Below are 57,671 nucleotides of genomic sequence, written 5' to 3' on the forward strand. Positions count from 1 at the left end.
GCCGGCCCACTCCCGCGGCACCCGGCCGGTGACGTGGAACCAGCTCGTGCCCCAGGCGGGCCCCCAGCGCTCGCCCACGGCCGCGGGCCGGAACTCCCCGGCTATCGCCTCGGCCGCCGGCACCGGCTCCCCCGGCAGGTGGTTGGCGCTGACCTCCAGCGGCACGCGGGCCACCAGGACGGCCGGCCGGATCCGCTCGCGCAGCGCCCGCTCGACCCGGTCCTGGGTGTGCCTGCTGCTGTCGTGCACGCTCGTACTCCCCTTCGCTTCCCCACAGTCGACGTGCCGGACGCGAGCGGGCTCCGCGGCTCCGGCTCGGTCGAACATGTCACGCGCCGGAAACAATGTCAACGTTGACAATTTTTCTGTCCGCCCTGGACGATGGCCGCGCGAAGGGGGATACGCGCGGGCGCGCGCGGGCCCGCGGGACAGGGTCCGCGGCGGGCGGTGAGGGGCGGGCACGGGGCGCCGCCGGGACAGCGGCCGGCGGCGGGGCCGGCGGCGACGGGGCCGGGTCCGCGTAGGAGGGGTCGTCGCGGGGCACCGAGATGACCGGGACGCATGCGTGCGGCCGGCGGGCGGGAGTCGCGCGTCGGGGATGGCGAAAGGACGACGATGGCGGAGCGGCGGTTGCCCCGGCGGGAGACGATCTCGGCGGCTCGCCGCGCGCCCGGCGCCGGCGGGGAACCGCGCGTGCTCGACGTGCGGGACCTCTCCCCGGGGCTCGGCCAGGCCGCGGTGCTGGGCGTGCCCGCAGACGTCGCCGTCGTCCGGCACGACGGCGACGTGTGGAGCGTGATGCGCGACGCGGGCGCCGTGCTGCGCCGCGCGCGCTGCGCCGGCTGCCGGTCGGCCCGGGAGGCGGGGACGGTTTAGGGCCGGCGGGCGAGGGGGCTGAAGGTGGGCTGGTCGTGGACGATGAGGCGGGCCCGGACCGTGGTCTGGGTGGGCGGGCGGTCGCGGTCGGACAGGCGGCGGAAGAGGAGTTCGGCGCCCGCGCTGCCGACCCGGAACGGGTCGCTGTCCACGACGGAGATGCCCAGTTCCGGCGCCAGGTCGAAGTGGTCGAAGCCGACGACCTCGGGATTGTGCGCGGCGTAGCCGGGCGACTGGAGGATGCCGACGGTCATCCGGTTGTTGTCGGCGAACAGCGCGGTGGGCGGGTCGGGCAGCGCGAGCAGCTCGGTGGCCGCGCGGGCCGCCTCGGCCTCGGTGGTCAGGCCGCGCCTGACCAGGTCGCTGTCCACGGTGATCCCGGCGTGCCGCAGCGCCTGGCAGTAGCCGGTCCAGCGCTTGGGCGCGCCGTAGCCCTGGGCCGGGTGTCCGACGTAGCCGATCCGCCGGTGGCCGCGCCCGATCAGATGGGCGACGGCGTGCCGGGTGCTCGCGGTGTTGGTGGTGGTGACGGCGTCGGCGGTCAGGCCCAGCGGCGCCGAGTCGATGAAGACGATGGCCGAGCCGAACTCCGCCTCGCTCGCGAGATAGCCGAAGTCGGTGCCGGTCGGGGAGATGATCAGCCCGGCCACCCGCTGGGCCAGGATGGTCTGGATCGATTCGCGCTCCACCTCGCTGTCGCCCTGCGCGTCCGCGCTGATCACCAGGTAGCCGTGCTCGGCGGCGATCTGGTGGATGCCGCGCAGCATCGGCGGGAAGAACGGGTTGGCGAGGTCGCCGAGGACCACGCCGATGGTCTTCATGGTCTGTCCGGCGCTGCGCAGCCCGGCGGCGATGTCGTTGCGGCGGAAGCCCAGCCGGGCGGCCTCGGCGAGCACGCGCTCGCGGGTGGACTCGCGGACGTGGGGCGCGCCGGACAGCGCGCGCGAGACGGTCTTGATGGTGACGCCGGTCGCGTCCGCGATGTCCTGCATCCGCGGCCGGGACAGCGGCCGCTGTCTGGCGCCGTCGCCCGCGCCGGGGGTGTCGCGGTTCCCCGCGCCGGGGGCGTCGCCGCCGCGGCGGACCGCGGCGTCACCGCCGTCCACGCCGTCGCCGTCGCGTACGCCGTCCCCGCTGCTCACCCTGCGTTCCTCTCCTGCCGCGGGCCGGCGGCAGGCGGCCGAGCCCCGGCGATCCGGTGCGGTCGCGCACCTGTACTGCGGTTCAGACGTATGTTAGGCGAGCCGGGGCCCGGTACGCCGCAGCGTCCGGCCGACCGACCCCGCGGGTGCCGAAGATCACTCCGGCCCGGCCGGGGGACGCCGCGCGGTCCCTGCGGCCCGCGCGCCGGACCCCGTCGCCGTTCCGGTCATGCCGTGCTCGCGTGGCCGCCCCGCCGTCGCCCGGTCACACGCCCGTGGTCAGCCACCCACCCCGCTGTCGCGCGGTCACACGCCCGTGGTCACCGGCCCCAGCTCCGCCGCCACGCGGCGTACCGCCTCGACCGCGGGGCGTTCGCGGGACGCGGCCGTCCACGCGAGCGCCGTCGTGGACGGCGGCAGGTCGACGACGTCGACGTAGCGGACGTCGGGGCGCGGGTAGAAGGTGCGGGCGTTGGCCGGCAGGAAGACGATCGCCTCACCGGCCGACACCACGTGCAGCAGGCTCTCCATGTCCGACACCACCGGCCCGTAGCGCACCGGGACGCCGTCCGGGCGCGGGTCGACCGCCCAGAAGTCGCGCCAGGCGCGCGGGACTTCGGGCGGCAGGTCGGCGAACACCCGGCCGGTCAGATCGGCCAGCGCGATGCGCTCGCGCCGGGCGAGCGGGTCGTCGGCGGGCAGGCACGCCAGCCGGGGGTCGGTGGACAGGTGCAGGGTCTGCACGCCGGGCGGGACCGGCGGCCGCAGCAGCACCACGTCCACCGTGCCGTCGAGCAGATGGCCGATGTGATCGGCGAAGTTGAGGGTGCGCACCTGGACGTCGATCCGCGGGTGCCGGGCCCGCAACTCCCGCAGCAGCGCTCGGTTGTGCGGCAGCGAGGCCACCGCGCCGAGGCTGCCGACGATCAGCCTGGCCGGTTCGCGGCTGCGCGACTCCACCGAGCTGCGCAGCCGGTCCATGGCCCGCACCGCGGCGGCCACGTCAGGCAGCAGCGCGCGGCAGGCCGCGGTGGGCTCGACCTTGCGGCTGGTGCGGTCGAACAGCTCGACGCCGATCCGCTGTTCGAGCGCGCGCAGTTGGCGGCTGAGCGAGGGCTGCGTCATGTAGAGCCGGGCCGCCGCGCGCCCGAAGTGCAGTTCCTCGGCGAGCGTGAGCAGCAGCCGCAACTGGTGGACGGTCGGCTCCTGCCGCCCCGGCGGCCCCGCCGTCGCCTCGCACGCCGCCCAACTCCCCTCCCCCGTACCGGTTTTCCCCTCGTCCGCGCGCCGCGCGTCGCCCCCGTCGGCTCCCCAGTCCATGCAGAGCAGTCTATGGATCGGTCAAGTTTTGTCATGGATTCGCTCTGGTGCGGCTGTCGTACTGCTGTGAAGATCGGGGCCGCGGGTGCGTGCGGTGCGCACGGGAGTCGACGTGCCGTACGGGTCCGGAGCGTCGTGCCGTGCCCGTGATCCGGGCCGCCCGGCGTGCCGTGGTTCGACAACAGGTCCAGTGAGTACGGAATTGCGGGGGACGTCTTGTCCGGTGCACTGTCGCGCCGTCATGTCGGCGTACGGGCGGCCATCACACACGGAGCACGCGGAGCACGCGGAGTCGGCGCGCGCGGGAAGCGCGCGCGATCACAGGCGGCGGCGCAGGACCCGGCACACGCGTCCGGTCCGGCGCCGGCCCGAGTCCGGCGCCGGTGCGGCGACCGGCCCGCCCCCGCACCTGGCTCACGCTCGGCCTAGCCGCGGTCCTCACCGCCACACCGCTGCTCGGCGTGCCGCTCGGCCTGTGGCAGCGGCCCGCGCAGTCGCCGCCGGTCGCGCCGCTGGCGCAGGCCGCCGACCCGGCCGCCGCGTTCGCCGCCGCGCGCCGGCAGGGCTCGCCGGTCGTCGTGACCTCCCTGATGACGCCGACCCGCAAGGTGTCCGCCCAGCCGAACGGCACGCTGACCGCCGAGCTGAGCATGGCGCCGGTGCGGGTGCGGCGCGGCGCGGACTGGGTGCCGGTGGACACCACGCTCGTCGCCTCGGCCCCCGGGGCCGCCTCGCCCGCCCGTACCGCGTCGGTCGCGTCGGTCGCGTCCGCCGCGTCCGTCGCGTCGTCCGCCGGCCCCGCCGCCGCGCGCACCACCGCCCCGTCCGCCCGTACCGTCGCGCCGCGTGCCGCGCAGACGCCCCTGGTGTTCTCCGGCGGCGGCAGCGGCGTCCCGCTGGTCCGGTACGGCTCCGCCGGCCGGTCCTTCGCGCTCTCCTGGCCGGGCGCGCTGCCCGCTCCGGTGCTGCACGGCGCGACCGCCGTGTACCGCGACGTCGTCCCCGGCGCCGACCTGGAACTCACCGCCGAGGCCGACGGCTTCGTCCAGCACCTGGTGGTCAGGACCGCGCGGGCCGCGCACGACCCGGCGCTCTCCCGCATCCGGCTCGGCCTGACCACCGACGGCCTGACCCTGAAGGCCGACGCGACCGGCGCGGTGCAGGCCCGGGACCACGCCGGGCACGTGGTGTTCAGCACCCCGCCCTCGGCGATGTGGGACTCCTCCGGCACCCGCGCCTCGCACGCCGCCGTCCGGCTGGACCGCACGTCGCTGACGCTGGTGCCCGACCGCGCCCTGCTCACCGACCCGCACGCGGCCTTCCCCGTGGTCGTCGACCCGGACTGGCGGACCTTCGACCGCAACGACTGGACCAAGGTCTTCTCCGGTTCGCCCAACAGCGCCCACTGGTACGGCGCCGGCGACGCCGACGGCTGGGGCAAGGTCGGCACCTGCGTCGGCTGGGCCGGGTGCAGCGGGGTGGACGTCGCCCGCACCTACTGGCAGTTCGACACCAGCTTCCTGGCCGGCAAGCGCGTCCTGAGCGCGGAACTGGACGCCACCATCGTCTACGGCCCGCAGTGCAACACCCGTGACTACGACCTGTTCGCCGCGAACGCCACCATCAACGCCGGCACCACCTGGAACAACGCGCCCGGCGGCTGGCTGCTGGAGACCAAGCCGGGCGGCTCGGCGTACACCGGCTGCGCGGGCAACAAGGGCATCGGCTTCAACGTCATGAACGGCCTGAACACCACCGGCTGGTCGGCGTACTTCATGAAGGCGCACGACGAGGGCGACAAGTACGCCTGGCGCAAGCTGGACGCCCCGGCCACCAGGGTCGTCGTCAACTACAACACCCGGCCGAACGCGCCGTACGAGATGACCACCCAGCCGCCCCTGAAGGCGTGCAAGTGGTGCGGCGGCACCCCGTACGTCGGCGACGACACGATCCGGCTCCAGGGCCGGCTCAGCGACCCGGACAACGACCAGCTCAAGGCCGTGTGGGACGTCTACGGCGGCCCGTCGACCGAGCACCACGAGGGTCCGACGTTGATCTCCGGCAGTGTCTTCACCACCGACGTGGACCTGCGCGGCCGGGACGGGCAGAAGGTCAGCTGGACGTTGTGGGGCAGCGACGGCCCGGACGGCGGCGACTGGAAGAACGGACCGGGGCCGTTCGTCGTGGACCGGGTCGGGATCAGCACCCCGCCGGGGGTGACCGGCGGGCTGTACCAGGAGGACGACCGCTGGCACGGCGGCAAGGGCGTGCCCGGCTCCTTCACCTTCGACGCGGCCGGCGTCGCCGACGTGGACCACTACCTCTACGGCTGGAGCGACCCGCCGGCCACCCAGGTCGACGCGGACGCGCTCGGCGGCCGGGCGACGGTGTCGATCGCCCCGCCGGCCGACGGCCCGCAGAACCTGTACGTGCAGAGCGTGGACCGGGCCGGCCACCGCAGCCCGACCAGGACGCTGCACCTGTACGTGCGGGCGGGCAACGGCCCGGTCGCGCAGTGGTCGCTGGACGGCAACGCCAAGGACTCGGCCTACCTCGGCGACCGCGACGGCACCCTGCAGGGCGGCGCGGGCTACACCCAGGGCGCGGTCGGCTCGGCGGTCCAGCTGGACGGCACGACCGGTTACGTCACCGCGCCGAACACGGTGCGCACGGACGCGAGCATGAGCGTGTCGGCGTGGGCGAAGGTCACCTCGGGCGGTGTCGCGCAGTCGGTGGTCAGCCAGGACGGCGCCGCGTTCGCCGGCTTCGACCTGCAGTACCGGCCGGAGAACGGCGGCCGCTGGGTGTTCGCCATGCCCGACCCGAACGCGGCCGACAAGGCGGCCGGCTTCGCCTGGTCGGCCGCCCCCGCCCAGCTCGGCGTGTGGACGCACCTGACCGGTGTGTACGACGCGACGGCCGGCCAGATCCGGCTCTACGTCAACGGCGTGCTGTCGGCGACCAAGAGCCGCCCGGTGGCGGTGAACGCCACCGGCCCGCTGCGGATCGGCCGCGCCCAGTGGGACTCCGACGCCTCGCGGGACTACCTCGGCGGCGCGGTCGACGAGGTCACCGTCTACGACCGGGCGCTGACCGCCGCGGAGATCAGCGCCGCGGTCAGCCGGGACAACGTGCAGGTCGGCTACTGGCCGCTGGACGAGACCGGCGGCGCCACCGCGGCCGACTCGGTGCCCGGCGGGGCGGCCGGCGTGCTCCGGGGCGGCGCGCACTTCACCGGTGACGGCGGCGCGGTGAACGGCGCGGTCCAGCTGGACGCGGCGACCGACTACGTGTCCACCGGCGCTCCCGTGGTGCACACCGACCAGAGCTTCACGGTGTCCGCGTGGGCCCGGCTGGACACGGCGCCCGGCGGCACCGACGCGGCCACCGTGCTGTCCCAGGAGGGCTCGGTCAACAGCGCCTACTTCCTGGAGTACCGCAGCGACCCGGGCGGCGACATGTGGGAGCTGTACACCACCTCGGCCGACGCGACCGACCGGTCCGGCGACTCGATGGTGCGCAGCAAGCCGGTCGCCAGGACCGGCGAGTGGACGCAGCTCACCGCGGTCTACGACGCGCCGGCCGGGCAGATCCGGCTGTACGTCGACGGCGAGCCGGCCGGTTCGGCCGCGCGCAGCGGCGGGTTCGACGCCACCGGCCCGATGCTCTTCGGCCGCGGCCGGTGGAACGGCACGCCGACCAACTTCTGGCACGGCGCGATCGACGAGGTGCGCGCGTACAGCAGGGTGCTGTCCGACGACGAGATCCGCGGCCTGGTCACCCAGGACGGGGTCCCGCAGGGCCAGTGGAAGCTGGACGGCAACCTCCAGGACTCGGCGTCGCCCGCGCACGACGGCACCGCGATCGGCGCGCCGGACTACACCGGCGGCCAGTCGGCCATGCCCGACCCGGCGGACCTGGCGGTGCGGCTGAACGGCAGCACGCAGGCGGTGTCCACCGCGCACGTGATCGACGTCGACCGCAGCTTCTCGGTGGCCGCGTGGGCGCGGGTGGAGCAGACCGGCGCGCTGGAGACCGTGCTGTCGCAGGAGGGCGCGAACGACAGCGCCTTCAAGCTCAGGGCGCGCCCGGACGGCCGCTGGGGCTTCGTGATGTTCGCCGCGGACACGCCCGACGACGGCTCCAAGCGCGACGAGGTGACCGGCGGCGCGGTGCAGGTCGGCCAGTGGGCGCACCTGGTGGCCGTGTACGACGCGGGCGCGCACCAGTTGCGGCTGTACGTGAACGGCGCGCTGGTGGGCACGGTCGCGCACACCCAGACGTACGACGTGACCGGCGGGCTGCAGATCGGCCGCGCCAAGTGGGCGGGCGCGCCGGTGGAGTACTTCCCCGGCTCGGTGGACGACGTGGCGGTGTACCAGCGGGCGCTGTTCGCCTCGGAGATCCAGACGATGGCCGGGCGGGACCTGAGCCTGGTGCACGAGTACCGGCTGGACGAGACCGGCGGGCACAGCGCGGCCGACGCCGCGGGCGCCCGGACCGGCACGGTGGCCGGCGGGGCGAGCTTCTCCCCGGCCGGGTCGGTGACGCGGTGACCACCGACGGGAGCACCGGCGCGGTCACCACCACCGGCGTGGACCTGCGCCTCGACCAGGCGTTCACCGTCTCGGCGTGGGTGCGGCTGGCGTCCAAGGACTGCGACCTGGGCGCGGTGGCCGCGTGCAAGGTCGACGCGGTCAGCGTGGACGGCGCGCACACCAGCAAGTTCCGGCTCGGCCACGTGGTGGACTCCGACGAGAACCAGTTCGGCGCGTGGACGTTCGAGATGCCGGAGTCCGACGCGGACGACGCGGTGGTCACCAAGGCGGCGGTGTCGACGCTGCCCACGGAGGTGAACACCTGGACGCACCTGGTGGGCGTCTACGACCCGTCGGTGAAGAAGATCTGGCTGTACGTCAACGGCACCCGGGTCGGCGACGGCACCCTCAACTCGCCGTGGCAGCCCGGCGGCGGTCTGGCCATCGGCCGTGGGAAGGCGGGCGGCGCGGCGGCCGAGTTCTGGCCCGGCGGCGTCGACGACGTCCGGCTGTACACCGGGCAGCTGGACAAGGACCGGGTCAGCGCGCTGTACCGCTCGTACCCGGCGATGACGGCCGCGGCGCTGCCGACGGCCGACGCGGCCCGCTGGACCTTCGACGAGAACACCGGCACCACCGCGGCGGACTCCAGCGGGCGCGGCAGGACCGCGACGCTCTCCGGCGGCAGCAGCTGGATCGGCGGCAGGTCCGGGTACGCGGTGTCCTTCGACGGGACCACCGGCTACGCGCAGACCGCGGGACCGGTGGTGGACACCGCGGCGAGCTTCTCCGCCTCGGCGTGGGTGTACCTCTACCGGGCGGGCACCGCCAACGCCTCGGTGCTGGCGCAGGACGGCAGCCGGCTGAGCAGCTTCATCCTCGGCTACAACGGCGCGGCCGGGAAGTGGACGGTGACGCTGCCGCCGGCCGACAAGGACGACCCGGGCTCCTCGGTGGTCAACCTGAACTCCACCGAGGCGGCGGTGGCCGGCGCGTGGACCCATCTGACGGTGTCCTACGACGCGGACCTGCACCAGGTGCGGCTGTACGTCAACGGACTGCTGTCAGCCGCGCAGGTGGGGGTGAGCGTGCTGCCCTCGACCGGGCCGATGACCGTCGGCGCGGGCAAGTGGAACGGCAACCGCTCGGCGCTGCTGCCGGGCGTGGTGGACGACGTGCGGGTGTACGCCAAGGCGGTCTCCGACGGCGAGGCGCGGCTGGTCCACGACGACGTGACGGACGCGGACCTGGGCTACTACCGGTTCGACGACGGCACCGCGAAGGACTCCACGTGGCGGGGGTACGACGCGACCGCGAGCGGCGGCGTCGGCTACGTGGCCGGTGACGGCGGCGGCAAGGCGGCGCAGTTCGACGGCTCGACCGGGGCGCTGACCACGCCCTCGGGGCTGCCGATGCGCGACAGCTTCACCGTCTCGGCGTGGGCGCGGCTGGACCGCGACGACCGGGTGGCGACCGCGGTCAGCCAGGACGGCGAGCGGGCCAGCGGGTTCGTGCTGCAGTACCGCCCGGACCTGAAGCGGTGGGTGTTCGGCGCGGCGGTCTCGGACACCGACGGCGCGCCGCAGGTGTACGCGGCGTCCACCGCGCCGCCCGCGCTGCACCAGTGGACGCACCTGGCCGGCGTCTACGACTACGCGGCCCGGCAGTTGCGGCTGTACGTCGACGGGCAGCCAGCGGCAGCCGCGACGACGTGGTGCTGTGGCGGGCCACCGGGCGCCTGGTGATCGGCCGCGGCAAGAGCGACGGCGCCGCGTCGGGCTACTTCCCGGGCGCGCTGGACGAGGTCAGGGCCGGTGAGGGCGTCGCCACCGACGCCTCGATCGCGGTGCGCGGCGGCTGGTCCGCCCCGCGGCCGGGCGAGCTGGCCCGGTTCGCCGACGCGGCCGGCGACCACTACACCGGCAGCACGGACGCGGTCAGGGACGGCTACCACTTCGAGGCGGCGCTGGGCCTGGCCGCCGCGCCGGGCGACGACACACGGATGCTGTACGCGTGCCGGACCGGCTCGGACGGCTTCACCTCGCAGCAGCCGGACTGCGAGGGCAAGACCGTGGTCGGCGACCTCGGACTGGTGTACACGCAGCCGCCGGTCAACGTCCCGACGCTGCCGCTGTACCGCTGCGACACCGGCGCCGACCACTTCGAGTCGCGCGACGTGACCTGCGGCGGTGCCGTCAACGAGGGGACCCTCGGCTACACCGTGGCGTACGCGCAGCTGTCCCGGTACCTGCTGCCCGGCTTCGACCACACCACGAGCATCGACGGCTCGCCGCCGGGCTACCGCAACGAGGGCCCGCAGGGCTATGTGGTGCTGGCCGACCGGCCGGGCACCGAGCAGCTGTACGACTGCCGCGACGGCTACGACCGGTTCGTGTCGACCGACGCGGCCTGCGAGGGCGGCACGCTGACCGCCCCGCTCGGGGGGATCTGGACGCAGCCGCCGGACGGCACGGTCACCAGGGCGCTGTACCGGTGCCGGATCGGCGGCGACAGGTTCGTGTCGCTGTCGCAGGACTGCGAGGGCTACCCGCTGGACCGGCTGCTGGGCTACACGCTGGCGTCGGTGCCGGTGGAGACGGCGGTGTTCGGATGAGGGCCACGACGGCGAGGACGGCGGACACGAGGAGGACGAGGGTGCGCACGCTGCGCCGGGCCGTCGCGGCGGCCCTGCCGTCGGTGCTGGTGGCCGCCGCGCTGACGCTGGCGGGGCCCGGCCGGGCCTTCGCGTCGGAGCCGTCGGTGCCGCTGTCGCCGACCGCCTCCACGCCGGTCGTCCAGCAGACGATGGACAGCAGGCCGACCGACCAGGCGACCGCGAACGAGCTGCACGGCGACCAGCCGGCGAGCACCGGCGCCAAGGACGGCGGCGGCACGTACAAGGCCACCCCGCTGGCGCCGTCGGCCAGCTGGCAGGTGTCGGAGCAGACCGGCGACTTCAGCTGGACCTATCCGCTGCGCACGCCGCCGTCGGCCGGCGGCCTGGACCCCGACCTGTCGCTCGGCTACTCCTCCTCCAGCGTGGACGGCCGCACCAGCGCGACCAACAACCAGGCGTCCTGGGTCGGCGACGGCTGGGACCTGTCGGTGGGCTTCATCGAGCGCTCGTACATCCCGTGCGCCGACGACGTGCACCCGGTGAAGACCGGCGACATGTGCTGGCGCAGCGACAACGCCTTCGCCTCCTACGGCTCCGGCGGCGGCGAGCTGATCCGGGACGACGCCACCGGCGCCTGGCACACCCGCGACGACGACGGCGCCCGCATCGAGCACCTGACCGGCGCGGCCAACGGCGACGACAACGGCGAGTACTGGCGCATCACCACCGTGGACGGCACCCAGTACCTGTTCGGCGACCGCAGCGAGGCGAACTCCACCTGGACGCTGCCGGTGTTCGGCAACGACGACGGCGAGCCCTGCCACGCGGCCTCCTTCGACGCCTCGCACTGCACGCAGGCGTGGCGGTGGAACCTGGACAAGGTGATCGACCGGCACGGCAACGTCATCCGGTACGACTACGACGCCGAGACCAACTCCTACGGCATGGACGGCAAGGACGCCGCGGTCCCCTACGTCCGCGGCGGCACCCTGAAGGACGCCGAGTACGGGCTGCGGGACGGCGACGCGGGGCAGGCCGGCGAGCGGGTGGTGTTCACCGTCGCGGACCGCTGCGTGCCCGGCAGCGACTGCACCCCGTCGAAGAAGGACAACTGGCCGGACGTGCCCTGGGACTCCCAGTGCGCCGGCGCGACCTGCCCGGACGACCACGCGCCCACCTTCTGGACCACCAAACGGCTGGCGAAGGTCACCACGCAGGTGCTGGACGGCTCCTCCTACCGGGACGTGGAGTCCTGGAGCCTGGACCAGGAGTTCCCGGTCAACGGGGACGGCGAGAAGCCCGCGCTGTGGCTGAAGGCGGTGACGCACACCGGGCTGGCCGGCGGCACGCCGGTCGCGCTGCCCGCGGTGCGCTTCGAGGGCACCAAGTTCCCCAACCGGGTCGACACCGTGGACGGCCTGGGACCGCTGCTGCGCTACCGCGTCACCGGCGTGGTCTCCGAGGCCGGCGGCGTCACCACGATCAGCTACGCGCCGCCGGAGTGCGCCGCGGGCCACGAGCCGTCCGACGCCGCGACCAACACCATGCGCTGCTTCCCGCAGACGTGGGCGAAGAAGGACTTCTCCGAGCGCACCGACTACTTCAACAAGTACGTCGTGGCGCAGGTGACCCAGTCCGACATGATCGCCGCGAACACCGAGCAGGTCACCAGCTACGCGTATCTGGACGGCGCGGCCTGGGCGTACGACACCTCGGAGTTCACCAAGGAGGCCGACCGCACCTGGAACGACTTCCGCGGCTTCGGCCGGGTGCGGATCACCAAGGGCGAGCCGGACGACCCGGCGGGACCGCGGACCATGACCGAGAAGCGCTTCTACCGGGGCATGGACGGCGACAAGCAGGCCACCGGCACCCGCTCGGTGACCGTCACCGACTCCGAGGGCGGCTCGCACCGCGACGACCTGTGGCTCCAGGGCTTCGGCTACGAGACGCAGACCCACGACGGCACCGGCGAGGACATCGTCGCCAAGACGATCACCACGCCGGCCGTGCAGGGCCCGACGGCGACCCGCGGCACGCTCAAGGCGTACGTCGTGCGGCCGGGCACGGTCACCACGTACACGACGCTGGGGTCCGGCGGGCGGCGGGTGACCCGCACCGAGAACAGCTACGACGACCTCGGGCAGATCACCGCGGTGAACGACCTCGGCGACACCTCGACCGCCGCCGACGACCTGTGCACCCGCACCTCGTACGTCCGCGACACCGCGCGCTGGCTGGTCTCGCTGCCCTCGCAGAAGGAGACCGTCGCGGCGGCGTGCACGGCCACGCCGGTCTACCCGCGCGACGCGGTGTCCGGCACCCGCTACGTCTACGACGGGCAGCGGTTCGGCGACGCGCCGACGGCCGGCGACGCCACCACCACGCAGACCCTGGACTCCCGGCCGGCCTCCGGCGCGGTGTACGTGACCGCGTCGACCGCGAGCTACGACGCGCTGGGCCGGGTGACCGCGTCCGCCGACGCCCTGGGCCGGACCACCACCACCGCGTACACCCCCGCCGCCGGCGGCCCGCTCACCCAGACCAAGGTGACCGACCCGGCGGGACACGCCACCACGACCACCCTGGACCCGGCGTACAACCAGCCGGTGAAGGTGGTCGACCCCAACAACCGGGTCACCGAGACCGCCTACGACGCGCTCGGCAACCGCACCCAGGTGTGGCTGCCGAACCGCCCGCGCGCGTCGAACCCGGACGGCAACTACATCTTCTCGTACACCTATCACAACGACGCGCCGAGCACGGTGACCACGAAGAAGATCGGCCCGAACGGCGACTACACCTCCACCACCGACCTGTACGACGGGCTGCTGCGGCTGCGGCAGACCCAGGCGCCGGCCTCCGGCGGCGGACGGCTGATCACCGACATGAGGTACGACTCGCAGGGGCGCCGGCACAAGGTCACCCAGCCGTACTTCAACGACGCGGCCGTCGACGACAAGCTGTGGGTGGCCTCCGACGTGGACGTGCCGCAGCAGACCGTCACCGAGTACGACGGCGCGGGCCGGGCGACCGCGGAGATCGTCGAGGGCGGCGCGGACGAGCTGTGGCGGACCACCACCTCGTACGACGGCGACCGGAGCACGGTGACCCCGCCGGCCGGCTCGACCGCCGTGACCACGGTGACCGACGCGCGCGGCCGGGTGGTCGAGCGCGACCAGTACCACGGCGACAAGCCCACCGGCCCCACAGACGTCACCCGCTACACCTACACGCCCGACGGGCGGATCGCCTCGACCACCGACCCCGCCGGCGACGTCTGGCGCCGCGGCTACGACCTGCACGGCAACGAGGTCGAGGACACCGACGTCGACAAGGGCACCACGCACATGACCTACGACGCGGCGAACCAGCTCGTCACCAGCACCGACGCGCGCGGCGTCACCCTGTGGCACGCCTACGACGCGCTGGGCCGGCCGACCCAGCTGCGCAGCGGCTCGGCGACCGGGACGCTGCTGTCGGCCTGGACGTACGACACGGTGCCGCTCGGCAAGGGACTGCCCGCCACCTCCACGCGCTACGTGGACGGCGCCGCCTACACCTCCTCGGTGCTGGGCTACAACGCGCTGAACCTGGCGACCGCGACCCAGCTGACGGTGCCCTCCGCCGAGCCGGGGATCTCCGGCACGTACACCACGTACACGAAGTACGACGTGGACGGCAGCAGATCGAGCGCCACCTACGCGGCGGCCGGCGACCTGCCCGCGGAGGCGGTGCAGTTCTCCTACGACGACCTCGCCGAGCCGACCACCGTGACCGGCGGCTACGGCGGCACGACCGCCGACTACGTCACGGACACGCAGTACACCCGCTACGGCGAGGCCGCCCGCACCCAGCTCGGCGACACCGGCCACCGGGTGTGGCTGTCGGCGTTCTACGACGACCACACCCGCCGGGTGAACCGGACCATCGTGGACACCGAGACGCCCGCGCCGATGCGGTCCGACACCCACTACAGCTACGACCCGTCGGGCAACATCACCTCGATCGCCGACACCCCGCAGGGCGGCACGCCCGACACGCAGTGCTTCCGGATGGACTACCTCCAGCGGATCACCCAGGCGTGGACGCCGGCCGGCGACTGCGCGCAGGACCCGTCGGTGGCCGCGCTGGCCGGCCCGGCGCCGTACTGGCAGTCCTTCACCTACGACGCGGTCGGCGACCGGCTGACCGCGACCGACCACACCGCGGCCGGCGACACCGTCGCCACCAGCGACCTGCCGGACACCGGGCACGAGCTGACCGCGGTGACCACCGCGGGACCCTCCGGCGAGAGCACCGCGCGGTACGCCTACGACGCCACCGGCAACACGACCAGCCGCCAGCTCCCCGACGGCACGCAGCAGTTGGACTGGGACGCGGAGGGCCGGCTGACGAAGGTCAGCTCCGGACCCGCGGTCACCTCGTACGTCTACGACACCGACGGCTCCCAGCTGGTGCGGCACGACCCCGAGGGCAGCACGCTCTACCTCGACGGCCAGGAGCTGCGCTGGACCAAGGCCACCGGCGCGCTCACCACCACCCGCTACTACGCCACCGCCGGCGGCGCCACGATCGCCGCGCGCACCGCGGCCGGGGTGACCTGGCTGGCCGGCGACCTCCAGGGCACCACGCAGATCGCGGTGGACAGCACGACGCTCCAGGTGAGCGTGCACCGCCAGACGCCGTTCGGCGGCGCGCGCGGCGCGGCGGTGGACTTCCCCGGCGACCGCGGGTTCGTCGGCGGCGCGGAGGACCCCACCACCGGCCTGACCCAGCTCGGCGCGCGGACCTACGATCCGGGGCTCGGCCGCTTCCTGTCGGTCGACCCGCAGATGAGTCTGGACGATCCGCAGCAGATGCAGGGCTACTCCTACGCGGACAACAGCCCGATCACCAAGTCCGACCCATCCGGCCAGATGTGGGGCTGGCTCAAGAGCGTCGGCAACGCGGTCGCCAAGGCCGGCAACGCGGTCCACGACTGGGTGAACGCCTCGCCGTCGCGCAAGCTGGGCCTGACGCTGGTGCTGGGGATGGCGGCCGTCGCCCTCGCCCCGCTGGCCGCGGCGGGCTTCGCCGCGGCGACGGTGGCCACCGGGGCGGTGATGGTGGCAGGCGCCGGCATGGCGGTGATGGACATGAAGGACCTCACCGACGACAAGCGCAAACGCGAGGCTGCCGGGCAGAGCACCGGCAAGCAGAACCTGGAGTTCGCCTTCGACGCGGCGGGCATGGTGCTCGGGCCGGTCGCCAAGGGCGCGGGCAACCTGCTGGAGCGCGGCGCCGAGTGGTCGCGGAGCGTGCCTGTCATCATGACCGGCAACCAGGCCGCCGCCGGGGCGCGCGCGGTGGAGGAGGGCGCGGACACCATCAACCTCGCCAACGGGGTCGGCGTGTCCGGGATCTACGACAGCTGCCAGGACCCGGCGCCCAACGCGCCGATCCCCTGCGGCCAGCAGGCCGCGGTGCCGGACCCGAGCCAGTACCAGTACTGCAAGCCGGGCACGAACATGTGCGTGTGCGTCGCCCCGCCCATGGCGTCGGTCAAGGCCCGCGGCGGCAGCGGCAGCGGGCGCGTCGGCGGCGGGGGCGGCGGGTCGCGCCCGTCGTACAACCTCGGTCCCGACAAGCCGGGGCCGGGCTCGCCGACGTGGGGCAGCGCCAAGTCCAAGGAGCTGGGGATCTACCAGACCAGCGACGGGCTGTACCACCGCAACGACGGAAAGGGGCTGGCGTTCTTCTGACGGCGGGCCGCGGCGGCGGGCGCGGGCCCGCCGCCGCGGCCGGTGTCCGGCGCCGGCCGCCGCTCAGGGCAGCGAACGGTAGGCGACGCCGCTGGAGTTGGGGACCGTCCCGGTGTAGAGGCCGGTCGGGGCGGTCCCGGTGGACAGGGTGAACCAGGCGGACTTCTCCACGAACGGCAGCGTGTCCAGCATCGCCGCCGAGGAGCGGACGAAGTCCGCCTGCTGCTGGGCGGAGGGGTAGCGCGGGGTGCTGCCGGAGAAGTCGGTGAGCGCGTACTCGGTGAGCCAGATCGGCTTGTGGTAGCGGTCGTACACCGCCTGGAGATAGCCGCGCAGCTCGCCGGCGGCGGCCGAGGAGAAGTCGCCGCCGTACCAGTGCAGCGGGATGAAGTCGACGCGGTAGCCGCGGGCCGCCGCGCCGGACATGAACTGGTCCAGCCAGCCGCCGGGGGTGTCCCCGCCGTACGCCACGGCGGGCGCGCCGAGCCGCAGCCCGGTCGACTCCAGTCGCGGCCACAGGTCCAGGGCCTGCTGCACGGACATCTGCGCCTGGCCGCTGAGGTCGGGCTCGTTGAAGCCGAGCAGCTCGGTGCCGTTCTGCCGGGCCTGCGCGAGGCCGGCGTCGGTGACCGAGGCGGCGCCCCAGATCATCGGCACGAACTCGGTGCCGGCCGGCGCGGTCACGCCGCCCGGCGTGGTGGCCCAGTCGTAGTACCAGTGCGCCCCGACGTCCGCGAGCGCCTGCGAGGCCCCGGTGACCGAGGTGACGCTGACCCCCTTGCGTCCGGCGGTTGCGCCCGCCCCCGTGCCGGCCGCGCCGGTCGCGTGGGCCGGCTGCGGGCGCAGGGCCGCTCCGGCGAGGAGGATCAGCGCGACGGCCAGCAGCCGCCACAGGCGTCGGGGCGGTGCCGCCGCCGCGGTGCGGGCCGCTTGCGCGGGGCTCGCGGCTGCCGCGGTGCGCGGGGGTGCGACCGGGGCGGGCGTGCCAGGTCGTGCCACGGTGCGCTCCCCTCAGTGGAAGGTGACGGTCATGCCGGAGCAGGAGGTGCAGTCGCGCACGACCTTGTTGCCGGGCACCTGGTCGGCCTTGGACCAGGAGTAGGCACGCGGGCAGTGCGAGCCCATCGCGTCGCTGTAGGAGGTCTGCGCGTCGCGATTGGGGTTGACGCAGGTGCTCAGGCCGGTGCCGGCGTCGGTCCGCAGGTCGGCGGACGGGCAGTAGGGCAGCAAATTGTCCGGGCAGCCGCCCTCGGAGCAGGCGCCGTCGGGCGGGACGGTGGTGCCGGTCGGGTCGATGGTGACGGCCACGGAGAAGGCGTTGACGTAGCTGACGTCGTACCAGGGTGCGAGGCTGTCGGAGGGGTCGAAGTTGAACTCGGCGAGGCTGACCGGCTGTTCGCCGGTGGTGCAGCGGTCCGCGCGCGGGCCGCAGTCGCCGAGCACACAGTGGAAGGTGCTGCCGTCGGCGCCGGTACAGCCCTCGCGGGCGAAGAAGGTGCCGCGCCAGTGGCCGGCGCCGGTGGTCTCCGGCACGGTCAGCGTGGCCGAGGCGCCGGGGGCCAGGCTCGGCAGGCCGGTGAGGGCGGCCGAGCCGTCGGCGTTGACCTCGCTGCCGACCCAGATCTGCCGGCCGGTCCTGTTCACCAGGGTCACGGTGTGCGGGACCGACGCGGGCGAGACCGCGGCGGGGGCCGCGGCGGCCGGGTGGGCGGCGACGGCGGCGCGGGCCGCGGACGTCGGCAGGTCCACGGAGGCGTGCGCCGCCGGGGCGGAGGCGGCTGCCGGATGCGCCGGCGCCGCGGACGCGGAGGTCCCGGCCGCGGTGGTGAGGCCGCCGACCGCCAACGCCAGGGCGCACAGGAGGGATCGCATGCGCATAGGGGCTCCTACGGGTTCCTACAGGAACGGGGGATTCCCCATGATGCGCCGTGACCCCACCTGCCACATCCGCCTCGTACGGTGCAACCGTCCGTCCTCGGCCAACCCCACACGACCGGTCGCCGTCGCGGTCCGATCGGGCGGCGTCGCGGTCCGATCGGGCGCGTCGCGGTCAGCGCGCGGCTGATCCGAGGGGTGCGGGCGCGGGTGCGGAGGCCGGCGCGGGCGCCGGTGCGGCCGGGGTCCCGGGCGCCGGCGCGGAGGTGGGCGCGGGCGCCGGCGGGTCCGCGGTGCCGGGGCCGGGCTCCGGCTCGCGGGAACGGCTTTCCTCGTCCCGGAAGCGGCCGGGCGCGGTCCCGAACTCCCGCTTGAACGCGTGGGCGAAGGCGAAGGCGGACGCGTAGCCGACCTGGCGGGCGACCGCCGCGAGCGCGAGGTCGGACTCACGCAGCAGCCGGGCCGCCAGGGTCATCCGCCACTGCGCCAGGTACGCCATGGGGGCGAGCCCCACCAGCGCGGTGAACCTGCGCGCGAGCGTCGCCCGGGACAGCCCGACCTCGGCGGCCAGCTCCGCCACCCGCCAGGCCCGGTCCGGAGCGGCGTGCAGCGCCTCGAGCGCGGCGGTGACCTCGCGGTCGCGCAGGACCCGGGGCCAGCCGCTGTCCCGGTGCTCCTCCAGCCAGGCCCGGATCATGTAGACGAGCAGCAGGTCGAGCAGGCCGGCGATCGCCGCGTCGCGCCCGGGGCCGGCGCCGTGGTCTCCACCGCGAGCAGGTCGACGGCGCCACGCAGCTGCCGGTGGTCGCCGGCCCTGGCCGGCAGGTGCACCACGTCCGGCAGGGCCGCGAGCAGCGGATGGGTGCGGCGGCGGTCCAGGCGGTATTTCCCGCACAGCAGCTCGGTGCCGCCGTCCGGGTCCGCGACGGCCGTCTCGAAGGGCACGGCGTTCGCGCCGTCGGGCGTCTGCGCGAGCACGTGGGCGCGCCCGGCCGGCAGCAGCACCGCGTCGCCCGGGCCGAGCCGCACCGGCGGCTCGCCGCCGGCCAGCAGCCAGCAGGCGCCGCTCACCACCACGTGGAAGCCGGCGCCGTCGTACGGCGCGAAGGCGTAGCTCCAGCGCGGGGCGCCCACCCGCAGCCGGCTGGCGGTCGGCCGCCCGGTGCGCATGACGCCGGCGATGTCGCTGAGCAGGTCCACGCCGGCCACCCTACGCCTCCCGCGCCGCGGCAGCGCTCCGGTCGGCTGAGAGGATCACGCATGGAATCGCGCCGGTGGAACATTCAGCCGCTCACCGGCGGCGCTTACGTTCGCCGTATGACTGATTTCATGGTGGGCGACGTCGAGGTGACCAGGGTGGTCGAGTGGTCGGGCGAGATCGCGCCGGCCCGGTTCGTCGTGCCGGACAGCACGCCCGAGGTGTGGCGGGACAACGCCGCGTGGCTGGCGCCCGACCACTGGCGGCCGGCGAGCGACTCCTACCACGCGGCGGTGCAGACCTGGGTGCTGCGCAGCGCCGGCCGCACGGTACTGGTCGACACCGGGGTGGGCGACGGCCGCGACCGGCCGCAGATCCCGCTGTTCGACCACCTCGCCACCGGCTTCCTCGACCGGCTGGCCGCGGCGGGCGTGCGTCCGCAGGACGTGGACGTCGTCGTCAACACCCACGTCCACTACGACCACGTCGGCTGGAACACCCGCGGCGGCGAGGACGGCTGGGAGCCGGCGTTCCCCAACGCCACATACCTGATCCCGGCGGTGGACCAGCGGTACTTCGCGCCGGAGAACGCGCACCGCCGGCGCGCGCCGCGCAGCGAGCACGAGCGCCTGCGCCAGCAGGGCAGCCTGCTGGTCTACGCGGACAGCGTCGCGCCGGTGCTGGGCCGCACGGTGTTGTGGGAGGACGCCCACCGGATCGACGGGAACCTGACACTGGAGAGCGCGCCCGGCCACACCCCGGGCTCGTCGGTGCTGCGGGTGCGCTCCGGCGGGGACCGCGCGGTGTTCGTCGGCGACGTGCTGCACAGCCCGGTGCAGATCCTGCGGCCCGACTGCAGCAGCTGCTTCTGCGAGGACCCCGGGCAGGCCGCGGCGACCCGCCGCCGCCTGCTGGAACGCGCGGCCGACGAGAAGGAGTTGGTGGTGCCCGCGCACTTCGCCGGCCCGGGCGCCGCCGAGGTACGCCGCGACGGCTCGCAGTTCCGCGTCACCGGCTGGGGCGAGAGCCGCCGGCCCGCGTGAACCGCCCGGCCGGGCCGCCGGTCGGGTCCCGCGGTAGGGGGCCGTGCGGGCGGGGTATGACGGGGTGGGCAGCATGCCGCCGCCGCGCGGACGGCGCGGGCGGGGAGAGGGGGACGCCGTGGAGGCGGAGCGGACGACACCGGCGGGGACGGACACGGAGGCGGCCGGCGGCGCGGCGGCCCGCACCGCCGGAGCGGGACCGGACGGGCATCCGGCGGTGCGCGCGGCGCGGGCGCAGGCGGACGCGCTGGCCGCGTCGGCCGGACTCGGCGAGCGGCTCGGGCTGTTCGACGTGGCGAGCCGGCGCACCGGTGCCGGACTGGTCGGCGTGCTGGCCGCGCTGCCGTTGCTCGCGGTGGGCATCGGGCTGCTCGCGGGCGGTTTCGGCGCGGGCCTGGCGGCGGTGGGCGCGGTGCTGACCGCCGCGGGCGTCGCCGCCCCGGTGCTCGGCCTGCGCGCCGAGGGGCGCGCCGCGGACCGCATGCTGCGCCTGCACCTGTTCCGCGGCGGCCCGGTGCTCACGGGTCCCGCCGGGGTCTTCGGGTGCGCCTGGGACGAGGTGCGGCTGTCCCGGACGACCGAGTCGGGGCGCTACGGCAGCGGCGGGACGCCGTACAGCTCGCAGTGGCTGGTGCTGGAGACCGCCGAAGGGGTGCGGCTGTGCCGGCTGAACGCGGCAGGCCCGGCCGCGGCTGCCGTGGAGCAGGCCGCGGCCGGACCCGCCCGGGAGGCGTGAGACTCGGTTCGCCGGGACCCGCCCAAGAGACCTGATCCTCGACTCGCCCGGACCCGCCCAAGAGACCTGATCCTCGGTTCGGTGCGCGCTCCCGCGCGCAGTGCCCGGACGGCGCCGACGGCCCACGGCGCGCGGAAAGGCGTGCGCCGCCGTGCCCACGTCGCACGGCGACGAGCCGCGGCATGCGCGGGTCCACTGCCCGGACGAGGTGCTCATACGATTCAGCGGCTCTGAACGTAAGGGCCCGGGCCGATCCCGTCAATACTCCCGGCGCCGCCGATTTTCCCTCCACGAATGTCATCCAGAGGGTTGACGGGCCGTTGGCCGTAACCTAGCGTCCAAACCGCTGAAACGTTAGAGCAGCTGAACGGCCCCCGTGATCCCGGCCGCGGGTCCGAGGAGAGAGGGGTGTCGCATGGCGGACACCGAGTCACCCGCCGAGCCGTGCGCCCGGCCCCGGACGGCCACCGCCGGCTCCCCGGCCGCGCCGGCCGGAGCGGGCCGATGACGGCGGCCCGGCGCACCAGCGTCACGCTCAAGGACGTCGCCACCGCCGTCGGGATCTCGCAGAGCGCGGTGTCGATGGCCCTGTCGGACCACCCGCGGATCAGCGAGAGCACCAAGGAGGCGGTGCGGGCGGCGGCGGCCCGGCTGGGCTACGTGCCGAACTCCGCGGGGCGGGCGCTGCGGGCCTGCCGCTCGACGTCGATCGCCATGGTGGTGCCGCAGACCGGCCAGCACGTCTTCGGCCACCCGTACTTCATGCACCTGCTGGTCGGCGTCACCGCGGAGGCCAACGCGCGGGACGCGGCGCTGATGGTGTCGACCAACCCCGACGAGACCCACGGCGTCGCCGCCTACGAGCGGGTGCTGCGTTCGCAGGCCGCGTCGGGGGCGATCGTCGCCTCGGCCGCGATCAGCGACCCGAACGTGAACCGCATGGTGGAGGCCGCCCTCCCGGTGGTGCTCATCGGGCGGTTCGTGCACCTGCCGCACGCGGTGAGCGTCGGCATAGACGAGATCGCGGGCGCCGCCGCGATCACCCGGCACCTGGTGGAGGACCACGGCCTGACCCGGATCGCGCACATCAGCGGCCCGCTCAACCACCAGACGGCGGTGGACCGTTACGAGGGCTTCCGCGGTGCGCTGGCCGAGTCGGGCCGCCCGTGCACCCACACCCTCGCGGTGGGCGACTTCAGCGAGGAGTCGGGGCGGGCGGCGGCGCGCGAGGTGCTGGACAGCATGACCGACCTCCAGGCGATCTTCGCCGCCAACGACGAGATGGCCTACGGCGCGATGCTGGAGATCCGCTCCCGCGGGCTGCGCATCCCCGAGGACATCGCGCTGGCCGGCTACGACGACTTCGGCGTCTCGCGGCTGACCACCCCCGGCATCACCACCGTGCACGTGCCGGCCGAGGCGCTCGGCCGCAAGGCCGCGGCGGTGCTCTTCGACCTCCTCGACGGCACGGCGCCCGACCCGGTGCACACCGTGCTGCCGTTCGACCTCGCCATCCGCGAGTCCTGCGGCGCCCACCCCGGCTGAGCACGCCGCCCGCCCGCCGCCACACCGGCCGGCACGGACGGCCGCGGCACCTGCCGGCGGGACGGCCGCCGGAACGACCGCCCGACCGGCGGTCCGCAGAAGGAGACAGACCTATCGACCCTCCCGCCCCGGCTTGCGGGGCACCGGACGAAACGGAACGATCATGCGCGTCAGCCACAGCAGACACCTCCGCCCCGGCAGAGCGGCCGCGGCGGTGGCCGCCGCCACCGCGATCCCGCTGCTGCTCGCCGGCTGCGGCGACAACGGCGGGAGCGGCGGCGGGACCTCGGCCGGCGGGGTGGTGAACCTGACCGTGCTCACCGGGTTCACCGGACCCGACGCACCGTCGTACCAGGCGCTGGTCAAGCAGTTCAACGCCACCCACCCCAAGATCCACGTCACCATGACGGCCGAGCCCTGGTCCGCCATCGGCCAGAAGCTGCCCGCCTCCTGGGCCACCGGGCAGGGCCCGGACCTGGCCACCCCCAGCTCCGACCCGGGCTCGATCTTCACCTACATCAAGACCAACTCGGTGCTGCCGCTGGACTCCTCGGTCGGCACCGGGCCGAACCAGATCGACTCCGCCGCGTTCCCGCCCTCGGTGAAGTCCGCCTTCACCGTGGACGGCAAGCTCTACGCGGTGCCGGCCAACATGGCCACGCTGGTCCTCTACTACAACAAGGACATGTTCGCCGCGGCGGGCATCACCCGGCCGCCCGCCACCGAGGCGGAGTTCATCGCCGACGCCAAGAAGCTCACCACCGGCTCCGGCGGCAAGCCGAGCCAGTACGGCCTGTCGCTGGCGGACAACAACACCATCCAGATGTGGCCGATCCTGCAGTGGATGAACGGCGGCGACATCGTCGGCCAGGACGGCTGCGCGGTGGTGAACAGCCCGGCCAGCGTGGCCGCGCTGACCCGGTGGAGCCAGTTGGTCGACAAGGACCACATCAGCCCGGTCGGCCAGGCCGGCGCGGACGCCGACACGCTGTTCTCCTCCAAGAAGGCCGCCATGGAGATCAACGGGCCCTGGGCCGCGGCCGGCTTCCGATCGGCCGGCGTCGACCTCGGCATCGCCCAGGTCCCGGTGGGCTCGGCCGGCCCGGTCACCCTGGCCTCCACCGTCCCGCTGATGGTGGCGCGCACCAGCAAGCACCAGGAGCAGGCGAAGGAGTTCCTCGCCTGGTACACCGGCAAGACCGCCCAGGCGCAGTTCTCCAAGCTCTCCGGCTTCCCGCCGGCCAGGACCGACCTGGACGCGGCGAGCGCCGGCAACCCGACGGTCGCGGAATTCGCCAAGGCGCTGCCGCACGCGAAGCTGTACCTCGCCGGGCAGTCGAACGCCACCCGCATCGACACCGACGTCTATGTCCCGCTGATCCAGAAGATCGAGCGCGGCGCCGACGTCAAGGGCGCCGCGGACGACGCGGCCAGGACGATCGACTCGCTCACCGGATGCCACAAGAACTGAGCCGCACCATGTCGAGCACCCGCCTCTCCCCCGCCACGCCGGCCCGGCCGCGTGCCCGCGCACGCGGCCGCCGGCCCCGGATCAACAGCGCCTACCTGTTCATCGCGCCCAGCGTCGTGCTGATCGGCGTGTTCATCGCCGAGCCGATCGTCCAGTCGGCGTGGATGAGCCTGCACGACTGGACGGTGGGCGAGTCCCACCACACCTTCGTCGGCCTGGACAACTACACCGCGCTCTACCACGACCACCGGTTCTGGAACGCGCTGCGGGTGACGGTGGTGTACACCGCCGCCGTCACCGTCGGGCAGGTGCTGCTGGGTCTGGCCATCGCCTCCCGGCTGCGCCGCACCACCTGGTACACCTCGCTGCTGCGCACCGCGTTCTTCTTCCCGTTCATCGCCTCGCTGGTGGTCAGCGGGATCGTCTGGAAGTTCCTGCTGGACCCGCAGGTCGGGCTGGTGGACGCCTGGCTGTCCAAGGTCGGGGTGAGCGCACCGGACTGGCTGCAGTCCACGTCGCTGGCGCTGCCCACGGTGATCGCCGTGGGCATCTGGAAGAACGTCGGCTTCACCATGATCGTGCTGCTGGCCAGCATGCAGCAGATCCCGCCCGACCTGTACGAGGCGGCGGCGCTGGACGGCGCCGGGCCGTGGCAGCGGTTCCGCCACGTGACGCTGCCCGCGCTGCGCCCGGCGCTGCTGTTCACCACGCTCATCGCCACCGTCACCGGGCTGCAGCTGTTCGACCTGGTCTTCGCGATGACCGGCGGCGGCCCGATCTTCCACACCGAATCGGTGGTCATGTACCTGTACCAGAAGGGATTCGTGGAGTTCCAGATGGGCTACGCGAGCGCCGTCGCCTGGGTGCTGTTCGTGGTGATCCTCGCGATCTCCTCGCTCCAACTGCGACTGTCGAGGTACCGCGATGCCGACTGACACCCTCCGCCCGCGCTCCGCGCCGGCCGACGGCAAACCCCGGGACAAGGGGCCGCGCTCACCGGGCGCGCTCCGGCTGGTGCTCGCGGGGCGGGTGCTGGCCCGCGGCGGCGCGGCGCTGTCCTGGGTCGCGGTCACCGTCGCCGCGCTGGCGACCGTCGTGCCGTTCCTGTGGATGCTCGGCGTCGCCTTCCGCACCAACGCCGACCTCTACTCCGACCCGGCGCGGCTGGTGCCGCGGCACTGGACGCTGCACGGCGTGCACGCGGTGCTGAACCAACTGCCGTTCGGGCGGCTGGTGCTGAACACCTTCGTCTTCGCCGGCGGCACCACGGTGGTGCTGCTGCTGTTCGACTCGATGACCGCGTTCGCGCTGGCCCGGCTGCGCTTCCGCGGCAGCAACGTGGTCTTCCTGCTGATCCTCGCCACGCTCATGGTGCCGTTCCAGGTGACCCTGGTACCGGTGTTCCTGACCCTGTTCCACCTGGGCTGGCTCAACTCCTACCAGGGGCTGATCATCCCCCGCGCGACCAGCGCGCTCGGCATCTTCCTGCTGCGCCAGTTCTTCATGCAGCTGCCGCGGGAACTGGACGACGCCGCGCGGATCGACGGGGCGAACGACTTCACCCTGTTCTGGCGGATCATCCTGCCCAACGCCAAGCCCGTGCTGGCCTCGCTGTTCATCATCCAGTTCGCCGCGCTGTGGAACGACTTCCTGTGGCCGCTGGTGGTGACCAACAACGTCGACATGCAGACCCTGCCGGCCGCCCTGACGCTGTTCTCCAGCCAGGGCGGGGTGGACCACGCCGCGCTGATGGCCGGCGCGGCGATCTCGCTGAGCCCGCTGGCCCTCGCCTTCCTCGTGCTGCAGCGCTACTTCGTGCAGAGCGTGGCGACCACGGGCATCAAGTGAGACCCGCCGGCACCACACGACCGTGACGCTCCCCCGGGAGCGATCCCAGAGAAATCGGAGACAGGTGTGCTCACCTGCACTGCAACCATCGATCCCGCCTTCACCGTCGCACCCGTCCCGCCGCGCCTGTTCGGATCGTTCGTCGAGCACATGGGCCGCTGCGTCTACGGCGGCATCTACGACCCCGGCCACCCCGAGTCCGACGTGGACGGGCTGCGGCTCGACGTCATCAAGCTGACCCGCGAGCTGGGGGTGAGCGCGGTGCGCTACCCCGGCGGCAACTTCGTCTCCGGCTACCGCTGGGAGGACGGCGTCGGCCCGCGCGAGCAGCGGCCGCAGACCCTCGACCTGGCCTGGCGGTCGGTGGAGCCGAACACCTTCGGGCTGAACGAGTTCATGTCCTGGGCCCGGCAGACCGACATCGAGCCGATCATGGCGGTCAACCTCGGCACCCGCGGCGTGGAGGACGCCTGCAACCTGCTTGAGTACGCCAACTTCCCCGGCGGCACCCGCTGGTCGGACCTGCGGATCGCGCACGGCGTGCGCGAGCCGCACGCGATCAGGACGTGGTGCCTGGGCAACGAGATGGACGGCCCCTGGCAGATCGGCCAGAAGACCGGCACCGAGTACGGCCGGCTGGCCGCCGAGACCGCCAAGGCGATGCGCCGCATCGACCCCTCGATCGAGCTGGTCGCCTGCGGCAGCTCCAACGAGCGGATGCCGACCTTCGGCTCCTGGGAGGCCCAGGTGCTGGACGAGGCGTACGACGTGGTCGACTACATATCCCTGCACGCCTACTTCGAGCAGCACGGCGACGACCGGGTGGGCTTCCTGGCCTCCGCGCAGGTGATGGACTCCTTCATCGAGGGCGTGGTGGCCACCGCCGACCACATCGGGGCGAAGAAGCGCTCCCGGCGCCGGATCAACCTGTCCTTCGACGAGTGGAACCTGTGGTACGAGAGCCGGTTCGCCGGCCAGGAGAACCTGGACTGGGCGCGCGCGCCGCGGCTGATCGAGGACGAGTACACCGTCGAGGACGCGGTGGTGCTCGGCAACCTGCTGATGAGCCTGCTGCGGCACAGCGACCGGGTGACCATCGCGTGCCTGGCCCAGCTGGTCAACGTGATCGCGCCGATCAGGACCGAGCCGGACACCGGCGCCTGGCGGCAGACCATCTTCCACCCGTTCGCGCTGACCGCCCGGCACGCCCGCGGCGAGGTGCTGCGGGTCGAGCCGGTCTCGCCCTCGCTGCACTCCACCACGATCGGCGACGTGGACGCGGTGGACGTGACCGCCACCCGGGACCCGGAGACCGGCGAGATGACGATCTTCGCGGTGAACCGGGACGACCGGCAGGCGGCCACGCTCCAGCTGCGGCTGGTGGGCGACGAGCACGAGGTGGTCGAGCACGTCGTGCTCGGCGGGCAGGATCTGCTGGCGACCAACTCCAGGACCGCGCAGCGCCGGGTCGAACCGCGCAGTTCCACCCGGCACTTCGTGGAGCCGACGGGGCTGTCCGCGGAGCTCCCGCCGGTCTCCTGGTCGATGATCCGCACCGTCCCCCGCTCGGCGACGGCCGGCTAGGGCGGCAGGCCCCAGGCCCCGGCAGGCCGGGCCCGTCGGCGGGTCAGCGCCGCGCGTCCAGCCAGTCCTGGTAGCGGGTGCGGGCCAGGCGGGCGTCGGGGCCGCCGATCAGCACGTCGCCGCGGACGACGGCGAACATGCCGGCGGTGTCGTCGGTGACCACGCCGCGGCCGTCGCCGCGGGCGGCCAGGGTGATCTTGCCCAGCTCGTCCAGCGGGAAGACCTCGGGGCCGGCGACGTTCCTGATGCCGTTCAGCGGCGCGCCGACGGCGGCCTCGACCACCGCGGCGGCCACGTCGGCGGCGGCCATCGGCTGGACGCGGGTGGCGGGCAGCCGCACGGTGGTGTCGTCGGAGGTCCAGGAGAACACCGCGTCCATGAATTCGAAGAACTGGGTGGCGCGCACGATGGAGTACGGCGTCGGCCCCTGGCGGAGCAGCTCCTCCTGGAGCGTCTTGGCGCGGTAGTAGTCCAGCTCGGGCACCTGGTCGACGCCGACGATGGACAGCACCACCTGGTGCCGGACGCCGGCCCGCTCCCCGCGGCCAGCAGATTGGTCATGGAGGTGCGGAAGAACTCGGGGGACGCCTCGTCGAAGGTGGGCGAGTTCGCCAGGTTGAGGACGGTGTCAGCGCCGTCGAGCGCCTGGTCCAGCCCCTGGCCGGTGAGCAGGTCGACGCCGGTGGACGGCGCCGCGGGCACCGCCTCGTGGCCCGCCGCCCGCAGCGAGGCGACCGCCTGCGAGCCGATCAGCCCGGTCCCGCCGATCACGGTGAACTTCATGGTCTCCGCCTTCCGCGTCCGCGCGCACCCGGGCATGCCGAGCACCCGCACCCCGATCTCGGACATTTTTTATCCGAGTCACCTGTGATGATAGTCGGATACTCTTTGTCCGAGTCAACCGGGAGAGGCGGGTCGCGCGGAATGAAGCTGTCCGGCGGGGTCGAGTGGGCCCTGCACTGCTGCGTGGTGCTCACCACGGCCGCGGAGCCGGTGCCCGCCGCGCGCCTGGCCGAGCTGCACGACGTCTCGGGCAGCTACCTGGCCAAGCAGCTGCAGGCGCTGTCGCGGGCCGGACTGGTGTCCTCGGCGCAGGGCAAGGCCGGCGGCTACGCCCTGACCCGCGACCCCGCGCAGATCTCCGTGCTCGACGTGGTCCTCGCGGTCGACGGTCCCCGGCCGGCGTTCGTGTGCACCGAGATCCGGCAGCGCGGCCCGCTGGCGGCGGCGCCGGAGGCCTGCACCCGGCCCTGCGCGATCACCCGCGCGATGGCGTCGGCCGACGCGGCGTGGCGAGCCGCGCTGCGGGAGATCTCCATCGCCGACCTGGCCCGCGACGTCGACGCGGACTACGGGCCCACGGCGCTGGCCGGCATCGGCGCCTGGCTGGCACAGGGCGCCGACGGCCAGGAGTGAGCGGGCCGCACCTTGTGAGAGCGCTCCCACGGGCGTCATGATGGGCGCCATGGTCACGCCCGCCACCATCCGGCCGTACCGGCCCGCCGACCTCGACGCCGTACGGGACATCTGCGTGCGCACCGCCCTGGACGGCGGCGACTCCCGCGAGGTCTATCCCGATCTCGACCTGATGCCCAGCATCTTCGCCGCGCCGTACGTGCACCTGGAGCCGGACGTGGCGTTCGTGGCGGACGACGGGCGGCGCGCGGTGGGGTACGTGCTGGGGACCGCCGACACCGCGGCGTTCGTCCGGCGCTACCGCGACCAGTGGCTGCCGGGCCTGCTCGACCGCTACCCCGCGCCGGCCTGCCCCGCACGCCGGCCGAGGTCATGGTGGGCCTGATGCACGACCCGGAGCGGATGATCCTGCCCGAACTCGCCGACTACCCCGCCCACTTGCACATCGACCTGCTGCCCAGCCACCAGCGGGCCGGTCTCGGCCGGCGGCTGATGCACGCGTTCCTGGACCGGCTGCACGACAAGGGCGTCCCCGCCGTGCACCTCGGCATGGTCACCGCCAACACCGCGGCCCGGGCGTTCTACGACCGGCTCGGCTTCCACGAGATCGCGGTGCCGGACCCGGGTCCGCTCACCTACCTCGGCCGCGCGACGGCACGCGAGGACCGCGACGACGGCTGAGACGGCGCCGGGGCCCGGGGCGGCGGGGGGCCTGGGCGGCAGCGGGACCCGGGGCGGGCGGCCGGGGTAAGGCCGCCCCGGCGCCCGCCCCAGGCGCGCCTAGCAGTCCGGGATGACCGTGCCGTTGTTGTCCTTGGCCTCGTCGTTGCCCCAGCGCGAGAGGTAGTACGCCGAGACGTACTGGTTCGCGGGGCCGCTGTCCGGGTCGGTGCGCAGCCACCAGTGGTTGTACGTGGTGCTGTTGCCGATCATCCGGCCCCACGCCTTGCAGTAGACGTAGTTGGTGCCGCCGTAGAGCGTGCCGGTCTGCGTGGTGCTGGTCGGCGAGGCGTAGACGGGCGCGTTGGCGAAGGTGTCCACCCAGTACTTGGTGGCGGGCGGCGGGGTGCCGCCGGTGTCGAAGGTGACGGTGACCCAGCCGTTGTCGGTCATGCCGAGGCCGTCCCAGAAGGTCCCGTCGGCGAGGTCGATGCCGGCCGGGTTGGACACCGCGCGGCCGAACTGGTCGTGACCGCCGTTGTACCCGCTCTGGTACGCCGCCTGCGCCTCGGGCGTGCCCTGCGGCAGGTCGCCCCAGGACTCGCGGACGCCGGCCGGGTTCCAGTAGTCGTCGGTGGTGTTCCACGGGCCGACGTCCCAGATCGGCGCGGTCTCGCAGCGGCTGCCGTTGCAGACCGTGACCTGGTACGCGCGGCTGCCGTTGGCGTCGAGCAGCCGGCGCGAGGGCAGGGCGACGAAGTGGTCGCGGCTGGCGATGACATGGCCGTTGGCGGTGGTGCCGCCGACCAGGCCCTCGCGGGTGGCGTACACCCGGTAGGTGGCCGTGGCGGCCGGCGCCGCGGTCTGCGACGGGGCCGCGCCCGCGGGGGTCGCGGCGGCCCGGAGCGTCACGGCGGAGACGGCGGGCGCGGCGGCCCCCGCCGGGGCGGTGAGCACCAGCCGGACCTGCGCGGCGGTCACCGGGGCGGCGAAGGAGAGCACGGCGCCGGGCGCGGCGGTGGTCCACTGCGTCCACGCGCCGGTGGCGTCCCGGCCGCGCACGTCGGTCTCCACGGCGGAGCCGGTCGGGCGGACCGCCGCCGTCGCCACGGTCAGCGCGGACACCGCGCGGCCGAGCGCGGTGGCCGGCGCGGTGTACTCGCCGTAGGCGCGGTCCGCCGGCATCGCGGCGGGGTGGGCGCGCGGGTCGGCGAGCGTCACCCGGCCGTGCGCGGAGGCGGTGTTGGACCGGTCGGCCGGGGCCGCGCCCAGGTCCACGGACCACGTCCCGCCGGCGGCCCGCGCGGCTGTTCCCGGGTCCGCGGCCGGCGCGGTGCCCGCGTGCGCGGTGGCCGGCGTCACGAGCGCCGCGATCACCGCGCCCAGCGCGGCGGCCAGGGCCGGCCCGCGCCGCGCGAGCCGGCCGCGCGCGGTGCCGCGACTGCCCTCCCGGGACCGTACGGAAGCAGGGCGTCGTCCGAGGTGCATCTGTCCCCCCATGGGTGTCGACCGCTGCCGCACAGCGGCCGGCAGCGCACTCGTCCAGGTGCCGCACGGACCCTAACCGCGCCCGCGCGACCCGGACAAGGGCTTGACCGATACATGGCAATTTCTCGTCCGCGGAGGTCCGTTCGGACGGGTTCCGGCGCAGGGGCGGCCCGAGGAGCCGGTACGGAGGCGGGGTCCGGGGTGCCGCGACGCCCGGCGCGAGCCCGGCGCCGCCGCCCGCGGCCGGCTCGGCTTTCGGGCATGCCGCTGGGCTGCCGACGTGCCGGGCTGGTGCGCGCGGGCGTCCGACTCGCCCGAGCGGGGCGGCTCACCCGAGCGGGGCGGCTCGCCCGAGTGGGGCGAGTCACCCGAGCGGTTATGGCTCGCCAGCGCGGTGCGACTCAGCCGCGCGGGGCGGCTCAGCCGCGTGCGCTGTCGCGTTCCCGCTGCGTCGTCTGCGCGTCCAGCCACGCGTCGAAGGTGACCGTGCCGCGCGGGCCAGGGCCGGCGGCAGGAGTCCGCCGCCGGTGAAGCCGCGGCCGGCGCGGCCGGGGATGCGGAGGGCGAGGACCGGCCGGCGGGCGCCGCGGGCCCGCGAGAGGCGGCGGACCATGTCCTCCATGCGCAGGTGCTCCTCCGGCCCGGCGAGTTCGGGCGCCAGCCCGGCGGGCTCCCGCAGGACCAGGTCGACCAGGTGCCGGGCGACCTCGGCGACGGCCACCGGCTGGCAGAGCATCTTCGGCGCGATCGTCACCGGCCCGCCGCGGGCCAGGCACTGCGCGGCGAACTCGTGGAACTGCGTGGCGCGCAGCACCGTGCCGGGCACCGGGCCGTTCAGCACCAGCTCCTCCTGGCGGCGTTTGCCCGCGTAGTAGCCGAAGTCGACCCGGTCGACGCCGACGATCGACAGCGCCACGTGGTGGGCGACGCCCGCCCTGCGCCCGGCCTCCAACAGGCGGCCGGTGGCGGCCTCGAAGAACGCGATGGACCTGCGGGCACCGGTGGTGGCGACGTTGCTGACGTCGATGACGGCCCGGACGCCGTCGAGCTTCTCGTCGAGCCCGGCGCCGGTGGTCAGGTCGACCCCGGCCGAGCGGGCGAGGACGACGGGTTTGTGGCCGTCGCCCCGCAGGGCCTCGACGACCGGGCGGCCGGTCCAGCCGGTTCCACCGGCGACTGCGATACGCATGATTGCTGTGCCTCTCGTGGGAACGCTTCCGCACTCATGACCACCCGCGCCGCGCCAAGTGTGACATCGCCCGCCCCCACACCCGGACACCCGCACGACACCCCCGCCGATTCGCCCCCTCCCCCGGAGGTTGCGTCCGTGGAAGTGCGGTAGCGGGTTCCGCCTGATCCCACCGTCTGTCCTGGCGTTGGGGTGGGTGCCCGAATAGACAGACGGCCACAGGCTGATCTGCGAAGTGTCAAGCCTCGAAGAAGATCAGCACGATGGCCGCACCTGACAGTGCGCCCCTGCACGCCCTGATCGAGGAGAACCTGGCCTCGGCAAGTCCCGATCTGCTGCGCGCGATGATCAAGACGTTCGCCGACGCGTCGATGTCCGCCGATGCCGACGCGGTCTGCAATGCCGAGTACGGCCAGGTCAGCGACGAGAGGGTCGACCACCGTACCCCGTCTGGCTGCTGGAACGTGCCGCCGGGCTGAACAAGCCCTCATCTCGGTGATCGCCACCGCCTATCTCTTGGGCGTCAGCGCACGCCGGGTCGAAAAGCTCGCCGAGTCCCTCGGCGTCACCCAGCTGTCCAAGTCCCAGGTCAGTGGCATGGCCAAGCACCGGGACGAGCAGGTGGCCGCGTTCCGCAACCGACCCCTGGACACCAGCCCCTACACCTTCGTCTGGATCGACGCCCTGACGCAGAAGGTCCGCGAAGGCGGCCGGATCATCAACGTGCACGCGCTGGTCGCGGTCGGTGTCATCCCCGACGGGCACCGCGAAATCCTGGGCATCGACGTGGCCACCGCCGAGGACGGAGCCGGCTGGTTGGCCTTCCTGCGCTCGCCTTCGCCGCGTTCCCGCACGATATCTGGCGGCAGATCTGGTCGAACAACCCACGGGAACGGCTGAACAAGGAGATCCGCCGCCGCACCGGCGTCGTCGGGATCTTCCCCGACCGCACCACCCTGATCCGCCCGGGTCGGCACCGTCCTGGCCGAACACAACAACGAGTGGACCGAAGCCCGCCGCTACATGAGTCACGACCTGCTCGCCAAAACCCGCCTCCACCCGAACGAGTCAGAAAACAACGAGACCGTCCTACCCACCGAACTCACCGCATAGCGCCGAAGAAGAGATCACGGAGTGACCGTCGACACACCACGCCACAGGACGTGACTTACCCTCCAGTGACGTCGCGGCCTGCGCACCGGACAGGAGACAGCTGCTGACCCCGCGGTCCCGGGTGCCAGACCGGTTCCCACGCGCGGGTGTGCAGGCGCTGCCAGTAATCCTGGCGGATGATCGTCGGCCTCCCGCTGGTACCCGCATTCGCGGGGATGTGTCCGCCTCCCGGCAGCGTGCCTCCCAACCGCGCGCACCGCGCCCCGACGCCCTCAGCTCCTGAAGCCCTCATGACGTCCGCCCCAGATACCCGCTCGATCAGCGAGCCCGACGACGCTGCGCCTCTCGTGCCGGATTTCGTGCGCAGGCAACTGGAGGCGAAGACCAACCGGCTGCCGGGCCGTGAACGGTCGGCGTTCAACATGCCTGCTGCGACGGGGCGTGATTCGGCCTGCCACTCAAACGGACCGCGGCACCGTCGGCCGCCTCCGAGCCAAGAGCCTGGCCCAACTGGTCGTGTTCGGACGAAACCTGTAGGTCGGGGAGCTGTCGGACCAGTCGGGCACATGGTGGGCCACCGTGCAACTGCCGGCTGTGCCCGCCGCCGCGCCGGCGACAGCCGATGACAAAGCGGCGATGGAACTGGCGGTACGGCGGCAGGGCGTTTCGACGCCGGGCGGCACAACGGGGATCACGGCTACGACTACGCCTACGTGCTCGACGAGTCCGCCGCGGCCCTGGGACTGCGCTACCGCAGCACCCTGGGCGGGCACGGCTGGGTCACCGTCAGCGACCGGCTGTGCCCCGAGATGGCGCAGTCGGCCAGCCGGTGTGCCCGCAGCGGCTGTTCTCCCCCACGCCCACGCCGGACAGCACGGCGCTCACAACGTCCCGGACGAAGGACTGCTCCAGTTCTCGATGGCCGAACAGGGCGCGGAAGACGACGGGCGCGACGAACAGGTCCAGGAGCAGATCGACGTCGAGGCCGGCGCGAATGTCGCCGCGTGCCTCCCCCTTGCGCAGCGATACGGCACATGCCTCGCGGCGAGGCTGCCAGACCACGGCGAGGAAGTCGTCCCGCAGTTCCGGATCGTCCGCCAGGTCCGCTGTCAGCGCCGGGAGCACATGACCGAAGGCAGGGTCGGCCATTGCGGCCCGGAGCGCCTCGAGATGGCCGACGAGGTCGCAGGAGGTGCACCCGGTGTCGATCTCCACGACCCCGGTGCGTTCCTCGGCCAGAGCCGCGACCACCAGGTGTTTCTGGTTCCTCCACCGGCGGCGGATGGCGGGCTTGGTGGTGCCAGCGCGCTGGGCGATGGCCTCCATGGTCAGCGCCGGATATCCGACCTCCCGCAGAAGCGCGGCCACTGCGGCCAGCACGGCGCGATCGATCCGCTCGTCCCGTTGGCGTGCCATCGAACTCTCCTGCCCGCTGCCTCGCAGGGACCGCTGCTATCCCTGGAGCAGGACGACCTTACCGAACGACGTTCCGCTCTCCACGCGCCGGAGTGCGGTGGCTGCCTGCGTGAGCGGGAAGGTCGTGTCGAGCACGGCGGAGAGCCTGCCGTCGGCGAACAGCTCTACCACCCGGTCCCAGGACCGCCGGCGACCTGCGGGGGCCACCGACATGAGACTGAACGCGAGCAGCGTCGGTGATCTGTGGAAGTCACGGAGCAGCAGGTCGAACACCTCGCTCCCCGGCACTCCACCGGCGCCTCCGCACAGGACGTAACGGCCGTTGGGACGCAGCAGTTGCAGGTACTCGCCCACCTGCGGGCCGGCCACGGTGTCCACCACGACGTCATACGTGTCCTCGGGACGGTCGGCGCGGGTGCGGTCGATGACCTTAGCGGCGCCGAGCGTCCGCAGGCGTTCCGCCTTTTCGGGAGAGGAGGTCACCGCGGTGATCTCGGCGCCGCGAGCGTGCGCGATCTGGGTGGCGAGTACGCCGATACCGCCGCTCGCGCCGCGGACGAGCACCCGTTCCCCGGCGGCCAGCCCGGTTCGATGCAACGCGCCCTCGGCGACCAGCGCATTGAGGCCTAGGGCGACCACCTCGACCGGGTCGGCACCTTCCGGCGCGGGAAGCAGCCGGTCGGCGTCGGCCGCTACCCGCTCGGCGTAGCCACCGGAGTCGGGCAGGGCCAGCACTCGCTTGCCGACGAGTTCTTCGGCGACGCCGGAAGCCGCCCTCACACGGCCGACGACCTCAAGGCCGAGCACCGAGCCCACGCCGGGAAAGTGCGCGTCGTCGCCCCGCCGTGCCATGACGTCCACGTAGCCGACGCCGATTGCTTCGACCTCGACCAGGGCCTGCCCGGGGCCAGGCGCCGGTTCCGGCACCTCGGCCAGGGCGAGTTCCCGGGACGGCTCGACGATCATCGCTTTCATGTGCGACCCCTCACTATAACGTTCCGATCCGGACTGGAACATTATAGTAGCGTGAGTTCCCCGTCACGGTCAGCCGGGCATGACCGTGGGACACGAAGACCTCCATGCGGTGCAGTCCTGGACAGCTCCACTGCACGGGAGGTCGCCGTGATCAAGCCGCACGAGTGTCAACAACGCTCGTGATCAATCCACCTCGCCCCCGCAGGTCAGTCGGGCGTCGCCCCAGTCGCCGTGGTCGAAGTTCTTGCCGTCTCCGCCGTCGCCGACGACCAGGCTGAGCGTGTGGACCCCGGTGAGGTCCGCGGTGAGCGGGACCGCGGGGCTGCCGCCGCGCACGACGTCGGACGCGGCGAGCTGCCGGCCGTCGCCGAGGACGGTGAAGGTGACGCTGCCCTGCCCGCCGGCCTCGTCGTCCACGCCCACCTGCGCGTCGAAGCGGGTGCAGACGCCCTGGACGTCGATGTCCACGCGGGAGTCGGCGTTGGCGCCCAGGCCCTTGGCGTAGACGGTGCCCGCGACGGTCAGCGGGCCGCCGTCGTGCGTGCCGGTCTCGCCGTTGGAGCGGTCGCGCTCGACCGGGCCCCAGCCGTTGGACTCCGCCACGAACGGCTGGTCGCTGACGTGGACCGTGCCGTGCAGCGGGACGCTCACCCGCAGGACCTGCTCGACGTGCACCGGCGGCGCGTCGCCGCCGGCCGGGTTGGCGTACTCGACCCAGACCGGCACGTCGAAGGCGCCGCCCGGCTGGTCCTCGCCGACCGTCACGGTCCAGTGGCCGGTCAGCGCGCGGCCCGCCGGCAGCGTGCCGGTGACGGCGTCGCGGCCGGAGGCCGTCCAGCCGGCGGGCAGCCGGCCGCGGTCGAGCGTCATGCGCAGGCGGTGCAGCGGCGCGCCCTGCGGGAGGGTGAACCGCGCGTCGACCGTCACGCCGGCGCCGGGCCGGCGGTCGCCGTGGCCGGGGTGAGCGCGAGGGTGGTCGCGGGCGCGGTGACCACCGGCGTGTCGCAGTCGGTGCGGCCCTCGGCCGCGGGGCAGGCGATGGCGGCGAAGCCGCTGTCGTGGGCCGCGGCCACGGCGAGGGTGTCGCGCGAGGTGACCGTGCGCACCGTGCGCTCCAGGTCGCCGCCGCTGTCCTGGACGGTCTCCAGCAGCCACCGGCCGTGGCCGAGGAAGCCCAGCGGTGCCCTCATCGTGTCGGCGGTCCCGGCCAGGATGCCGCCGACGAACCAGCGGTCGCCGCTGCGGCGGGCCATGACCACCTGGCGGTCTCCGGCCGGCTGCCGCGCGGGGCCGCCGGAGACCAGATGGGTCTCGTCCCAGACAGTGGGGAGCTGTTCGAGGTAGCGCTCGGCCACCGGGTGCGCGGCGAAGCCCTCGGGGTGGTCGCCGAGGCTGGTCCAGCCGGACTCGAAGACGACGGGCAGCGCGAGTTCGCGTGCCAGGGTGTCCTGCCGGCCGGGGCGGGAGAACCACGTCGGGGTGTAGTCCATCGACCCGACGACGTTGCGGGTGAAGGCCAGGAAGACGTCGCGGGTGGGGTTCTGGCCGTTCTCCTCGCCGCGCACCCCCTCCACGCTCATCACCTGCGGCCAGGTGCGCTGCAGCCCGCGCGGGATCGTCGCGCCGTGGAAGTCGACCATGAGCTTCAGCCGGGCGGTGTCCTTCAGGATCGCGTCGTACCACTGGAAGGTCGACTGGCTGTCGGAGTACATGTAGTCGACCTTGACGCCCGCAACGCCCCACGCCTTGACCTTGGGCAGCCACGCGTCGCGCTGCGCCTGGGTCCTGAGATCGTTCCAGTCGAACCACAGCAGCACGTCCACGCCCTTGGCCCGTGCGTAGCGGACCAGTGCCGGCACCCAGCTCTCCTGCCAGCCGGCGTCCACCAGGGTGTACTCCAGGCCGTGTGCGGCGGCGTAGTCCACGAAGTCGCGCTGCCGGTCGGCGTTCCCCGGGCTGTCGCCGTCGCTGAGCCAGGACCAGTCGTCCACGCCGGGCCGGATCCACGAGGTGTCCTTGACCTTCGACGGCGGCGCGAGGTCGTCCACCAGGGTGGAGCCGACCACGGTGTCCAGGCTGCCGACGATCGCGGTGCGCCACGGCGTGGCGAGCGGGCCGGGCGCGGTGACCGGCGCGCCGTCGGCGAGCGCGACCTGGTAGGCGCCGCTGCCGTCGCGGTGCTCCAGGTGGCTGCCGGAGTAGCGGCCGTCCACGTCGGCCTCGGTGAGCAGCACGTACGAGCCGCCCACGTCGAACAGCGTCGGGTAGCCGAAGGAGCAGGTGTCGCCGGTGCAGGTCTTCGGCTGCGCGTCGTTGGCGGCGCCCGCGGTGGTCTCGGTGCGCTCGTTCTCGTAGCTGGTGACGTAGGGCTGCACCCACGCCTCGGCGTCGGTGGGCAGTTCGAAGGTCGACGCCTCCTGCCGGACCGGCACCTGGCCGATCCCGTCCAGCAAATAGCGGTAGGCCACAGGCCGGTGGTCAGGTCGTGCCGGTCGGTGCGGACGCCGAGCCTGCCGGGCAGCAGCACGGGCGCGCCGCCGAGGTCGACGGCCAGCCGCAGGTCGCCCGCGGCGTCGAGGCCGAGGCGCGCGGTCGGTCCGGACCGGGTGGGGCCGGTGAGCGTCCAGGAGTGCGCGGAGTCGTGCGCGCCCGCCGAACCGCCGGACCGGACGACCGCGCCGCCCGCGCCGACCGCGCCGGCCGCCTGGGCCGTCGCTCCGCCGGCGAGCGCGGCGGCGCCGGCCAGCGCCGCCACGGCCAGGCCGACCACCGCCCGCCTGGCCCGCCGCCATCGTGGTGCCGTTCGCCTCATCGTGCCGGCCTCCTCGCGTCCGGCTCACTACGGAGGCTGGTCGCCGCGCCGGTCCCCCCACGAGCGGATCAACAACATCGAACGCATCTGAACGAAACGCGTCACATGACATCGTTGTTCCAGAGGCCAGTCAAGAGTTCTGACACAGAGGTTGACCGCAAATCAAACAGGACGGAACACTGTCGGCCGTCTTCCCGAGCGACGAAGGGCGCCCACTCATGCCCAAGTTCACGGCCCAACAGACCCTCCTCCCGGCCGGCAGACCGGCCCTCGTCAGAAGGCTCACCGCGCTCGCCCCGCTGTGGGTCCTCGCGCTGCTCGCCGCCCTGCTGGCGGTCGGCAGCGCACCGGCCCACGCCGCACCCGACACCTCCATCACGGTCGACGGCGCCAAGGGCGGCCGGACCTTCGACGGCATCGGCGCGATCAGCGGCGGCGGCGGCAACTCCCGCCTTCTCAGGGACTATCCGCCCGCGCAGCAGTCCCAGATCCTCGACTACCTCTTCAAGCCCGGCTACGGCGCGAACCTGCAGTTGCTGAAGCTGGAGATCGGCGGCGACGCCAACTCCACCGACGGCTCCGAACCCTCGGTCGAGCACACCCGCGGCGCCGTCGACTGCGACGCCGGCTACGAGTTCTGGCTGGCCGAACAGGCGAAGGCCCGCAACCCGGACATCAAGCTCTACGGGCTGGCGTGGGCCGCGCCCGGCTGGATCGACGGCGGCTTCTGGTCCGACGACACCATCGACTACCTCCTCACCTGGCTCGGCTGCGCCAAGCAGCACGGCCTGCCGATCAGCTACCTCGGCGGCTGGAACGAGCGCGGCCACGACGACGCCTGGTACGTCAAGCTCCGTGCGGCGCTGAACTCCCATGGCTACAGCGGCATCCAGCTGGTCGCCGACGACACCGGCTGGAACGTCGCCGACGACATGGCGAAGGACCCCGCGTTCGCCAAGGCGGTGTCGATCATCGGCACCCACTACAGCTGCGAGGGCGGCGACGGCGGCAGTGCCGACACCTGCTCCAGCACCCAGGCCGCGCGCGACAGCGGAAAGCCGCTGTGGGACAGCGAGAACGGCTCGCAGGACATGAACACCGGCGCCCCGGCGCTGATCCGCGCCATCACCCGCGGCTACATCGACGCCAAGATGACCACCTACTTCAACTGGCCGCTGCTGGCGGCGATCTACCCGAACCTGCCGTACGACACCGTCGGCCTGGCCACGGCGAACTCCCCCTGGTCGGGCAACTACACGGTGGGCGCCAGCACCTGGGCCACCGCGCAGGTCACCCAGTTCACGCAGCCCGGCTGGACGTTCATCGACTCCGCCTCCGGCTACATCGCCGGCGACGAGGCCGACGGCAGCTACGTCAGCCTCAAGTCACCCGACGGCAAGGACTACTCCACCGTCCTGGAGACCACCACGGCCAGCACCGACCAGACCGTCCACGTCCGGATCCGCGGCGGCCTGTCCACCGGCGCCGCCCACGTCTGGGCCACCGACGTCGACACCCCCTCGCCCGCGACCTCGTTCGTCCGCGGACAGGACGTGACGCCCTCGGCGGACGGCACGTACTCGCTGACCCTGCACCCCGGGTGGGTCTACACCGTCACCACGACCACCGGACAGGGCAAGGGCACCGCCGCCCCGCCCGCCGCCCACGCGCTCGCCCTGCCCTACAGCGACTCGTTCGACCGCTACCGGGCCGGCCAGGAGGCGACGTTCGTCTCCGACATGCAGGGATCGTTCGAGGCGCAGCGCTGCGCGGCCGGCCGGCGCGGGATGTGCCTGCAGCAGATGGCGCCGGTCAAGCCGATCGAGTGGCAGGACGACTCCGACGCGTTCACGCTGGTCGGCGACACCACGTGGACGGACTACACGCTGCGGGCCGACGCCGAACTGGCCGAGCCCGGCACGGTGGAGCTGATCGGACGGGCCGGCGCCCAGAACCGCCCGCAGTCGCACCAGCAGGGCTACTTCTTCCAGATCTCCGACACCGGCGCCTGGAACATCACCAAGAGCGACGCGGACGGCAAGCGCACCGTGCTGATGCGGTCCGCCACGACCGCGCTCGGCACCCGGACCTGGCACCGGCTCGCGCTGTCCTTCGACGGGCCGACCATCACCGCCTCGCTCGACGGCCGCGAACTCGGCACCGTCAGCGACGGCAGCTACTCCGCGGGACAGGGCGGCCTCGGCCTGACCTCGTACCGCACCGACCAGTTCGACAACCTCTCCTTCACCCCGGTGCGGCACGCCGCGCCCGCCGCGTCCCTCAGCGTCGTCCCGGCGCCGGCCGCGGTGCAGCGGGGCAAGCAGCTGACCGTCTCCACCACGCTGTCGGTGCCGCGGCAGGCCGCGCCCGCCGAGGGCGTCAACATCACGCTCAGCGCGCCCGCCGGCTTCGTCTTCGACCCGCTGGCCCAGGTGTTCGGCTCGGTGCGGCCGGGACAGAGCGCGACGGCCGTGTGGCAGCTGACCGCGCCGACCGACGCGGCCTCCGAGCCGACGCTCACCGCCACGGCCACCTTCGCCCAGCGCGGTGTGGCGCGGGTGCTGCGGCAGGGCGCCCGGGTGGCGGTGACCAACCCGCCGCCGCCGTCGGGCACGAACGACGTCAGCGACCTGGAGTTCGTCTCCTCGACCAACGGCTGGGGCCCGGTCGAGCGGGACCAGTCGGTCGGCGGCACCAACGCCGGCGACGGGACGCCGCTGACGATCAACGGCACGGTCTACGCCAAGGGCCTGGGCACCAACGCGGTCAGCGACGTGGCGATCTACCTGGGCGGGAACTGCTCGACGTTCACCGCCACGGTGGGCAACGACGACGACGCGGGCGGCCAGGGCTCCATGACCTTCAGCGTCCTGGGCGACGGCACGACGCTCGCCTCGACCGGCACGGTGCGCGGCCATGACGCGGCGCAGCAGATCAGCGCCGGCGTGACCGGTGTGCAGACCCTGGACCTGGTGGTGGGCGACGCCGGCGACGGCAACGCCTACGACCACGGCGACTGGGCGACGCCGAAGCTGGTCTGCTCCGGCTGACGTCCGCCCCCGGCCGGCGGACGTCGCGGGCGGGGTGGTCCGGTCGCGCGTCCGGCCGGACCACCCCGCCCGTGCGCTCCGGGCCCGAGGCGGGTCGCGGGTGTTTCGACCGCCCGCGCGCGGGTCAGGCGGACAGCGATGCGCACAGACGGGACGGGCGGGCGGCGCGAGCGCCGCGGCCGGGGCGGGGCCGGCGCAGGCGCGAGCGCCGCGGCAGCCGGCGGGGACGGCGCGGCCTCCGCGGCCTCATGGGACGCCGCGACCTCGAAGGACGCCGCGGCCGGCGACCGCTCGCGGCGGCTCGTCCTGCTGGTGATGTGCGTTGGCTACTTCCTGGTTCTGCTGGACGTGACCATCGTCAACGTCGCCCTGCCGCACATCGCCTCCGGCCTCGGCACGGGCGGCAGCGGCCTGCAGTGGGTCGTGGACGCGTACACCGTCGTGCTGGCCGCGGGCATGCTCGGCGCGGGCACGGTCGGCGACCTGTACGGGCACAAGCGGGTGGTCCTCGGCGGCCTCGCGGTGTTCGGCCTGGCCTCGCTCGGCTGCGGCCTGGCGCCGGGGCCGGGCTCGCTGACCGCCTTCCGCGCGGTGCAGGGCGCGGGCGCGGCGCTGCTGCTGCCCGGCACCTGGCGGTGATCACGCACGCCTTCCCCGGCGACCGCGAGCGGGCGCGGGCCATCGGGCTGTGGGCCGGCATCGGCAGCGCGGCGCTGGCCGCGGGGCCGCTGCTCGGGGGCGCGCTGGTGCAGTGGCTGGGCTGGCGCGCGGTGTTCCTGCTGAACGTGCCGGTGGTCGCGGTCGCGCTGCCCGCCGCCGCGCGGCTGGTCCGGGAGACCTCCGAGCCGCGCGGGCGCCGGCTGGACTGGCCGGGCATGCTGCTGGGCGCGGTGGCGCTGCTCGCGGTGACGTACGCCTTCATCGAGGCCGGGCGCTCCGGTGCCGGCGCCGCGGTCGGCGCGGCGATCGGCGTCGCGGTGGCGGCGAGCGCCGCCTTCGCGGTCGCCGAGCACCGGCGGGAGCAGCCGATGCTGCCGCTGCGGTATCTGCGCGGGCCGGTGTTCACCACCGCCAACGCGGTGGCCGGCGTGATGAACCTGGGCACCCTCGGGACGCTGTTCGTGCTGACGCTGTTCCTCCAGAGCGTGCAGCACCGGTCGGCGCTCGCCGCGGGAGCGGCGGTGCTCCCGCTGTTCGCGCCGCTGAGCGTGCTCGCGCCGCTCGCCGGCCGGCTGACCGCGCGGCTCGGCCCGCGCCTGCCGATGGCCCGCGGCCTGCTCGTCTCCGGCGCCGGGCTGGCCCTGCTCGGCCTGACGCACGCCCACTCCCCCTACGGTGTGCTGTTCCCGGCCCTGCTGCTGTGGGGCGTCGGGCTCGGCCTGCTCACGCCCGCGGTGGTGGCCGCCGCGATGTCCGCGGTGCCGGGCGAGCGGGCCGGGCTGGCGTCCGCGGTCAACAACACCGCCCGGCAGACCGGCGGCGCGGTCGGCATCGCCGCGCTCGGCGCGCTGGCCGGGAGCGCCGGGCACCCCGCGTCCTTCCTGGTCGGCATGCACCGGGCCGCGTACGTCTCCGCCGGTCTCTACGCGCTGGCCGCGGTCGCGACCCTGGCGGTGGTGCCGGGCGCGCTCGTGCCGGCCGCGGGGCGGAGGCACGCGGCGCGGCAGGGCTGTGACCCGCAGGACGCCGGGTCGCGGGACACGGCCTCGCCGGACGCGGCCCCTCCGGACGTGGCCCCTCCGGAGAGCGCGCCGCCGACCGCGGGCCCGCGCCGGGACTGAGCCGAGGGCCGCCCGGCCCGGGTGTCGTCCGCAGCCCCGCCGTCAGCGCTCCCCGGCCGGCTCCGGCCCCCTCTCCGCCTCGGGCTCCGGGTCCGGCCCCGACAGCGGGCCCGGCTCCGCCGGAGCCCCGGCGCCGACGAGCGCGCCGAGGGTCTCGGCGATCAGCCCGCGCAGCCAGCGGTGCGCCGCGTCGCGGTCGTGGCGGGCGTGCCAGGCCAGGACGGCCGGGACGGCCGGGGTCCCGCCGGGCAGCGGGTAGGCGCGCAGGTCCGCGGGCAGCACCGGCGCGGTGAGCGTCGCGGGGACAACGGTGAGCAGCGGCTGCGCCGCGACCGCGCCCAGCGCCAGAGCGAGGGTCGGCACGGTGAACGCCACGCGGCGGCGCAGGCCCCGCGCCTCCAGCAGGTCGTCGATCCGGTCGCGGGTGCGTCCGCGGCGGGTGACCACGACGTGCGGCGCGGCGGCCAGGCCCTGCCAGGTCGCGGGGTCGCGCCCGGGATCGTCCGCGAGGTCGCGGCGGCCGACCGCGGCGAGGGTGTCGGCGAAGAGCGTCGCGGAGCGGGTGTCGGCGTGGTCGGGCGCCTTGTCCGCGATCTGCAGGTCCACCCGGCCGCGGCGCAGTTCGTCGGCGGTCGTGGCGGCCTCCGGGAGCAGCCGCAGGCAGACGCCGGGGGCCCGGCCGGTCAGCGCCGCGGCCAGCGGCGGCAGCAGCGCGGCGGCCACCACGTCGTTGCACTGGAGGGTGAAGGTCCGCTCCAGCGTGGCGGGGTCGACCCGCTCGGCGGGGGTCAGCACCGCCTGGGCGCGGGTGACGATGCGGTGCACCTCCTCGCGGATCTGCTCGGCGTACGGCGTGGGCAGCATCTCGCGCCCCGACCTGACCAGGATCTGGTCGCCGGTCGCCTTCCTGATCCGGCTCAGTGTGCGGCTCATCGCGGGCTGCGAGAGGTGCAGCCGGTCGGCGGCGGCGCCGACGCCGCCCTCGTCGAGCAGGGCGTCCAGCGCGGTCAGCAGGTTCAGATCCATATGCATCAGAGTAATGAGTTACATCAGAAGCATGCATTTGATGTTATGCGCGGCTGCTCGTTGACTGGTGTCCGGGCGCCGGCGGCGCCCGGACCGGGCCGGACCGCGGGCCGGTGGGGAGCGGGACTTCGAGGAGGCAGCCATGCGGACGGTCATCGCCGGCGGCGGACTGGTGGGACTCACGGCAGCGGCGTCGCTGCGGCTGATCGGGCACGAGGTGACGGTGCTGGAGCAGGCGCCGGCGGTGCGGGCGGTGGGCGCGGGCATCGGGCTGTGGCCGAACGCGCTGCGCGAGTTCGACCGGATCGGCGTCGGGGAGCGGCTGCGGGCCCTCGGCGCGCCGATCGAGACCTGGTTCTACGACCCGGCGGGCCGCCCGCTGCGGGCCGCGGGCTACGACGCGGACGACCACCGGTTCCTGCTGGTGCCCCGGCCCGCGCTCAGCGACCTTCTCGCCGACCGGGTCGGCCGGCGGAACATCCGGCAGGACGCCCGTGTCACCGGCTTCACCGAGACGGACCGCGAGGTGGTGGTCCACCTGGCCGACGGCACGGACCTGCCCGCCGACCTGCTGATCGGCGCGGACGGCGTGTACTCGCGGGTGCGCGCCGCGCTCGTGCCGGGCAGCGACGCCGTCGAGCACGCGGGCCACATCGCCTGGCGGGCGATCGTGCCGGCCGGGCGGGAGCGCCCGAGGGGCACCGTGGTCACCGTCGGGCCGGCACGCACCCGCGGCGGCTACGCGCCGGTCGCGCCGGGCCGGACCATGTGGATGGTCAACCAGTTCGACGCGGGGCGGCTGGACGGCTCCAAGCGGGACCGGGCGCTGGCCAGGGCCGGTCACCTGGCCGAGGCGGGCTGGCACGACGAGCTGCTGGAGATGATCGCCGCGACGCCGGAGGAGGCGATCCTGGAGAACCGGATCATGCTGGTGCCCGAGCTGTCGCGCTGGACCGGCCGGCGGGTGGCGCTCGTCGGCGACGCCGCGCACGGCCTGTCGCCGCACATCGCGGCGGGCGGCACCCTGGGCGTCGAGGACGTCGGGGTCCTGCGCTCGGCCCTGTCCGCCGAGCGCGACCCCGCGACGGCCCTGGCCCGCTACGAGGACGTGCGCGCCGCCCGCTTCGTGCGGGTCCGCGAGCACTCCGCCGCCGTGGAGAAGGCCGCGGACGCCGCGGAGTTCGCCGAGCGCTACGCCGCCTTCAGCCACTGGATGCTCACCACCGCGCCGCAGACGTGAACCCGGCGGGCGGGTGCGGACCGCGAGCCGGCCGGGACGCCCACGGGCCGGCCGTGCGCGTCTCGGGCGTGCGCGTCTCGGGCGTGCGCGTCTCGGGCGTGCGCGTCTCCGCCATGAGACCGCCGGGCGGGGCGTGACCCGCCGGGGAGACGTGACCCTCCGGCAGCGCACGGTGTCGGCGGGCGCCCGATCCGTACCCGGGTGGGCGGCCACGCCCGCCGGCCGGCCGCCCACCGCCGCCGTCTCCGCCTCGCGGAGACGGGTCCCGGCCCGGGCCCCGTGACCAGAGGGCGCGCGGCCCGGAGACCCCGTGGCCCGGAGGCGCGTGGCCGCCGCTTCAGCCGCGCAGCTCCGCGAGATCCTCCTCGGTCAGGACGAGGTCCGCCGCCGCGATGTTCTCCTCCAGGTGGTCCAGCGATCCGGTGCCGGGGATGGTGACCACGACGGGCGAGGAGGCGAGCAGCGCCGCGATCGCGACCTGTGCGCTGGTGGCGCCGTGCCGGGCGGCGACCTTGGCCAGGGCCTCGGCCCTGACCTGCTCACGGCCGCCGCCGAGCGGGAAGTACGGCACGTACGCGATGCCGTCCGCCTCGCACGCGGCGAGCAGTTCCTCGTCGCCGGTGAACCGGTTCTGCACCGCGGCGACCGGCGCGATCCGCCGCGCCTCGGCGAACTGCTCGGCGTCCACGTGGCTGACGCCAAGGTGCCGGATCAGTCCCTCGGACCGCAGCTCGTCCAGCGCCGCGAACCGTTCGGCGATGGACACGCCGCCGGGCTCCGCCGTGCCGCCGACCCGCAGGTAGACCAGGTCGAGCCGGTCGAGGCCGAGGGCCCGCAGGTCGGCCTCGACCAGTCCGCGCAGCTGCTCGGGCTTCGCCTCGCCGCTCGGCCAGCCGTCCGGGCCCATCAGCGGCCCGACCTTCGTGGCGATCACCAGGCCGTCGCGGTAGGGGGCGAGCGCGGTGCGGATCAGGTCGTTGGCCCGTACGTCCCCCCGGTTGTAGAAGCCCGCGGTGTCGATGTGGTTCACGCCCAGCTCGACGGCGCGCCGCAGCACCGCGACGCCCTCCTCGGGCGCGCGGGCCGGTCCGGTGAAGCCGCCGGCCGCCGCGAGGCGCATGGCGCCGAAGCCGAGCCGGTTGATGGTCAGGTCTCCGCCGAGGGAGAAGTCAGTAGTGGTCATGGGTCCATCGTCGGCGCGGCCGCCGCGCGCGGCGAGGAGCTGGCAGTTTGCTGCCAGACTGGAGGGGTGCGCAGCGACGAGACGCGGGACCGGCGGGTACGGGACGAGGTACGGCACGAGCAGGTGATGACCCTGCACGGCGACGAGGAGCTGGTCACGCGGGGCGGCCATCTCTTCGCGGCGGCGCGGACGGAGTTCCTGTGCGCCGCCCGCGACATGGCGACGTGGTCCCAGCCGGAGGCCCGCGCGTCGGTGGTGAGCCGGATGCGCACCGGCGGGCCGGAATTCGCCGTCCACAAGCTGCTCAGCCCGGTGGCGCTGGCCGACGAGGGCACCCGCGCGCATCTGCGGCAGGTGCGCGGCCGGGGCGCGCAGGTGCGGATCAGCAGCTCCCCGCTGCCGTACGAGACCATCCTGATCGACCGGCGGGTGATGATCCTGGCCGGGCAGGAGACCGCCGGGGGCCGCCAGTACACCGTCACGACGTCCCAGGACCTGGTGCACGGCGTCCACTCGCTCTTCAGCGCGGTGTGGGACGCCTCGCGGGAGTTCGACGACTATCTGCGCGAGGACGTCCCGCACCTGGACGGCGACGGCCGCACGATCCTGCAGTCCCTCGCCTCCGGTCTCACCGACGAGGCGGCGGCCCGCCGGCTCGGCGTCTCGCTGCGCACCTACCGGCGGCGGGTGGCGGAGCTGATGGCCGCGCTGGAGGCCGGCTCGCGGTTCCAGGCCGGCCTGCGCGCGGGCGAACTCGGGCTGCCGCACTGACCGGCGGCCCGGGCCGTCCCGTTCGACGACCCGGGCCGGCCGGGGCCGGGCGCTCAGGGCCCGGTGCTCGCGGCCCGGGACTCGCGGCCCGGTACTCGCGGCCCGGTACTCAGGGCCCGCGCCACGGCGCGCGCTCGGCGACCGGCGCGCGCAGGGCCCGCAGCGCTCGGGGCATGCCGATCCCCACGGCGGCGCACACCCTGCCGCCGCGTCCGAACAGCGCGGTGAAGCGGCGCTCGGCCGGATCGCCGTCGACCACCCGGAAGGCGTCGGCGCCGCGCGGCAGCCCGTACACCTGCACGCGCAGCCCGTACTGGTCGGACCAGAGGTAGGGCACTGTGCGGAACGGCGGCGGGTCGTCGCCGGCCAGCAGGCCGCGGGCCACCGCCAGGCCCTGCTCGGAGGCGTTGGTGCGGTGTTCCACGCGCAACCGCCCGCCGCCGTCCGGATCGGGCCAGGACGCCACGTCGCCGCACGCCCACACCCCGGGGGCGGCGCGCAGCGCGGCGTCGCAGCGCACCCCGTCGGCGACCGGCACACCGCTGCCGGCCAGCCACTCGGCGTTCGGGGTGCTGCCGACGCCGAGCAGCACGGTGTCGGCGGCGAGCCGGCGGCCGTCGTCCAGCCGGACGCCGGTGGCCCGGCCGTCCCGGGCGAGCACCGCCTCGACCCGGGCGCCGGTCACCACGCGGACGCCGTGCTCGCGGTGCACGGCGGTCAGCAGCGCGCCGACGCGCGGTCCGAGCGGGCCGGCCAGCAGCCCGTCGGCGGCCGTCACCACAGTGGTGTCGCGGCCGAGCGCGCGGGCGACGGCGGCGGCCTCCGCGCCGACGAAGCCGCCGCCGGCCACCACCAGCCTGCCGCCGCCGGCCAGCGACGCGCGCAGGGCGACCGCGTCGGCCAGGGTGCGCAGCACGTGCACGCCGCGCACCCCCCGCGCCCCCGGCAGCCACCGCGGCCTGACCCCGGTGGCGACCACCGCGGCGTCGCAGCCGACCCGTTCGCCGCCGTCGAGCAGCACCTCGCGCCGCCGCGGGTCCAGGCCCACCGCCCGGCGGCCGAGCCGCAGGTCCAGACCGAGCGCGTCCAGCGCGTCGGCGTCGCGCAGCCGCAGCCGCTCGGCCGCCCAGGTCCCGGAGAGCAGTTGCTTGGACAGCGGCGGCCGGTCGTACGGCGGCTCCGCCTCGTCGCCGATCAGCGTGATCCGGCCGTCGAAGCCCTGCCGTCGCAGGCCCTCGGCGCAGGCCAGGCCGGCTGCGGACGCTCCGACCACCGCGACCCGTGCCGGGAGCGCGGCCGTCACCAGGCGACCGGCAGCTCGTGCACGCCGTAGATCAGCATCTCGTCGCGGAACGGGATCTCGGCCAGCTCCCGGTCCAGCCGCAGGCCGGGGAAGCGGCGCAGCAGCGCCGGGTAGGCCAGCCGCAGTTCCAGCCGGGCCAGGTTCTGGCCGAGGCACTGGTGCGGGCCGGAGCCGAAGGCCAGGTGGCGGCGCGCGGCCCGGTCGACGTCGAGCCGGTCGGGGTCGGGGAAGACCTCGGGGTCGCGGTTGGCGAGGTCGTTGGCGAGGATCACCCCCTCGCCCTCGCGGATCAGCACGCCGCCGACCTCGATGTCGGCGAGCGCGGTGCGGCGCCGCCCGAGGTGGACGATGGTGAGGTAGCGCAGCAGTTCCTCGACCGCGCCGGCCACCCGCTTGTCGTCGCCGTCGCGCACGGCGGCGAGCTGGTCGGGGTGCTGGAGCAGCGCGCAGGTGCCGAGCGCGATCATGTTCGCGGTGGTCTCGTGGCCGGCGATGAGCAGCAGCCGGGCCTCCTTGGCGCACTCCTCACGGGTGGCCAGGCCGGTGCCGAGGTAGTCGACGGCGAGCCGGCGCAGCAGGTCGTCCGCGGGGTTCTCGGCCTTGGCGGCGATCAGGTCGGAGAGGTAGTCGACCAGGTCCTGCGAGGCGCTGAGCGCCTCCTGCGGGGTGCTGCGCATGTCGATCAGCACCCGGCTGCGGTCCTGGAAGAAGTCGTGGTCGCCGTAGGGGACGCCGAGCAGCTCGCAGATGACGAGCGAGGGCAGCGGCAGCGCGAAGGCCGACACCAGGTCGGCCGGCGGCCCGGCCGCCTCCATCGCGTCCAGCAGCCCGTCCACGAGCGCGCCGACGCGCGGCCGCAGCGATTCGATCCTGCGCACGGTGAACTCGCCGGTGAAGCGCAGCCGGTGCTCGTTGTGCTCCGGCTCGTCCATGGTGATGAAGGTGCGGTTGTGCAGCCGGGTGGCGTGGCTGCCCTCGCTGACCGCGGGGTAGTTGGGGCGGCGGTTGTCGGCGCTGATCCGCTCGTCGCGCAGCAGGGCGACCTGGTCGGCGTGCCGGGCGACCAGCCAGGCGGCGTTGCCGTTCCACAGCGACACGCGCGTGGGCGGCGCGGCCGGGCGGTCGTCGGCGGGCAGCAGGTCGCGGTGCGCGGGCGGCGGGTCGAACGGGCAGCCGGCGGCGCGGGCGGCGGCGTACGGCGCGAGGGCCTCGTGGGCGGGGGCGGTCATGAGCGGGCCTCCTCCAGCTCCAGGACGATCGCGCCGGCCGGGCAGACCTGCGCCGCGGTCTCGACGTCGGCGCGCAGCTCCTGCGCGGGGTGTTCGGTGAGCAGGACGACGATGCCGTCCTCCTCGCGCTGGTCGAAGACGTCGGGGGCGGCCAGGACGCACTGTCCTGCGCCGCAGCACTTGTCCGTGTCCACGGTGATCCGCATGGCGGTTCCTCCCTGGGGGGCGGGATGGACGGTGGGATTACTTGCCCGAGGTAAGTAACCGTACGCAACGCTACTGCTGCGGAACGCACTGAGCCGCGCGGGATGGATGTAAAGACCACCTTTCCGGCCACGGTGCCCCGCCCCCTCTCCAGCCCCTTGCCGCCGGCCGCGCGGGCGCCGTCGCGTAGCCGCTGGTGGGCGCGGGCGCGGCGGTACGGCGAGGCGCGGCGAACATGGCCGAGACGGCGGGGCGCGAGCCGGCGCGCGGCGCGGGCGCGGGGGCGGATACCCGGCGCGGGCGCGGCGCGGGCCGCCCGCCCGGTGGCCGCCCGGCGCGGACGCGCGGGCGCCCGCGACCCGGACGGCCATCCCCGCGGGAGGTCCGGGCACGCGGGCGCGCGCGGTGTAGCGGTGTGCGGTGCGGGACGTGCGACGTGCGACGTGCGACGTGCGACGTGCGGGCTCTCAGGTCAGGACGGCAGGCCCCAGCGCTGGGCGTTGGTGCCGTTGCAGTCCCAGATCTGCAGCTGGGTGCCCGCCGTGGTGGTGCTGTTCGGGTCGTCGAGGCACTTGCCGGAGTTGGGGTTGTACAGCGAGCCGTCGGAGCGCGGCTGGAAGACCTGCGCGCCGGTGCCGTTGCAGTCGTAGAGGTCGACGGTCGTGCCGTCGGCGGTCCCGCTGTTGTTGACGTCCAGGCACTTGCCCAGCGCCTGCAGGGTGTTGCTGGACGTCACGGTCCACTGCTGGGCGGCGGTGCCGTTGCAGCCCCAGATCTGCACCGGGTTGAAGTTGTCGGTGCTGCCGGAGCGGTCGTCCAGGCAGAGCGAGGAGGACACGCCCGAGGTGATCGGGCCGGTGCGCGAGGCGCCGGCGCCGCTGCCGTTGAACGCGGCGAGGCCGTTCGGCGCGCCGAGGCCGGTGGGGCCGTCGTCGCCGGCCGCGCCGTTGCACAGGTAGGACGGGCTGCACGAGCCGTTCGAGCCGGAGGTCACGTCGTAGAGCGAGGAGGAGTGCGCGTACAGCACCGACGCGGCGGCCGTGGACGGTGCGCCGGCCAGCGCGTAGACCGAGGCGATGATCGGCGAGGAGGCGCTGGTGCCGCCGACCACGAACCAGCCGCCCTGCCCATAGGTGTCGTAGACCGCGACCCCGGTGGCCGGGTCGGCGACCGCGGCGACATCGGCGACGGTGCGGTGGCTGCCGCAGCCGGTGTCCTTCTGCCAGGACGGCTTGGCCTCCCACGAGGAGCAGCCGGAGCCGGAGCCGGACCACACCGTCTCCGACCAGCCGCGTGCCGAGGAGTCCTGCCGCAGGGTGGTGCCGCCGGCCGCCACCACGTACTGCGAGGTGGCCGGGAAGCTCACGCCGTAGCCGCCGTCGCCGGAGCTGGCGACATCCACCACGCCGGCGTGGTTGAAGTCGGCGTCGGCGCCCGCGTCGCCCGAACCGTCGCCGGTGCCCCAGCTGTTGGAGATGAAGTGGGCGCCGAGCGAGACCGCGGTGTTCTGCGCGGCGGACAGGTCGCCGGCCTCGACCACGACGATGTGGCACTTGGGGCAGATGGCCGAGACCATGTCGACGTCGAGGGACGCCTCGGTTCCCCAACCGGTGTCACCCGGAGGGTAGTTGCCCTGCTGGCCGCTCTGGTTGACCTTGCGGAAGCAGCCGTTGGCGGTGGTGCACGCCGGAAGCCCGTACTGGGCGCGGTACGTGGCCAGGTCCGACTCCAGGTTGGGGTCGTCGGCCAGCTCGGTCACCGCGACCGTCGCGCTGCCGCCGTTGGAGGCGGCGGCGGAGCTGAGGTTGTACGCGCGCTGCAGGTCGGAGGGCCCGTAGCCCGAGGGCGTGGCGTCGGGCCGCAGCGCGTCGGCGTGCACCGCGTGCAGGTCGGTGCGCACCAGCGCGTAACAGACCGGGGCGCCCGGGCGCAGCGGCTCGGAACACGCGTGGGACGTGGTCACCTGGCCGGACGAGCCGGCCGGGGCGGGGGCGGAGGCCTGCGCGACGACCGGCGACGCCACGGCGATGCCCGTCGCGGCGGTCAGCGTCAGCACCCACTGGACGATACGTTTCACGGATTCACCTGCTCGTATGAGGCGGTGGGGGGTGATCCGCACGACCTGTCCCGGCGGCGCGGCGGTCCGGCGACGATCGCCCGACAACGTTGCCAAAGCGGCTCGGCGCCCAGACCGTGACAAGCCTGACCTGGTCGGAACCGCCACCGGGGCCGGCCGCTCGGAATGGGGCGGGGATGGCCGTGCCTTACGGAGAGCGCTTACCGAAGGTAGTGACTAGGCATGAACGCGTCAATGGTCTGGACTTGCCGCGGCCGTGGGCGGGGGTCGCGGTGCGGGGGCGGCGGGGAGGCGGCGAGGTTCGGTGTCGCCGTGCGCCTCCACGCGGCCGGCGCCGGCGAGGAGCCCGGCGTCGGCCGCGTCGGCGGAGGCGGAGGTGGAGGTGGAGGCCGCTCAGGACGCCGTCAGCGCGGCCAGGGCGCGGTCCATCGCCGCGTTGAACTCCTCCGGCGCCAGCGGCAGCCGCGCCTTGACGTCCCGGCTCCACTGGTCGGCGAGGACCTCGGCGGAGCCCGCCTCGACCCCGTCGAGCGCCGCGTCGGCCAGGTCCGACGGCGCGATCTTGGCCACCGGCCAGCCCGCGGCCATGTCGGTGTCGGCCAGGCCCAGGTGCACCGCCGTCACCAGCGTGCCCCGCTCGGCCAGTTCCAGGCGGACGCCGTTGGTCACGGCCCACGCGGCGGCCTTGGTCAGGTGGTACGCGCCCGCGCCCCTGCCCCCGAACCACGACATGGCGGACAGGACGTTCACGATCGCTCCCCCGCCGTTCCTGGCGAGCGCGGGTGCGAACTCGCGGATCATCGCCAGGTGGCCGAACACGTTGGTCTCCAGTTCGCGGCGTACGTCGTCCAGCGAACCGGTCACCAGGTCGGTCCCGGTCTGGATCCCCGCGTTGTTGACCAGCAGCGAGACGTCGGGGGCGGCCTCGGCGGCGGCCCGCACCGACGCGGGGTCGGTGATGTCCAGGGGCAGCACCACGGCCCCCGGCAGATCCACGGTCTCCGGCCGGCGTGCGGTGGCGTAGACCTTGCGGGCGCCCCGTTCGAGCAGACGCTGGGCGAAGGCGCGGCCCAGGCCGCGGTTGGCCCCGGTGACCAGGGCGACTGAGGTGTCGATGTCCATGCCCGGTACGCTAGAACCTGACGTCGGCGTCAGAGGCAAGCGCTGATCCCCGGGACCGGAGGCAGGGCCGGTCCGAGGCTGGATGCAGGGTCGGCGCGGGACCGGGCCGGCCCCGGAGCGCGCCGCAGCGAGAGGAGTCACCATGCCCGTCACGGAGCCCGCGACCCGGCGGCTGATGCGCATCGGCGAGGTGGCGCGGGGCGCGGGCGTCTCGGTGCGCGCGGTGCGCTACTACGAGCAGCAGGGGCTGCTCACCGCGGAGCGCAGCCCCTCCGGCCAGCGCCTGTACCGGGAGGACGCCATCACCCTGGTGCGCTTCTTCCAGCAGATGTACGCCGCCGGCCTGTCCAGCCGGAGGATCGCGGAACTCCTCCCGTGCTGGGACTCCGGGCACACCGACGCGGAGCAGCGGGCCATGCTGCGCGCCGAGCGCGCCCGCATCCAGGCCAAGGTCGACGACCTGCAGGCCGCCCTGGACCGCCTCGACGAGGTCATCGCGGTCTCGGACACGCACCCGTAGGCGCGGAGCAGCCTCACCGACCGGCCGTCGCGGACACGCACCCGTAGGCGCGGGGTACGGTGACCGGTGAGGGACCGGCCGGGCGGGGCCGGCCGAGGGGGAGGAGAGCCTGCGTGGCGGGCAGCCGGGGACGCTGGGCGGCCGCCGCCGTCCTGATCACGGGCGCGGCCGTGATCGTCGACGCTTTCACCGGGCTCTACGGCTTCGGCGGGCACCACGCCGGGCGTCCGCCGGCGCACCGGACCGCCGCGCGGGACGTGCACCTGACCGGGTGCACGGTCACCGGCGGACGCGCGGTCGCCCGGCTGCGGGCGGTCAACGGCGGTACCGCGGGCGGCGATTACACCGTGCGGGTCGCGTTCCTCGGCGCCGCCGGTCGGACCCTGGGCACCACGACCGTCGTCCTCGGACCGCTCGCCCCGGCCGACGCGACCGAGACCGACGCGACCGGCCCGGCCGTCGCCGCTTCGACCACTCCCCTGTGCCAGGTCACCGGCGTCGCCTTCTCCGCCGTCCCCTCCGGGGGCACTTCGGCGGGTGCCTCGGGGGGTGCGTCCGGCGCGTCCGGTGCCACGGGCAGGTCGGGACCGCCGCCGGTGGCGTGAGCGGTGGCCGGACCGGCCGGGGGCGGGGAGCCGTCGAAGGGCCGCGTGGAGCCGGACGGCCGGAAGAAGACCGGACGGCCGGAAGAAGACAGGAACAAGACCGGAAGAAGAAGCGGCATCGCGGATCCGGGTGTTAGGTGCGCGCGATCGGGGGCAGGCGGCTGTCACGGGCCCTCGCCCCCCAGCATTCAGGGCCCGTCTCGTCCGGCTTTCCCCCTGCCGGACATGTCGCCGCCGGTCCCGGGCGCTTCACCCCCGAACGTCCGGGACCGGCAGGCCGCGCATGTGCGCCACGCCCTCCGCGAACCCCGCGCCCACGGATGCGACATCGTCGAACATTCACACGCGTGAGGTCGTGGGTCCGGGGCAAACGGCCCGGTGGAGGTTGGTAAACATGGGACCGTTGCTTCTTGTTCTGCTTCTCGCGCTGATTCTGTTCGGCGCCGGCTTCGCACTGAAGATCCTGTGGTGGGTCGCTGTCGTGGTGCTGGTCGTCTGGCTGCTCGGATTCGTGGTCCGGGGCACCAGTTCGGGGGGTGGACGCGGCCGCTGGTATCGCTGGTAGCGCCGTGCCGCCGCTCGCGGCACACCCCATCGGAGACCGGGCTCTTTCGGGAGTCCGGTCTCCTCGACGTTTCCCGGAGTCGATACCTCCGATGATGCGATGAGCTTTTCATCTGTCTTGTAGGCATCTGTCCTGTTCGCCTGACACATGCCCGCTCACCCGTTTACCGTAAGGACCGTGACGAGGGGTGGGGGGCGTCGGATCGCGGCCGTGTCGGCCGTCGCCATGGTCGCCGCCGCGGTTGCCGGCACGGTCTCGTGCCTCGGCCCCGCGGCGCACGCCGGCGCGGCGACCGTGTCCCGCGGCGGGGCGCACAGCGCCGGGATCGTCGTGGTGGTCGGCTGCCTGACGGGGCCCGAGGGCGGGAGAGCCGGCCCCGCGCCGAGCGCCTCGGCCGCGTCGACGAGCGGCGGCGGGCGGTGCGGCGTCCTGGTCGTGATGTGCGCGGGCGACGGGCACACGGTCACGTCCGTCGCCCTCCTGGGCCACGGCGGCTCCGGGCACGGCGGGTTGGTGGTGCGGGTGGGCGCCGCGTGTCCCGGAGGGGCGGGCGCCTCTCCGCCGCCGTCTTCCGCCCCGCCCTCCTCTCCGCCGGCCACTCCGCCCTCGCCCCCGGCCTCCCCGCCGACCGCTCCTCCCCCGGCGTCCTCGCGGCCCGCGACGCCGCCGCCCGTCTCACCGACCGGCCCCACCGCGCGGCCGCCGGCCTCGGGACCGGCCGCACCCGGCGCCCCCTCCTCCGCACCGGCCGGTGCGACGACGGCTGCGCCGCCCGGTCGCGCCCCGGGTTCCGGCGCCGCGTCCTCGAAAGCCGCCGCGGGCGTGCCGGCGGCCCGTGGGCCCGGCGCGTCACCGCCCGACATGACGGCGCCCGACGTGACGGCGCCCGCCGCCGCGGCGCCCGGTCCGCCCGCGGGCGCGTCCTTCGTCGGGGCAGCGCCCGTCGTGCCTCCGTTCGGCGATGCCCGCTCCGAGGACGCCACCCGCTGGTGGCTGCTCTCGGTGCTCTGCGTGCTGTTGCCCGCCGCGCTCGCCGCCGCGTATCCACGCGGCACGGGCCGCCACTCCTGACGCCCTCCCACCCCCCGGGGCCGCTTCGGCCGGCGCTGGCCCGCGCTACCGACCCGAGCCGTCCGCCTCCCACCCGCGCCCCGGCCCCTCGCCCGGGGCCGCGCCGACCCCGCTCCCCCGCGATCCCAGAGCCGATGTCCCCGCGGGCCGCGACGCCGCGTACCGCCACCGACCAGGGAGTGCCACGTTCCTGTACGTCGTGTCGCTGCTGTCCGTCCTCGGCGGTGTCGCCTTCGCCTACCTGACCGGCAAGTTCCTCGGCACCGGACGGCGGGCGCCCGCCGGGGAGTTCACCGGCCAGGCGCAGTCCCTGATCGGCGCGGTGCTGCTCAGCTCGTTCATCCTCCTCACCGGGTTCCAGGTGGCAGGCGGCTGGTCGGCGCTCAGCGGCGCCCGGTCCCGTACGTACGACGAGTCGCGCGCGCTCGCCGACGCCTACTGGGCGGCGGGCGGCCTGGCCGCGGAGGACCGCGCGAGGGTACGGGAACTGCTCCGCCAGTACACCGCGACGGTGCGCACCGTGGAGTTCCCGGACCTCGCGCACGGCAGGACCAGCCCGCGGGCGTGGCAGGACCTGGACCGTACCCGCGCCGCGATCGGCGGGTCGGCCGCGGCGGACCCGGCACGCGAGGCCGCCCGCTCCTCCGCTCAGGACGCGCTGGCGGCCGTCTACCAGACCAGGACCGACCGGGCCGCCCAGGCCGCGGGGCGGATGCCGGGAGTCACCTGGTACGCGATGCTGGTGGGCGGCGCGCTGCTGATCGCCTTCCCCGCGCTGCTCGGCGTGTCGATGACGGTCCGTCAACTCGCCGCGCTGTGCTGCGTCGGCGCGTCGGTCGCGTTCGCGATCTGCCTGGCGGCCCAGCTCGACCGGCCGTTCCAGCGGCCGTTGGGTGTGCGCGCGGGCGCGTTCGCCCTCGCCGAGCGGCGGTTCGACCAGATGGACGCCGAGGGGTACACGGTCTCCGCCGTCCCCTCGCCCTGACCGGCCGGGGACTCAGCGGTCGTGGCCCGCGCGCAGCCACGCGATGTAGTCGGCGGCGGCGCGCTCGGTGTCGTACTCGGGCCGGTAGCCGGTGTCCTCGCGGAGGCGGCCGATGTCGAGGACCAGGTGCGGGCCGCGGCTGCCGGTGGGGAGGTCGACCCGCGCGTCGGGCACCGTCCTCCTGATCGCGGCGGCCACGTCGGCGTTGGACGTGGCATGGCCGGAACCGACGTTGTACGTACGGTGGTTGAGCTTGTCCGCGAGCTGGAGGAGAGCGATGGCGCGCCCGGTGTCCTTCACGTAGTTCAGGTCCAGCGCGTCGTCTGCGTAGGC

41 protein-coding genes and 6 pseudogenes (2 of these 47 running past the window's edge) are annotated in these 57,671 nt (G+C 74.4%); 25 read left to right on the forward strand and 22 right to left on the reverse strand.

All coding sequences use genetic code 11. The features are described from left to right. Positions 1–249 carry the beginning of an alpha-mannosidase gene (locus tag VSR01_RS02215; RefSeq protein ID WP_326447600.1) on the reverse strand. The gene continues 2,922 nt to the left of window position 1, outside the view, so the window shows 249 of its 3,171 coding nt (coding positions 1–249); it begins with the start codon at positions 247–249; its stop codon lies off the left edge, out of view. Positions 250–693: 444 nt separating this feature from the next. Between VSR01_RS02215 and VSR01_RS02220 the strand changes: the two genes are divergently transcribed. Further along, positions 694–876, forward strand: a complete 183-nt coding sequence (locus tag VSR01_RS02220) for a hypothetical protein (RefSeq protein ID WP_326447601.1) — start codon at positions 694–696, stop codon at positions 874–876. On the opposite strand, the gene VSR01_RS02225 is transcribed toward VSR01_RS02220, so the two are convergent. Further along, entirely contained in the window at positions 873–2,018 is a 1,146-nt protein-coding gene (locus VSR01_RS02225) for a LacI family DNA-binding transcriptional regulator (protein WP_326447602.1), read from the reverse strand. The two genes, VSR01_RS02220 and VSR01_RS02225, sit on opposite strands and share 4 nt — an antisense overlap. A 306-nt stretch (positions 2,019–2,324) precedes the next feature. Next, the gene (locus VSR01_RS02230; protein ID WP_326447603.1) at positions 2,325–3,338 is read right to left on the reverse strand and encodes a LysR family transcriptional regulator; all 1,014 of its coding nucleotides are present in this window, start codon (positions 3,336–3,338) and stop codon (positions 2,325–2,327) included. Positions 3,339–3,721: 383 nt separating this feature from the next. Here VSR01_RS02230 and VSR01_RS02235 point away from each other — a divergent pair, with 383 nt between their 5' ends. The 4 genes from VSR01_RS02235 to VSR01_RS02250 are packed head-to-tail and all read left to right on the forward strand — an operon-like array spanning position 3,722 to position 16,237. After that, complete coding sequence (locus tag VSR01_RS02235; RefSeq protein WP_326447604.1) at positions 3,722–7,894, forward strand: LamG-like jellyroll fold domain-containing protein; 4,173 nt, start codon at positions 3,722–3,724, stop codon at positions 7,892–7,894. After that, positions 7,891–9,621 carry a LamG domain-containing protein gene (locus tag VSR01_RS02240; RefSeq protein ID WP_326447605.1) on the forward strand — a complete coding sequence of 577 codons (1,731 nt, stop codon included), beginning with the start codon at positions 7,891–7,893 and terminating at the stop codon, positions 9,619–9,621. The genes VSR01_RS02235 and VSR01_RS02240 overlap by 4 nt, the downstream gene beginning before the upstream one ends. After that, positions 9,588–10,490: a hypothetical protein gene (locus VSR01_RS02245; RefSeq protein WP_326447606.1), complete on the forward strand. Its 903-nt coding sequence runs from the start codon at positions 9,588–9,590 to the stop codon at positions 10,488–10,490. Before VSR01_RS02240 ends, VSR01_RS02245 begins: the two co-directional genes overlap by 34 nt. A 41-nt stretch (positions 10,491–10,531) precedes the next feature. After that, positions 10,532–16,237, forward strand: coding sequence for an RHS repeat-associated core domain-containing protein (locus tag VSR01_RS02250; RefSeq protein ID WP_326447607.1), 5,706 nt, complete (start codon positions 10,532–10,534; stop codon positions 16,235–16,237). 63 nt (positions 16,238–16,300) lie between these two features. Here VSR01_RS02250 and VSR01_RS02255 read toward each other — a convergent pair whose 3' ends face one another. The 3 genes and pseudogenes from VSR01_RS02255 to VSR01_RS37625 form a co-directional block, all read right to left on the reverse strand. Beyond that, positions 16,301–17,236, reverse strand: a complete 936-nt coding sequence (locus VSR01_RS02255; RefSeq protein WP_326447608.1) for a glycoside hydrolase family protein — start codon at positions 17,234–17,236, stop codon at positions 16,301–16,303. 12 nt (positions 17,237–17,248) lie between these two features. Continuing rightward, complete coding sequence (locus VSR01_RS02260) at positions 17,249–18,115, reverse strand: thaumatin family protein (protein WP_326447609.1); 867 nt, start codon at positions 18,113–18,115, stop codon at positions 17,249–17,251. Positions 18,116–18,446: 331 nt separating this feature from the next. Continuing rightward, positions 18,447–19,312: pseudogene (locus VSR01_RS37625) on the reverse strand (AraC family transcriptional regulator); the annotation flags it as partial. A gap of 117 nt (positions 19,313–19,429) precedes the next feature. Here VSR01_RS37625 and VSR01_RS02275 point away from each other — a divergent pair. From VSR01_RS02275 to arfA, 7 genes are all read left to right on the forward strand, one after another. After that, complete coding sequence (locus VSR01_RS02275) at positions 19,430–20,353, forward strand: MBL fold metallo-hydrolase (RefSeq protein WP_326447612.1); 924 nt, start codon at positions 19,430–19,432, stop codon at positions 20,351–20,353. A gap of 118 nt (positions 20,354–20,471) precedes the next feature. Beyond that, positions 20,472–21,089, forward strand: coding sequence for a hypothetical protein (locus VSR01_RS02280; RefSeq protein WP_326447613.1), 618 nt, complete (start codon positions 20,472–20,474; stop codon positions 21,087–21,089). A 504-nt stretch (positions 21,090–21,593) separates the two neighbouring features. Further along, complete coding sequence (locus tag VSR01_RS02285) at positions 21,594–22,634, forward strand: LacI family DNA-binding transcriptional regulator (RefSeq protein ID WP_326447614.1); 1,041 nt, start codon at positions 21,594–21,596, stop codon at positions 22,632–22,634. 163 nt (positions 22,635–22,797) lie between these two features. Continuing rightward, on the forward strand, positions 22,798–24,105 hold the full coding sequence (locus VSR01_RS02290; protein ID WP_326447615.1) for an ABC transporter substrate-binding protein: 1,308 nt from the start codon (positions 22,798–22,800) through the stop codon (positions 24,103–24,105). A gap of 8 nt (positions 24,106–24,113) precedes the next feature. Continuing rightward, positions 24,114–25,040 carry a carbohydrate ABC transporter permease gene (locus VSR01_RS02295; protein ID WP_326447616.1) on the forward strand — a complete coding sequence of 309 codons (927 nt, stop codon included), beginning with the start codon at positions 24,114–24,116 and terminating at the stop codon, positions 25,038–25,040. Next, positions 25,030–25,953, forward strand: a complete 924-nt coding sequence (locus VSR01_RS02300) for a carbohydrate ABC transporter permease (RefSeq protein ID WP_326447617.1) — start codon at positions 25,030–25,032, stop codon at positions 25,951–25,953. Before VSR01_RS02295 ends, VSR01_RS02300 begins: the two co-directional genes overlap by 11 nt. 66 nt (positions 25,954–26,019) lie before the next feature. Continuing rightward, positions 26,020–27,537 carry an arabinosylfuranosidase ArfA gene (arfA, locus tag VSR01_RS02305; RefSeq protein ID WP_326447618.1) on the forward strand — a complete coding sequence of 506 codons (1,518 nt, stop codon included), beginning with the start codon at positions 26,020–26,022 and terminating at the stop codon, positions 27,535–27,537. A 43-nt stretch (positions 27,538–27,580) separates the two neighbouring features. On the opposite strand, the pseudogene VSR01_RS02310 reads toward arfA, so the two are convergent. Then, a pseudogene (locus VSR01_RS02310) lies at positions 27,581–28,320 on the reverse strand (SDR family oxidoreductase). Between the two features lie 141 nt (positions 28,321–28,461). Between VSR01_RS02310 and VSR01_RS02315 the strand changes: the two are divergent. Next, entirely contained in the window at positions 28,462–28,953 is a 492-nt protein-coding gene (locus VSR01_RS02315) for an RrF2 family transcriptional regulator (protein ID WP_326447619.1), read from the forward strand. A 49-nt stretch (positions 28,954–29,002) separates the two neighbouring features. After that, a pseudogene (locus VSR01_RS02320) lies at positions 29,003–29,634 on the forward strand (GNAT family N-acetyltransferase). A gap of 99 nt (positions 29,635–29,733) precedes the next feature. On the opposite strand, the gene VSR01_RS02325 reads toward VSR01_RS02320, so the two are convergent. Next, complete coding sequence (locus VSR01_RS02325; RefSeq protein WP_326447620.1) at positions 29,734–31,101, reverse strand: SH3 domain-containing protein; 1,368 nt, start codon at positions 31,099–31,101, stop codon at positions 29,734–29,736. Positions 31,102–31,477: 376 nt separating this feature from the next. Beyond that, positions 31,478–32,290 carry an SDR family oxidoreductase gene (locus VSR01_RS02330; RefSeq protein WP_326447621.1) on the reverse strand — a complete coding sequence of 271 codons (813 nt, stop codon included), beginning with the start codon at positions 32,288–32,290 and terminating at the stop codon, positions 31,478–31,480. Between the two features lie 263 nt (positions 32,291–32,553). On the opposite strand from VSR01_RS02330, the pseudogene VSR01_RS02335 reads away from it, so the two are divergent. Then, a pseudogene (locus tag VSR01_RS02335) lies at positions 32,554–33,403 on the forward strand (transposase). A 786-nt stretch (positions 33,404–34,189) separates the two neighbouring features. Here VSR01_RS02335 and VSR01_RS02340 read toward each other — a convergent pair. The 4 genes from VSR01_RS02340 to VSR01_RS02355 form a co-directional block, all read right to left on the reverse strand. Continuing rightward, positions 34,190–34,819 (reverse strand): TetR/AcrR family transcriptional regulator, encoded by a 630-nt coding sequence (locus VSR01_RS02340; RefSeq protein ID WP_326447622.1) that lies wholly within the window; start codon positions 34,817–34,819, stop codon positions 34,190–34,192. Positions 34,820–34,855: 36 nt separating this feature from the next. Next, positions 34,856–35,794, reverse strand: coding sequence for a quinone oxidoreductase family protein (locus VSR01_RS02345; protein ID WP_326447623.1), 939 nt, complete (start codon positions 35,792–35,794; stop codon positions 34,856–34,858). 183 nt (positions 35,795–35,977) lie between these two features. Next, positions 35,978–36,721, reverse strand: a complete 744-nt coding sequence (locus tag VSR01_RS02350; protein WP_326447624.1) for an NPCBM/NEW2 domain-containing protein — start codon at positions 36,719–36,721, stop codon at positions 35,978–35,980. Then, a complete protein-coding gene (locus VSR01_RS02355) occupies positions 36,718–38,262 on the reverse strand; it encodes a glycoside hydrolase family 97 protein (protein WP_326447625.1) in 1,545 nt (514 codons plus the stop codon). The genes VSR01_RS02350 and VSR01_RS02355 overlap by 4 nt, the downstream gene beginning before the upstream one ends. A gap of 147 nt (positions 38,263–38,409) precedes the next feature. On the opposite strand from VSR01_RS02355, the gene VSR01_RS02360 reads away from it, so the two are divergent. From VSR01_RS02360 to VSR01_RS02370, 3 genes and pseudogenes are all read left to right on the forward strand, one after another. Then, positions 38,410–38,697: a hypothetical protein gene (locus VSR01_RS02360; RefSeq protein ID WP_326447626.1), complete on the forward strand. Its 288-nt coding sequence runs from the start codon at positions 38,410–38,412 to the stop codon at positions 38,695–38,697. Between the two features lie 127 nt (positions 38,698–38,824). Further along, the gene (locus VSR01_RS02365; protein ID WP_326447627.1) at positions 38,825–41,656 is read left to right on the forward strand and encodes an NPCBM/NEW2 domain-containing protein; all 2,832 of its coding nucleotides are present in this window, start codon (positions 38,825–38,827) and stop codon (positions 41,654–41,656) included. Positions 41,657–41,971: 315 nt separating this feature from the next. Then, a pseudogene (locus VSR01_RS02370) lies at positions 41,972–43,437 on the forward strand (MFS transporter). 42 nt (positions 43,438–43,479) lie between these two features. Here the strand turns inward: VSR01_RS02370 and VSR01_RS02375 are convergent. Further along, positions 43,480–44,463 carry a LysR family transcriptional regulator gene (locus tag VSR01_RS02375; protein WP_326447628.1) on the reverse strand — a complete coding sequence of 328 codons (984 nt, stop codon included), beginning with the start codon at positions 44,461–44,463 and terminating at the stop codon, positions 43,480–43,482. 142 nt (positions 44,464–44,605) lie between these two features. Here VSR01_RS02375 and VSR01_RS02380 point away from each other — a divergent pair, with 142 nt between their 5' ends. Beyond that, positions 44,606–45,703: an FAD-dependent monooxygenase gene (locus tag VSR01_RS02380; RefSeq protein ID WP_326447629.1), complete on the forward strand. Its 1,098-nt coding sequence runs from the start codon at positions 44,606–44,608 to the stop codon at positions 45,701–45,703. Positions 45,704–46,040: 337 nt separating this feature from the next. Here VSR01_RS02380 and VSR01_RS02385 read toward each other — a convergent pair whose 3' ends face one another. Then, positions 46,041–46,886: an aldo/keto reductase gene (locus VSR01_RS02385; RefSeq protein WP_326447630.1), complete on the reverse strand. Its 846-nt coding sequence runs from the start codon at positions 46,884–46,886 to the stop codon at positions 46,041–46,043. 6 nt (positions 46,887–46,892) lie between these two features. On the opposite strand from VSR01_RS02385, the gene VSR01_RS02390 reads away from it, so the two are divergent. Then, on the forward strand, positions 46,893–47,657 hold the full coding sequence (locus VSR01_RS02390) for a DNA-binding response regulator (RefSeq protein WP_442785630.1): 765 nt from the start codon (positions 46,893–46,895) through the stop codon (positions 47,655–47,657). A 109-nt stretch (positions 47,658–47,766) separates the two neighbouring features. Here VSR01_RS02390 and VSR01_RS02395 read toward each other — a convergent pair whose 3' ends face one another. From VSR01_RS02395 to VSR01_RS02420, 6 genes and pseudogenes are all read right to left on the reverse strand, one after another. Further along, the gene (locus VSR01_RS02395; protein ID WP_442785631.1) at positions 47,767–48,963 is read right to left on the reverse strand and encodes an NAD(P)/FAD-dependent oxidoreductase; all 1,197 of its coding nucleotides are present in this window, start codon (positions 48,961–48,963) and stop codon (positions 47,767–47,769) included. Next, on the reverse strand, positions 48,957–50,189 hold the full coding sequence (locus tag VSR01_RS02400; protein WP_326447632.1) for a cytochrome P450: 1,233 nt from the start codon (positions 50,187–50,189) through the stop codon (positions 48,957–48,959). The genes VSR01_RS02395 and VSR01_RS02400 overlap by 7 nt, the downstream gene beginning before the upstream one ends. Then, positions 50,186–50,395 carry a ferredoxin gene (locus tag VSR01_RS02405; RefSeq protein WP_326447633.1) on the reverse strand — a complete coding sequence of 70 codons (210 nt, stop codon included), beginning with the start codon at positions 50,393–50,395 and terminating at the stop codon, positions 50,186–50,188. Before VSR01_RS02405 ends, VSR01_RS02400 begins: the two co-directional genes overlap by 4 nt. A gap of 470 nt (positions 50,396–50,865) precedes the next feature. Next, on the reverse strand, positions 50,866–51,243 hold the full coding sequence (locus VSR01_RS02410; RefSeq protein WP_326453458.1) for a ricin-type beta-trefoil lectin domain protein: 378 nt from the start codon (positions 51,241–51,243) through the stop codon (positions 50,866–50,868). A gap of 30 nt (positions 51,244–51,273) precedes the next feature. Further along, positions 51,274–52,488: pseudogene (locus tag VSR01_RS02415) on the reverse strand (S53 family peptidase); the annotation flags it as partial. 375 nt (positions 52,489–52,863) lie between these two features. Continuing rightward, on the reverse strand, positions 52,864–53,592 hold the full coding sequence (locus tag VSR01_RS02420) for an SDR family oxidoreductase (RefSeq protein ID WP_326447634.1): 729 nt from the start codon (positions 53,590–53,592) through the stop codon (positions 52,864–52,866). Between the two features lie 142 nt (positions 53,593–53,734). Here VSR01_RS02420 and VSR01_RS02425 point away from each other — a divergent pair, with 142 nt between their 5' ends. The 5 genes from VSR01_RS02425 (at position 53,735) to VSR01_RS02445 (ending at position 57,338) form a co-directional block, all read left to right on the forward strand. Beyond that, positions 53,735–54,112, forward strand: coding sequence for a MerR family transcriptional regulator (locus VSR01_RS02425; protein ID WP_326447635.1), 378 nt, complete (start codon positions 53,735–53,737; stop codon positions 54,110–54,112). A gap of 113 nt (positions 54,113–54,225) precedes the next feature. Further along, a complete protein-coding gene (locus tag VSR01_RS02430; protein WP_326447636.1) occupies positions 54,226–54,717 on the forward strand; it encodes a hypothetical protein in 492 nt (163 codons plus the stop codon). Between the two features lie 394 nt (positions 54,718–55,111). Further along, positions 55,112–55,282 carry a hydrophobic protein gene (locus VSR01_RS02435; protein WP_326447637.1) on the forward strand — a complete coding sequence of 57 codons (171 nt, stop codon included), beginning with the start codon at positions 55,112–55,114 and terminating at the stop codon, positions 55,280–55,282. Positions 55,283–56,143: 861 nt separating this feature from the next. Then, a complete protein-coding gene (locus tag VSR01_RS02440; protein WP_326447638.1) occupies positions 56,144–56,353 on the forward strand; it encodes a hypothetical protein in 210 nt (69 codons plus the stop codon). 199 nt (positions 56,354–56,552) lie between these two features. After that, positions 56,553–57,338 (forward strand): bestrophin-like domain, encoded by a 786-nt coding sequence (locus tag VSR01_RS02445; protein WP_326447639.1) that lies wholly within the window; start codon positions 56,553–56,555, stop codon positions 57,336–57,338. Between the two features lie 12 nt (positions 57,339–57,350). Here the strand turns inward: VSR01_RS02445 and VSR01_RS02450 are convergent, their stop codons facing one another. Further along, positions 57,351–57,671: the final stretch of an NAD-dependent epimerase/dehydratase family protein gene (locus VSR01_RS02450; RefSeq protein WP_326447640.1), read on the reverse strand. Its footprint extends 642 nt past the window's final position; the window shows 321 of its 963 coding nt (coding positions 643–963); its start codon lies beyond the right edge, outside the window — the gene reads right to left on this strand; its stop codon occupies positions 57,351–57,353.

This window comes from Actinacidiphila sp. DG2A-62 (genome assembly GCF_035825295.1).
Classification (GTDB): Bacteria; Actinomycetota; Actinomycetes; order Streptomycetales; family Streptomycetaceae; genus Actinacidiphila.

Excerpts from the sequence above, each read along its gene's own strand:
- VSR01_RS02340 (WP_326447622.1), bottom strand. The coding sequence starts at position 34,819 with ATGGCACGCCAACGGGACGAGCGGATCGATCGCGCCGTGCTGGCCGCA.
- VSR01_RS02380 (WP_326447629.1), top strand. The coding sequence starts at position 44,606 with ATGCGGACGGTCATCGCCGGCGGCGGACTGGTGGGACTCACGGCAGCG.
- VSR01_RS02275 (WP_326447612.1), top strand. The coding sequence starts at position 19,430 with ATGACTGATTTCATGGTGGGCGACGTCGAGGTGACCAGGGTGGTCGAG.
- VSR01_RS02375 (WP_326447628.1), bottom strand. The coding sequence starts at position 44,463 with ATGGATCTGAACCTGCTGACCGCGCTGGACGCCCTGCTCGACGAGGGC.
- VSR01_RS02420 (WP_326447634.1), bottom strand. The coding sequence starts at position 53,592 with ATGGACATCGACACCTCAGTCGCCCTGGTCACCGGGGCCAACCGCGGC.
- VSR01_RS02300 (WP_326447617.1), top strand. The coding sequence starts at position 25,030 with ATGCCGACTGACACCCTCCGCCCGCGCTCCGCGCCGGCCGACGGCAAA.
- VSR01_RS02295 (WP_326447616.1), top strand. The coding sequence starts at position 24,114 with ATGTCGAGCACCCGCCTCTCCCCCGCCACGCCGGCCCGGCCGCGTGCC.
- VSR01_RS02385 (WP_326447630.1), bottom strand. The coding sequence starts at position 46,886 with ATGACCACTACTGACTTCTCCCTCGGCGGAGACCTGACCATCAACCGG.
- VSR01_RS02365 (WP_326447627.1), top strand. The coding sequence starts at position 38,825 with ATGCCCAAGTTCACGGCCCAACAGACCCTCCTCCCGGCCGGCAGACCG.
- VSR01_RS02400 (WP_326447632.1), bottom strand. The coding sequence starts at position 50,189 with ATGACCGCCCCCGCCCACGAGGCCCTCGCGCCGTACGCCGCCGCCCGC.
- VSR01_RS02345 (WP_326447623.1), bottom strand. The coding sequence starts at position 35,794 with ATGAAAGCGATGATCGTCGAGCCGTCCCGGGAACTCGCCCTGGCCGAG.
- VSR01_RS02435 (WP_326447637.1), top strand. The coding sequence starts at position 55,112 with ATGGGACCGTTGCTTCTTGTTCTGCTTCTCGCGCTGATTCTGTTCGGC.
- VSR01_RS02285 (WP_326447614.1), top strand. The coding sequence starts at position 21,594 with ATGACGGCGGCCCGGCGCACCAGCGTCACGCTCAAGGACGTCGCCACC.
- VSR01_RS02405 (WP_326447633.1), bottom strand. The coding sequence starts at position 50,395 with ATGCGGATCACCGTGGACACGGACAAGTGCTGCGGCGCAGGACAGTGC.
- VSR01_RS02330 (WP_326447621.1), bottom strand. The coding sequence starts at position 32,290 with ATGCGTATCGCAGTCGCCGGTGGAACCGGCTGGACCGGCCGCCCGGTC.
- VSR01_RS02325 (WP_326447620.1), bottom strand. The coding sequence starts at position 31,101 with ATGCACCTCGGACGACGCCCTGCTTCCGTACGGTCCCGGGAGGGCAGT.
- VSR01_RS02290 (WP_326447615.1), top strand. The coding sequence starts at position 22,798 with ATGCGCGTCAGCCACAGCAGACACCTCCGCCCCGGCAGAGCGGCCGCG.
- VSR01_RS02260 (WP_326447609.1), bottom strand. The coding sequence starts at position 18,115 with ATGCGCATGCGATCCCTCCTGTGCGCCCTGGCGTTGGCGGTCGGCGGC.
- VSR01_RS02315 (WP_326447619.1), top strand. The coding sequence starts at position 28,462 with ATGAAGCTGTCCGGCGGGGTCGAGTGGGCCCTGCACTGCTGCGTGGTG.
- VSR01_RS02230 (WP_326447603.1), bottom strand. The coding sequence starts at position 3,338 with ATGGACTGGGGAGCCGACGGGGGCGACGCGCGGCGCGCGGACGAGGGG.
- VSR01_RS02440 (WP_326447638.1), top strand. The coding sequence starts at position 56,144 with ATGACGGCGCCCGACGTGACGGCGCCCGCCGCCGCGGCGCCCGGTCCG.
- VSR01_RS02425 (WP_326447635.1), top strand. The coding sequence starts at position 53,735 with ATGCCCGTCACGGAGCCCGCGACCCGGCGGCTGATGCGCATCGGCGAG.